Below are 57,671 nucleotides of genomic sequence, written 5' to 3'. Positions count from 1 at the left end.
ACAATGGCAGAAGCCGCAGCCAATGCTTTACTTAAAACCTTGGAAGAACCGGGACAGGCGACGTTAATTTTAATTGCACCTACACCTGAGTCTGTGTTGCCAACTTTGGTGTCACGCTGTCAACGCATTCCTTTTTATCGCTTAGATGCCCAGTCTTTAGCTGTTGTACTCACACAAACAGGTCATCAGCAAATTTTGCCAAATCAGGCAGTATTGAGTATAGCAGCTGGCAGTGCCGGAAGTGCGATCGCATCTTACGAGCAATTACAAGCTATTCCCCATGAGTTACTCGAAGACCTGAAAAAAGCCCCTGCTTCATACCGCAAAGCCTTGGAGTTAGCCAAAAAAATTGATAAAGATTTAGATACAGAAGCACAACTGTGGTTAGTTGATTATCTTCAGCAATTTTACTGGCAGCAGTGGCATCAACCTACCATTATTCACCAGCTAGAACAGGCTCGTAAATACTTACTTGCTTACGCTCAACCCCGGCTGGTTTGGGAATGTCTGCTTTTATCTGTATACCAAAAATAAAATCGCATTCATGAATTTTTGCCCAAAAACCTCAAACTCTTTAGCTATATTAAATAATATTACTTAAGTAACCGGATATATTAGTACTAATGTATTATTTAAAAGCTATGTAAAGCGTCTCGTAGAGAATGCGGCGAGTTAACAGATATCGCCTCAAGACACTGGGATTTGCTCAATTGCCTAAGCTTCTTTTAAACAAAAGTCTTGCAGGGGATGACTAATAAAGGTTGTCCGATTATTGTTTTTGAAGATTGTATCCCTGACTTATGATTAACTTATCGCAGACAATTCCAGTTCTTCTTTTAGGGACAAGCTTGGCTGTGCTTTCCCCTCAACTTTGTACTGCTTTCACTGTTCAAGAGGTAGCTAGCCTTGCTAAAGCATCAAGCGATTTGCCAGTGGTCAAATCAGCAGGACTGTCCCCCGATATGGATGTGCCTTGGTCGAAACCCGTGAGAATCATTGATCCTTTTGAAGGGGAATTAGTTGGGGTTTTTGACCGCAACTCTTTAGGTGGCTATTTGTACCGTGAGAATTCAAAACAAGTTATTAGTTTGTGGACTCCTTCGAGCATTCGAGTCCTGGTAACACTAAATTCGGATCAAGCAAGTTCTTCTTTCTACACCGCAGGTCGTGTGTATCCCAGATATGACTATCAGAGGTTTGTTACTACCAAGAAAGTCGATAAACTTTTGCTTAAGGTCAGGGGAAAAGTTTTTCAATTAGACAGTTCAACCGGGACGTTTGCTGTCAGTCAAGAATTAGCCACTGCTTTGAAAAATGCTCCAGATGAGAACTTAGACATCAGACTACTATTGGAAGGAGGTCAAACTATTGATAGTGAAATTGGCAAAGATACGGTAAAATCTTGGCGAAAGATTTATTAAGCAATGTCTCAGGACAGGCTACTTATTGTGCATTTTTAACCAAAGTATTATCTATATATTAAGAAAGTAAAAATTTCTTACCTTTCATCAGGAATTTATCTAGTAAAGGTTGTTTAGAGATTTAGAAAGAAGGAACATTTTTAGAAGCAAGCCTGATTAATTCTTCAACATTGTTTGAGATTGTATTGCAAATCGTATTTAAAGGTAAATCATTAGGATCAAATCCGAAAGGTTCTTCGATTTCTGAGCCAATTTGTTCAATACTTAATAATGTAAAACTTACAAAAGCCATTACTATACCAGTCCACCAGTATAAAAAGCTAACAATTTCTGAAGGTAATATTAGACAAAAAATTAATAACAGTTGTCTGAGTTTAATAGTATATATCAAAGGCAGTGGTGTTTTTAAAATGCGTTCGCAACCACCTAAAATATCTACTAAACCATCTACGCAGTTATGTAGAGTAGTCAGTTGATAGACATTTAGACAATTCCGGTCATGCTGATACTGCAAGTAATCTCCTATCCAGTAAGCAATTTGTAGTGGGGGATGATTGCTATCTTGGAGTTGTAAATATTGTTTTTCAGACATTAAGGATGCTAACTGAGTGTCTAAAGGTACTGATCTTAGATGTAACTTCATTGCAACTGCAAAAGCAGTTACTAACCGAAGTATTGCCTCTTTTTCTACTCTATCTTGCGGTGTCTTATCTTTAACTATTATCCAAATTCCCCGAGTTAAGTTACGAGATGTATTAACTAAACCTCCCCATAATTGACGACCTTCCCAAAATCTATCATGGGCTGTATTCGTCCGAAAAACTAATAGTAATGTAAAACCAATATTAAAACTTAAAACAGCATTAGTAAGAATACTGTTTGAGTTTGAAAATGCTATTGGTAATTTTAAATAATAGAGAAATGATATTAAAATACCATATGCAGTACAAAAAAGTACCCAAGGAAGAATGATAGAAATAATTGACCTTTCAAGCCGAAGAGTTACTTGAAGCCAGTTCAATTTTTCGCCTTTGTAAAGGTGATATTTGTCTATTAAAGAGTTTTTGGAATTATTTTTAAAATAGTTAGGTCGTTTCATGTTAGTAAGGTTTGGCGATTACATAAATTAGCAAACTAGCTTTTTTAGCTAAAGTTATCTTGCTTAAGTAAGAGAGGTGCAAGATGTATGTTTCCAGATAGCGACCGTCGTACAACTATAATCAACATAAATTATACTTTTAGCATTTAAATTTATTTTTGTGAACCCTCTTTAGGTAGGTAAATTCACGAATGTCTTCGAAATTCTCACCAGCAATTTGGTTTTTCTTTGTAACGAAGCAATTACCTATTGGAGTGAGCTAAAAGAATAATTTTTCTTATTTAACTATGATTTTCAACATTTATCATCATATTGAGTACTTTTTGGCAACTTGAAATTTGCTGTAAGTAGACCTTGCCTCATGAACTGCGATCGCTCATTGATTCTCCACTTCTATTTAAATCATTTGTAAACAAAAAGATTTCTGATTTTTAAGAGGAGTCGGGAACAATACTTTTCAGATAAGCGTAGACTACTCCATTTTGGTCTGGGTGCATGTTAAAGGGCAAGGGATAAATAAAGGTGAATTCAAACCGCAATCCCATTCCCCTTTCCCCCAAAACCCCAAAAGTATTGGAGTTGGGAATCTGAACCTCTCGATTTTCGTATTACTAGTTCGTTTAAATTAGTATTCAAAGACTTATCGGGAAAAAATATGTTATTACTAAACAATTCTATTCATAAAGATTTAGTAATAATCTTTACCCAAGTTGGTATTGAAACCGCAAAAGTTACCGAGATAAATTTTCCCAAATTTTTGCAACACATAAACTGACTGTAGGGGCGTACAGGTGTACACCTCTACCTATCTATCTATATCAGCTATTGCGTTAAACAGTATAATTAGGCAAGATAGGAATGTGCAACAAAGCCGTTTATCATTGCAATATTTTGATGCGTAGAAGAGTTGCAAAGAGAAGAACTTTTACAATTTCTGCCCCGCGTAAATCGAGCGCACTTCGCCGTTACGCCGGATGACAGCTTCACCATTACTAACATCTACTAGTGTCCAACCGCTTGAGCCGATACTTTCACCCATGTTGATGCGGCGAGTCACGCCATCAATTTTAAACAAAGCAGCAGATTTGTTACCTAACTCTAACAACCCTTCTAAGGTGCTAGCAGGAGTATCTGCGATCGCAGTTGGCGCATATACTTGTTCATGGGTAATAGTTGGTTCTGATGGTGCGAGTGCTGCACGTAATGGAATTACTGGTAATGCAGGCAGAGGGTTGGGTGTTTGCTGCACGGTAATGGGTGCAGTTCGTCCAGCTACAGGTTTGAGTTCTGCTTGCACAGCCGCAGCTAACATGTTGACGGTTACAGGCTTGGCAGCTTGTCGCACCGTATTCAGGGCATTTTTCACAACATTAGGTTGATATCCCTGTAACGCACTGGCAATTCGTGGTATAAATGTAGGAGTACCAGGAATCGCCGGCAGCCCGTAGTGCATTGGCGACGGCGCTTGATAAACGGGAACGTAGATGCGCTCAACAACGCTTCCAGAGCGGTTAGGGGCTAGTGGCGTATTGTTAGCTAAAAGTGGAAGTGCTGGTAGATTACCAGTTGTTTGCCCGTTCCCAAGGGCTATTTGATTAGTATTTGCCTGACTGGAGAATCCAAGGATGCCAGATTTTTGATTGCTTTTTGCTTCTTGTTTATCTATAACTGCCAACGCTCCCAGCATATAATCAACCAACTCTGCCTCAATTTGTGTTTTTGTTGGCGGCCGTGACTGCGGTTGCGGCAATAGAAGAGCTGACTCAGGCAATTTGGTATTTAAAAGATATACTACTCCAGACTGTACCAGGTAGATAATACCAGCGATCGCCACACCTAAAGTTGTTCCCACAATCAGCAGTTTGCCCAAATTACTACTACTTTTCTGACGCTTTCTACTAACTCTTTTTACGGTAGCGGTGTCAAACACAACAGTACTCAATTGCTTGTGGTTATCTTGAGCTACTGACTCTAGTGGTTGGTTCAATGTGTTCGGTAAGATAATCTGCGGTATCGTAACTGTTTGCAGAGGAACGGATTCTGGAGGCGACTGGCGTTGAGGTTGGGGGGACCCAGTAACAGACTGGCTCGATTTGTTCTGCCCACTCTGCCTAACGGTTTGAGAAGGCAAATTACCAGTAACATCCAGAATGTAGTCGATATCGGCAAAGAGTTCATCCATTAGACCATCAGCATAGTTTTCTATCCACCAAGGTTCGTTGGCGATTAAGTCTTCTGATGGTTCCGGTACTATGAGACGGGTGCTGGCTTCTTGTAACATAGACGTTCTATCTTTGTTGCTAGGACGAGGAAACGCCGCGCCTACTGCCTGGGAGTTAGGATTACAGATGAAATATCCAATCCGCCATCTGATTGAGACGAGTTGGTTGAGCGTTGGTATTAAAATCAACTTTAATCTGGTGATTGTTGATGATGGCAGTACTAATACTTATTGTCATCTATCATACCAATTTCCCTTCCTACTACTATACTCAGTCTTTATGAAGTTTTTGTTAAGCTAACGCTGGAAACTGTGACTGGCTCTTGGTTCTACGCAATTCTAAATATAATAATAAAGCGTTAACATCCGCTGGGTTTACACCACCTATACGTGCGGCTTGACCAAGAGTGAGTGGTTTTACGTGAGTCAGCTTTTCCCGTGCCTCTTTGGAAAGAGTATCAATTTTTGTGTAATCTAAATCCCCAGGTAATTGGCGGTGCGCTTGGCGGGCAATTTGGTCAATCTGATTTTGTTGCCTAGCGAGATAGCCAGAATACTTGATATCAATTTCTGCGCCTTCTTTCTCGGCGCGGTTGAGGTTGGGGTTTCCCAATCCGAATCTGTCGAGGTCAACATAATGAAATCCTGGACGCCGCAGCAAGTCATTAAGGGTAATTGAACCTTTAATTGCTTGTTGAGTATTAGATGCGATCGCTATTCCTATTTCATCATGTTCTTTGACTCGTGTGGCTTGCAATCTTTGCTTTTCTGTGGTAATATTGGCTTGTTTTTGGATAAATAGATCCCAGCGGCGATCGTCAATTAAACCAATTTCCCGTCCCAAGGGTGTCAAGCGTTGGTCAGCATTGTCAGAACGCAATATCAATCGATACTCTGACCTACTGGTAAGCATCCGGTAAGGTTCTCGGAGGTCTTTTGTACACAGGTCATCGACTAGCGTTCCAATGTAACTTTGCTCGCGGGCAAAGACAATCATTTCTTGAGAGCGAACAAATCGAGCTGCGTTAATTCCCGCCACAAGCCCTTGAGCAGCAGCTTCTTCATAACCTGTGGTACCGTTAATCTGCCCAGCACAAAACAGTCCGGCAATCTTCTTGGTCATCAGTGTGGGGTAACACTGAGTTGCAGGTAAATAGTCATATTCCACAGCATACGCCGGACGGAGCATCACACATTTTTCCAAACCGGGAAGAGTCCGCAACATATGCAGTTGCAAATTTTCTGGCAATCCTGTGGAAAACCCTTGGATATAAAGTTCAGGTATATCCCTTCCTTCTGGTTCAATAAAGATTTGGTGGCTTTCCTTATCGGCAAAGCGGACAATTTTATCTTCAATACTGGGACAATAACGCGGCCCTTTGGCTTCCACCCAACCGCCATAAACTGGCGACAGGTGCAAATTATCCTGAATTAGGCGATGAGTTTCGCCAGTTGTGCGGGTGATATAGCAAGGCATCTGTTCCCGTTCTACCCACGCATCCGGGTCAAAGCTAAACCAGCGCACATTTTCATCTCCTGGCTGGATTAGCATTTTACTATAATCTACCGATCGCTTGTCTACCCTGGCTGGAGTTCCAGTTTTGAGTCTTCCGGTTTCAAATCCCAGGCGATTTAGGGTTTGTGTCAATCCTTCAGCCGCAAATTCTCCAGCCCGTCCCGCCGGCATTGATTTGTTACCTACCCAAATTTTGCCTCCCAGAAAGGTGCCAGTTGTCAAGATGACTGCTTTACATTGGAACCCTACACCAAAATAAGTTTCAACGCCGATGACTTGATCATTAGCATCCAACACTAAATCTGTCACCATACTTTCGCGGATTGTCAAGTTTTCTTGGTTCTCGACAATATTTTTCATCACCGCTGCATATTCGCGCTTGTCCGTCTGGGCGCGTAATGCCCACACAGCAGGCCCCCGTGAAGAGTTGAGGATACGTTTTTGCAGGTAAGTGCGGTCTGCTACTTTACCAAGTTCTCCACCGAGTGCATCTACCTCATGGGTCAACTGGGATTTAGCTGGACCACCCACTGCTGGGTTACAAGGTTGCCAAGCGATTTTATCCAAGTTGAGCGTCAATAACAGGGTACGACAACCGAGGCGTGCAGAGGCGAGAGCTGCTTCGCAACCGGAGTGACCTGCACCGACGACTATGACATCAAAAGCGTCTTGGAATTCAACGGAATTGTGCATGGTCATACTTACAGGATCGGCAAGCTTAAAGTTCTTTTCAATTTTAACTGTTCCAGTGATTTCATGGATGTAACTTTCTGAGAAAAAAGTTATCAAATTTATTAGAATTCAATTACAGAAAAGTTTCTCTTTCTCTGCTTGAGTATTAAGTAAAAAAATATAATTTTCTTTAAGATTTGTGGCAAATTTTCGGTTTATATATCACAGATTTAAGCATAAAAAAAGTTAATTTATTACAGATATATATTAAATATATTGCACAATTTATATATAATAATCTATCAACACGATCACTTATCTGTGTTTTCAACTCATTAATAATACAATCCACTTGGTGTTAATGATATTTTTCCTCACAACATCCCCTCAACCCCCCTTAAAAAGCTTGTCATTACCCATATATGACAATCTCTACTTCGTTGCTATAGAGCCTCGGAATAGAATTCCAAGGCTAATAGCTTTAGCTATTAGCTGCTGAACTTAAGTTCTGGGTGAGATGTCGGTCAATACGACACTTTGATTGTTAAAAAAATGTGAGTAATGACAAGCCTTAAAAAACGGCACTTAATTTCAAGGAGGATAAAGCTTTAACCAAAATATATTAATTAATAACAGATATTTGTAATCAGTTTATTACTTTTATTCTTGAATAAATTAAGCAATTATTTAAAAATGAAAATCCTCATCAGGAAGAAAAAATTTATTCCTAAGGTTATCAGAAAGACAACTTTCATCAGTATAGTTATTATGATGATATTTGTCTTAGTCGCTAGTAGCGAGATTACCTATAACCAATTGGGTAGAACTGCCCAATCATTAAATGTATGCTTGAATACAGATTCATTAGCTTGTAAAGACACCTTTAAAGAGATAACATCGAAGCCATTTATTCCTGACCCAAAATTAAATGAGCAACAACGTTTTTTATCTGTAATTAGCCAGAAATTACCCACAATCCCCCAGCCTGGTACTTATGAATATACTTTATTGCGGACATATGGTGCAGTCTTTGTAAATCAAGATGTTGGGATTAAACTGCCGCAAAAAGATATTTTTAATAATGAACAAGAAACTCAAGAGTTTCAAGCTACTTTGACAATGGGTCATGTTGATAACACTAATGACTGTTACTTACAAAAATCAGCGGCTGATGCTTTAAATAAAGCGCGAGTTCAAGAACATATCCCGCTAAAATCTGGTTATGGTTCTGGCGATTGCACTCGCACTTTCAACACAAATTTAAGATTTTGGTACAAATATGCTAATAATCAAATTTTAACAAAAGTTCAACAGGGCAAAGAAATAAAAATTCTTGGTTTGGTTGCACCTCCTGGAACTTCACAACATCTGTGGGGATTAGCAATTGATTTACGCGTAAGCAGTAAAGAACAAAGAAAAGCTCTTAATCAAAATGGTTGGTTTCAAACTGTAGAAAATGATGTTCCACATTGGACTTATGTGGGTTTACCTGAAGAGAATTTAGCTCTATTTGGTTTTAACAAACAAGTTATCCGGGGCATTACTTATTGGATTACACCACTTTAATTGTTAAATAGCATGAAAACTTGGAAATTTTAATCTAAAAAGTGGGATAAGTAGTTGGACAAAAATATTTACAGTCATTGCGAGCCTTGGTGAACGCAAGAGCGTCTCTAAGAGTTGCCTCTCGTAAAGAAGCGTACTCCTTCTCTACGAGACGCTTTGCGAACAAAGAAGCAAGCTACGCAGAGCGTCTCGTTCGCAATGACATTGTGTAATTAATTCTGTCTGACTACTTCTTGTTTAGCAAGCTTTGGTAACAGCTTATCAGTAACGCGAACATATTCTCTCCAGAACCATTGGGGAACTTCGGAAGCAGACTGTCCAAACCCAGACTCAATATCAATAATATATTAACTGAGCAGTTACAGCCGGAATTAGAATCAGCAAAGCTGTAAGACTTAGTAAACGTCTATTATTGACGAGAGACGCTGTTGCCTCGACCAATTTGTACTTGTACAAGGAGGCAACAGCGAATCAAACCGAAAGTTTACATTCAAGGCAAGCGTTGAGTGTAGGCACTTGACAAGCCAAACATTGGCAGATGCGAAGCCGCCTTAAGCATTAGGGAGAAATCCGCACCTTGAGGAAAGCTAGCATCGCGCTAGGATGTATTACAGTTAACGGCATAGTTTCAGGCGATCAGTTGCTATGGACATTTCCCCCATCAAGGCTGTTCAAGCCCCTTATTACGGCGATAACTTTTACCGGACACCGCCACCAGATTTACCTTCCCTCTTATTAAAGGAGCGAATTGTCTATCTTGGGATGCCACTTGTGCCTGCTGTCACGGAATTGATCGTGGCCGAGTTGCTGTTTTTGCAGTCCGACGACCCCGAAAAGCCGATTAAAATCTATATCAACTCCACCGGCACTTCCGGTTACAGTGGCGAACCCATTGGCTTTGAAACCGAAGCCTTCGCTATCTATGACACTATCAAATATATCAAGCCTCCGATCCACACCATCTGCGTCGGTTCCGCGATGGGTATGGCAGCGATGCTTCTCAGTGCTGGTACAAAAGGTTGCCGCGCCAGTTTGCCTCACTCCTCGATTATCCTGCATCAGCCCAAAAGCTATGCCCAAGGTCAAGCAACGGATATTCAAATCCGCGCAAGGGAAGTTTTGGTAAATAAAGGGGCGCTAGTTGATATCTTGCATCGTACCACCGGACAGCCCCCAGAAAAAATTACTAAAGATATGGATCGGCTGTTATATATGACACCCTACGAAGCGAAGGAATATGGTCTGATTGACCGAGTTTTTGAGAAAGAAGAACTCGCAAATCCCCCACTCCCTGCCAGTGTCCTTTAAATTTAGTTATGAGTTATGAGTTATGAGTTAATTTAATACTCCTTCCTCATTCCTAACTCCTCACTTTTCACTCTCCGATCATCCCCAATTTATTAATAACGGAGCAAATTATGCCTATAGGCGTTCCTAAAGTTCCTTACCGGATGCCCGGAGGACAATATACAGATTGGATTAGCATCTACGATCGCCTTTATCGGGAACGGATTATATTCTTGGGGCGAGATATTGATGACGAAATTGCCAATCAAATTATCGCTGTAATGCTGTATCTGGACTCAGATGATCCAGGTAAAGATATTTATTTATACATCAATTCCCCCGGTGGAATGGTCACCTCTGGCATGGCTATTTTTGACACCATGCAACATATCAAATCAGATGTGGTGACTATTTGTGTGGGTTTAGCTGCTTCAATGGGGTCTTTCCTGCTGGCAGCTGGCACCAAAGGGAAACGCATAGCATTGCCTCACTCACGGATTATGATTCACCAGCCTTCAGGTGGCACCCGTGGGCAAGCAACTGATATCGAAATTGAAGCTAGAGAGATTCTACGGATTCGTCACCAGCTGAATGGGATTTATGCCGATAAAACTGGTCAGACCATAGCAAAAATTGAAAAAGATATGGATCGTGACTTTTTCATGTCTGCCGAAGAGGCTAAAGAATACGGTTTAATTGACCGTGTGATTGAAGACCGAACCTCTATAGTAGTAGGCGAGTAGGGAGTAGGGGAAGCTGGCGTTGCAGGGGAGAAATAATTCCTAACTTCTAACTCCTAATTCCCCACTCTCCACTCGCTTTGCTAAACAAACTGTCAACATTGAACTTTAAAATAGCAAATTAGCCCTTATTATTAATAGTTCAGGCTTAAAGCCGATAGCTGATAGCCTCTAGCTGGATATTCGATAGCTCATAGCTCAAGATGGATCTTGGAGATTGCTACCGTTTATTGGGTTTAAGGTCGGGAGCTTCTTTTGCTGAGATCAAAGCGTCTTACCGACGACTGGCGCAGCAATATCATCCCGATATGAACCCAGATGACAACAAAGCCAAAGATAAGTTTATTGCCTTGACAGAGGCTTATAAACTCTTGCTGACGGTAGTATTGCCAGAGGAAACTGCTGCACATTCAAATCAGGTGTCAACTGTGTATGATGACACCAAGGCAATGCATTGGCAGAAAACACCAGTAGCAACGGTGACAAGCCAACAACCACCGAAACCAAGGCCGCCGAATCTGTTGGAAATAGAAGAACGGCTGAAGTGGAAAACTTATGAGCAATTGCAGCGATTTTTGCAAGAAAGACGATTTCCCCAAGCGATCGCCCTGGTAGAAGCTTTAGCAGATCGTTTGTCAACAGATGCAGAAGTCCGTCAATGGCAAGCGATCGCTTATCAAATTTGGGGACGGGCGCTAATTTCCGAAAACCAGCTGCTCAAAGCCAAAATTTATCTTAAAAAAGCTTTGAAAACAGATCCTTATAATAAAACTCTCTGGTATGAAGTGCAACGCGATTTCCAACGCTTAGAACAAATTTTTTAAAGATTTACAAAATTTCTTGAAAATCAAAATCTCTTTTCCAACTTCTAAGAAGGAAATGGTCTTCATTGGGCTGCTACCGCCCAGACGGAAGGCGGGAACCATCCATTGAGCATTCCCAGTCTGAGACTGGGAACGAGGTAAATTATCTTCAATTCAAAATCCAAAATCTAAGTTGCGCTGGAAGCGCACCTTTGGTGCGACCCAAAATCTAAAATTGGCACTATCATCGCTGCCATCCGCGCAACACTGCTCCTAATGTAGCGATTCCCTCGACAATCTTCTGTGTTGGCTGAAAGCTAAAAGCTAACCTGATGGCATCATCTCCCTGTCCATCGGTGTAACACCGAGTCCCTGGCATAAAGCTGATGCCGTGTTCATTGGCAGCTGTTAGAAGTGCTTTGGCGCTGATGTCTGACGGCAATTTACACCAAGCGAAAAAGCCCCTATCTGGTCGCAAAGCAACTATATCACTGGGAAACTCTTGAGCGATCGCCTCTAACAATAAATTGCACTTATGCTTGTAGCAGGCGATTAGCTGCTGAATGTGATTATCTAGTTTGCCTGTAGCACAGTAGCGGGCGACCACATGGCTGACAAATGGCCCCACAGGCCCCTCACTTTTGAACATTGCCAGCCGCTCAATAATCGCTGGATCACCACAAGCCCAGCCCAGACGGATACCAGGCGCAATAATTTTCGAGAAGGTACTTACATATAATACCCACCCTTCTTGGTCGAGAGTTACCAGAGGGGGCACAGTTTCTCCTTGGAACCGCAAATCGCTATAAGCATCGTCTTCCACCACTAAGACGCCATACTCAGCCGCTAACGCTACCAGCTTTTGGCGGCGAAATAACGGCATAGTAGCGCCTGTGGGATTGTGAAAGGTGGGGATGGTGTAAATAAACCGGGGTCGGATGCCCTGTTTCTTTAAGTCGCTCAAAGTTTCTTCTAGGGCGTCCACATCCATCCCCAACTCATCCACAGGAATGGTAATTATGCGTGCGCCAGCCTGGACAAATCTGACAACTACTCCCAGGAAGGTTGGGCCTTCTACAATTACTACATCACCAGGTTCGACAAACACATCTGGTAGCAAACCGAGAATCTGACCAGAACCGTAGCCAATGACCAGGCGATCGCGATCGGCAGCAATTCCTTTAGCCTGCAAGCGGAGGATAATTTGTTCATACAGTTGAGCTGAAGGTGGCCCATAATTGAGGGCGATCGGGGCTTCTTCTGTCAGCACAGCCGCACTTGCAGCAGCCAAGTCGGCGTGGGGAAAGAGAATTGGGTCAGCTAAACCGTAGGCAAAGCTGACAGTGATAATTTTGGTTAACTCAGTACCGTAAGTTGGTGGTGCGAGGTTTCTAGCTCTTTCGGCGAACAAATCAGCAATTTGGTAGGCAGAAGTGGTAGGAGCCATAAAGGGCGAGTTGTCTTCTAAGTTTATCAGTATATCAGTATTTTAGGGAAGAAATACTGATAGTCAGCTTTATTCTAAATCCGAACAATGATATCGTAATTTTATAAGTAAAGTTTGGTTAGTTTATCATCAATAGTTTAAGAATTAAAGATTTCAAATAATTTTTTAATCGAGCATTTATAACCTTATCTCTGCGCCTGGAGCGCGACACCAGATGCTACAACGCTCTTAACCCGCGCAACTTACTGGCTCCTCTCCGTGAGATAAAAAAATCACTGTAAATTGAATTGGTGCGATCGCTTTTAGGAAAAGTTCAACCACATCATATTTGCTAAACCGTCTCACCACTCAAATAAGCGTCACGAATTTGCAGGTTATTCAATAATTCGCTAGATCACCCAGACAGCGCAATTCGACCATTTTGAAGTATATAACCATAATAAGCAATTTGCAGTACTAAATTGGCATTCTGTTCAACCATAAAAACAGTCACACCCTGCTGATTAATCGTCTCAATTAATTCTCAAACACGCTCGATATACAAAGGTGAAAGACCCATCATTGGCTGATCCATGCAGATTAAGTGAGGTTAAAGTAGTACATATGTATATAGCGATCGCTGCAAACTTGATGCAAGTGACATTAATCAACCCTTCCAAGAATTAAAATCTAAAATTTATACAGAGCAATCTGGCAGCTAAAAAAATGCATATTTAACTGTTGTAGGGCAAAAGTAAAATTTAAAAAGTCTTGTTTTTTAGTCTTTTGAGATTTTTTTAATGGTTTGTTGTAATCTACTAAAGCTTTATCTTGGGGTTTAGAAGCTGGAAATTTCCCTAAAGTTATTTAAATACGGTATTCTTTTCGACTTACCGTGATATTCAGATGAGTAAGAACATCTCACACCTAGCTAGAAAAATCAACAGACCTACTTCGATAACCGTGAATCCTACGAGTTAAAATAATGCGAATTCGACCCAACACCTTGAACTTCACGCTTCTTTTGGGGGCACTCTCTGCCCTACCGCCCCTATCAATTGACATGGGGCTACCAGCTTTTCCCACAATCAGCGCAGCTTTGAGGGCATCTTCTGGATCTGTTGGACTAACTCTAAGCTTGTTTATGCTTGGGTTTGCTGTTGCCCAGCTGATTTTCGGTCCGCTTTCGGATCGTTATGGACGCAGACCAATCTTGCTTATCGGCTGCGGACTTTTTACCCTAGCAGGTGCAAGCTGTGCTGCTGCGCCATCCATCAATACTCTGATTGCTTGGCGTTTAATTCAAGGTGCCGGCGCTGGTGCAGGTATGGTGATGACACTGGCGATTGTCCGCGATTTATTTGATGGTTCGGCAGCACGCGCCCAACTATCCTATGTCAATCTCGTGATGGGCGTAGCACCGATGATTGCACCCACAATCGGTAGTTGGGTGCTGGCAATCGCTGGTTGGCGGACTATCTATGGGACACTGGCTGTAGGAGGGTTCTTACTCTTGCTGTTTGTTGCCCTTGGACTAAGTGAGTCGCTAGCTAGTCGTGATCTAGATGCGATCAAACCACGTCGGCTGATAAAAAATTATGGGCGCATTCTCAGCAATCGGATTTGTCTTGGCTACGCCCTCGTCAATGCACTGAGCTTTGGGTGCATGTTTACCTATGTTGCGGGATCACCACTCGTGCTGCTTAATGTATTTAAAGTCCCGACTACAACCTACGGCTGGCTTTTTGCATCGACCGCTTTTGGCATCATGGTAGGCTCATTTCTGAATGGGCATCTGAGTATGCGTGGCGTATCTCCGTCAAGGTTGCTCACCTTTGGGCTGGTGAGTGCCGTTGGCTCATCTGTTGCCCTTGCGATGCTGTCAGTGAGTGGTGCTGCACAAGTTACTACGCTAATGCCTCTTCTAGTACTTAACACCTTCTGCCTGGGGATAATCTCCCCCAATGCAATCCAGGGTGCCATTCAGCCTTTGCCAGAGATAGCTGGAGTTGCAGCCGCCACGGTGGGATTTCTGCAAATGTTATGTGGGGCGTTGGCGAGTGGGCTAGTTGCTTTCTTCTATGATGGGCGCACAGCGATCGCCATGTCTAGTTTAATGGCAGTGTTTGCGATCGCCTCCTTCGCCGCTTATTTTGGACTTGCACGCCCTGCCGAGCGTCGCTTTGCTCGGACTCAAGCACTACACGAAACGATAAATTAGGTATTTGACTAATGACTAATGACTAAAGGGAATTTGATTAACTTTAAGTGGCGGCAATTAATTCTGAGCTTAAGCTGTTTGCTACTGTTCATTGCCTGTAACAATTCTTATCCAAATCCAGGTGTTCAACCTCTCAAGGTGGCGACAGACCCTACCTTTATCCCTTTTGAAATCCAAACGGCTAGTAGTCACTTGGAAGGTTTTGATATTGATTTGATGAATGCGATCGCTAAAGTAGCAGGTTTTCCAATCCAGTTTGAAAGTCTGCCCTTTGATGGCATGATCTCGACTTTGCAAGCTAAAAGAGTCGATGCAGCAATTAGTGGAATCACGATTACCGCCGAACGCCTGAAAACCATTGCTTTTTCCAGACCTTATTTTAAAGCCGGACTAGCGATCGCTGTTCGCGAAGACAACCAAAATATTAAAGACTTCAATAGTCTCAAAGGTAAAAAAATTGCTGTACAAATTGGTTCAACTGGGGCGGATTTTGCCAAAACCATCCCCAATGCCAAAATTAGTACTTTTAATTCTGGCCCAGAATTTTTCCAAGACTTGCTCAATGGCAATGTTGATGCTGTGGTTAGCGATGCTTTCGCAACTTTGTATGCGATTAAAAATGGCAAACTCAAAGGCATCAGAGTTGTTGCCGATCTACTCACCCAAGAATACTACGGGATTGCTACACCTAAAGACTCCCCCTATCTGGATGCAATTAACAAAAGTATAGTGACTTTGTTATCCAATGGCACTTACAAGCAAATTTATCAAAAATGGTTTAACGCTGAACCTCTACAATTGCCAGACTCTTGGCATGAGGCATAGCGCATAGGGCATTGGTTAATAATTAATAGTTCTTCTTTCCCTACTACTCTCCACTCCCTACTTTCTACTCCCCACTCACCCATTTATAAGGAATTAGCTGCCAATATATTAAATATTTATCTAATATGCGTCACAATTAATACTGCCACCAAAATTCATTGATAAACTACAATCTCTTGTAGGTCTACTGTGGTCAGGGATAGCCAATTGTGGCACCTTGGATCTTAGTGGCTAGAAGCACCTTGGAACGGGAATTAAGGAACTTCCACTATGCTGATTTGCCCTCAGTGTAAATTTGAAAACCCCAATAGCAACAAATTCTGTCAAAACTGTGGCACGTCCCTGACCCACAAGGTCTGTCCTGAATGCAGTACTGATGTACCTATAAATGCACTACGTTGTCATAACTGTGGCACGGAATGTGGAACAGTGTTTTGGGCAATTATTGCTAAGCAAACGAATGGGGAAGCTTTGAGAGTAGAGAAAAATCAGGGAGATAAGGGAGATGTGGGAGTAGAGGGAGATGAGGGAGCAATATACTCCTCATCTCCTCTACCCCTTAGTTTTCAGATTGCATTAGGCTCCTATTTAGACTCCCAAGAGCGCTATCAATTGTTATATATGCTACCTGGACAAACTGAAACTACCACCATTCCTGATGTAGGTGTCAGAGTTTTAGATTGTCATCCGTATCAAATATCACCCATTGAGGCAATACTAGCAAGTCAGCAATCTGATTTGCTAACGCCATCAGTGGAAGCAAGTGGAATTCCTCGCCTTGCTAAACTTTATATTGCCTTACAATCCCAAGGTCAGCGGGAGATACCGCCGATTCACGATGCATGGCAGCAGGGGGATATGCAGGTAGTAATAATTGAAGACCGCTCACATTGGCAGCCTTTACTCGACCGATGGCAAGAAGAAACAACGAGTTCGTTAAAAATTTTACACTGGTGTTATCAAATGACCCAACTTTGGGCAGTATTGGAACCAGTGAATTGTCGTCAAAGCCTTTTAGATTTGTCAAATTTGCGGTTGGATGAAGACCAAACGCTGGCGCTACAAAGGTTATATGTGGAATCATCAAGTTCTCAGCTTGCTATTGAGTCCCCAGAAGATGCCGAAGCCCAAACATTCGCTATTCCAGAGGAGCCGTTAACTATCCAAGCTTTGGGGCGGGTTTGGCAAGCGCTATTTAGGCAGTCTCAACGGACTCAATTTGGCTCTGTAGTCCAGATGTTGGGGGATTTAGATGTAGGTAAGATTCACACGATCGCACAATTGCGATCGCGTTTAGAGGAAATCTCTGTTGAACTGGAAGCACTAGGAACCGCAACTTTGCCCCCAATAAAGGAGAAAAATACTGCTGTGCCCATTATCCCGCAATCAGATGAGCCAGAAGATGTCATTAGCAAAACTGATGATATGCCAACTGTTGTGCTGGCGATGCAGTTAAGTAGCTTAGAAGATGCAGGACGCACAGATGTGGGGCGTCAACGTCATCATAATGAAGACTACTTTGGCATTGAAACCAAAATTCAGAAGCTGGAGTTGCCTAAAAATCGAGTTCTGGAAGGGCATGGTTTGTATATTCTCTGTGATGGTATGGGTGGACATGCTGGCGGCGAGATAGCCAGTGAGTTAGCAGTCAACACCCTACGGCAATACTTTCAAGAACACTGGATTGTTAACCAACTGCCAACAGAAGATAGCATTCGTGAGGCAGTGTTTTTAGCTAATGAGGCGATTTACAAGCTTAATCAACAAGATGCCCGTTCTGGAGTGGGGCGCATGGGTACAACTCTGGTAATGCTCTTAATTCAAGATACTGAAGCAGCAGTTGCTCATGTGGGAGATAGCCGTCTCTATCGCTTGACGCGCAAGCGGCGACTAGAACAAGTCACAGTAGATCACGAAGTTGGGCAACGGGAAATAACCAGGGGAGTGGAAGCAAGCATAGCTTACGCCCGCCCGGATGCCTACCAACTCACGCAAGCCTTGGGGCCTCGTGACGAAAACTCGATTAATCCTGATGTAGACTTTTTTGAGATCAATGAAGATACTCTTCTACTGTTGGCATCGGACGGTCTATCAGATAATGATTTAATAGAAACCCATTGGCAGACTCACTTAGAACCCTTACTTAGTTCTGGCGTTAACTTAGAACAGGGTGTTACAGACTTAATTGATTTGGCGAACCAACAGAATGGTCATGACAACATTACTGGTATACTTATTCGGGCAAAAGTACGCCCAAATCTGGAAAGTTAAAAATAAATTGGAATGGGGCATGGGGAATGGGTAATAAGAAGAAAGAACAATCACAAATTCCCAATAGACATATCCGCTAATTCACCTCAAAGCCTTATAAATCAGGGGTTAAAACCTAATTTACGGATAAGGCTAATGCCCAATGCCCAATACTTCGACTCCTTTCGACTTCGCTCAAGGCAAGTCGCTCAGTACAAGTGCCCAATGCTCAATGCCTGATCCATTTACCTTGTAGGTTGTATTGTGGTTAGTCTGACTCTGTTAGAACCGCAACAGAAAATGCCCCTCCAGCAGTGGAGCTTTGAGAACTCCTCCATAATTCGGATTGGTCGAGCGGCAGATAATCACGTTGTTTTAACTGATAGTTTAGTTTCCCGGCATCATCTAGAACTCAGACAAGTCGATTCTGCCGACAATGGCGGTGGTTGGCGGCTGGTTAGTCAGGGTACAAATGGGACTTTCCTCAACGGTGTTCTTGTAATTCAGAGTTCCTTACCAGATAATTCCCTTTTGCAACTGGCACAGGGAGGCCCAATACTGCAATTCCAAATTCAGGAGGTAACAGTACTGGAAACTGGTGTGCGATCGCAACAAATGCAAGCGACAGAAGAAAACGCCGTTGCAACAGTCTATTCAGCCCAAGCTAGAGCAAATTCATCCTCTACTTGCACGCACGAAGGCAATTCTCCGAACAATTTGTTTTGTATCCACTGCGGTCAACCTCTCTCAGTGCAACAGAAAATTCGCCATTATCAGGTGTTGCAAACTCTCGGACAAGGAGGTATGGGTACTACTTATCTCGCTTGGGATGCGGCTGGTCTTGCGGGTATCCCCCAACTGCTGGTGTTGAAGCAAATGAATGCTGATATGGTGAAAATTGCCAAAGCTCAAGAATTATTTGAGCGGGAGGCGTACACTCTCAAATCCCTTAACCATCCTGGAATTCCCAAGTATTATGACTTCTTTGTAGAAAACGGAAAAAAATACTTGGCAATGGAACTAATCCACGGACAAGATTTAGAGAAACGTATTTTTACCACTGGGCCAGTGACGCCAAGCCAAGCGATCGCTTGGATGATCCAAACCTGCGATATCTTAAACTATCTTCATAGTCAAGATCCTCCACTGATTCACCGCGATATTAAACCTGCCAATCTGATGGTGCGAAGTTCTTTAAATCGCATAGTATTGCTGGATTTTGGCGCAGTTAAAGAAATTGGCACAGCGCCCGGTACTCGGATTGGTGCAGAAGGTTACTGCGCTCCTGAACAAGAACGAGGACAACCTTTGACTCAATCTGATTTATATGCAATTGGATCAACGCTGATTTTTCTGCTCACAAGCGAAAACCCGTTCAAGTACTACCGCCAAAAGGGGCGAAACTTCAGGTTTGATGTAGCAAAGGTTCCCACTATTAGTTCCCAATTAAGAAATGTGATTGATCACGTTACAGAACCATTGCCACGCGATCGCTACCAAACTGCAAAGGAGTTAGCTGCGGCGTTAGCTGCTTGCCAATAAAGGAACTGGGGACTATAAACTGAACAATGGAATTGGGTACAGGTTACAGGGTACAAATTATTCCCTATCACCTGTCACCTCTTCGCTAATAAAGCAGGCGCGTAAATCCACCTACCATCTCAATTAACAAGACTTGGAACTTAATAAGGGGATTTTGCCTCAAGTCTTGTAGACATTTCGCTACAGTGTGCTAGTCCCCAATCCCTAATGCCCAATAACCTATTCTTCATCCCAAGTTTCTACAGCTAGCAATTCACTAACTGGGTCTTGCATACTAAAGCCAAAGTCAAGCAGTTCCTGTTTCCAGTGCTGCCATTCATTGCCGTAGAGTAAAGCGATTTTCCAGATGCTATCGCTTGGCTTGATAATGTTCGATTCTATGAGTGATTGCACGTTGCGCTGCAATTTCACCATTGGGTGAATCACTTGCTGAGTCATAACCTCGATTGAATTCTGATATTTGTTGGTAAATGCTTAATCAAAACTGCTTCCCATTCTGCAATTGTTGCTGGGCCGTAGAGTGGTGTAATTTGGTAAAGCTAGTCTTAACTTTCTAACTATACCATAACAAACTCTACTAAGTTACTGGTAAATTCGGTTTTGTACGGTAATTACCACCACAAAACTCCAATTCCACCAAGCAGTCCTTAAACTTTTTGCAGAAGCCAAGCAAAATTTAAGGACTAAAAGGGTAAGGGATGTTTCTGTTTCCCCTTTTCCCCTTTTCTTTTTCCTCTTAACCTTTACCGTTTCTCTACTAGAGTGCAACAGTACCTTTTGTAAGAGATATATTGTGGACGCCGAGCAAAATAATTAGTCCTTTAGAAAGTTGCACTAAGTAGTGTGACTGAGGACGAGTGGGAAAAATCTATTTGTTTGAATCACGAAAAATATGTTTGCTTGGTGAATAACCCATAGGAAACGGGCTAGTTTGAAAGTTTTTGACTGAAAGGGAAATTTGCAATTGAGTAGAAATGTCTACTGTTTTTATCTATTTAGACGTTACTTAGAATATAGCAAACATCTTGCATTAGGCAGAATCATCGCAAATCTTTATATAATTGTAATGTTTTGCCTAGTGAATTAAGACCTGGAGCGTTGGCTCTGTCTAGGCGCAGGAGAGGGTTTTGCTTTGAAGCATACGGGCGATCGCATGGCAAAATTGTCGCTACAGCATAGGCTTACCATAAAGTTGCCTCGTCTTTAGAGTCAGAATTTTAATTTTGTGTAAAAAATTTCTAGCCAAGATGTTAGTTTCTATTGGGCACATGGGTAACCTGATAACGGGAGGGTTGCTGACACCTAACTATTTACCGCAGCAATAATTAATACATGCCTGGTTCCTGGGAACAATACCTAATCACCCGCAAAAAGCAGATTGAGCGGCGACAAAAGATTGTAACGATAGTGTCGATGTTCTCGTTTTTTGGTTCTACGGTATTTGCAGTCATTCCAGCAATCCAACAGGCTAGCCAACCTAAGCCAGCAATTGCGTCTCCTTCTGCTGAGTCAGTATTACAGCAACAGGCGCGGGGCTACGAACTGGTTTTACAACGGGAACCAGAAAACCAACTTGCTTTAGAGAAACTGTCTTTGGTGCGGTTGCAATTGAAGGATGCTAAAGGTGCGATGGAACTATTGGAGGAGCTGGTGAAGTTGCACCCTGAACGGCAAGATTACAAAGTTGTATTAGAGCAGATTAAAAAACAAGAGCGTAATGGCGATTAATCATAAACTGTTGTCGTGAAATAATATTCAGCATATTTGTAATAAATATTACATAAATAAATTTACAAAATATTGTTACAAAGGAGAAGATTATCATATGCCGCACCAATGTTGTAAAGTGTGTAAATCGGATTCGCACCTCTTTGCCCAAAGTATTTTATTAGGTAAGCATAAAGTTGATTATTTTCAATGCTCTAATTGTGAATTTGTACAGACAGAAGAACCTTACTGGTTAGAAGAAGCTTATTCTGAAGCTATAGCTAAAACCGATGTTGGTTTGGTGTTCCGCAATAACAGTTTATCACTTCAAGCTGCTAATATTATATTCCGTGTTTTTAACCATGAAGCTAAGTTTTTAGACTATGGCGGTGGCTATGGAATGTTTGTCAGAATGATGAGGGATTTAGGATTTGATTTTTACTGGATAGATAAATTCTGCACTAACCTTTTTGCTAAAGGCTTTGAAGCAAATAAATATACTAGCAATTCATATGAATTAGTTACTGCATTCGAGGTATTTGAGCATTTTATAAATCCAATTGAGGAAATTGAAAATATATTAAAATTTTCCAGAAATATTCTATTTAGCACAGAACTGTTACCACCAAATAATCCAAAGCCAAATGAGTGGTGGTATTATACCCTTCACGAGGGTCAGCATATTTCTATATACACCCTTAATACCCTATCAATAATTGCAAAAAAATATAATTTAAATTTATATTCTAATGGTTTCTCGTTGCACTTACTAACAGAACAAAAACTTTATCCAGAAGTATTTAATGATTTTCAGATAAATCATACAGAAGCATTTAATAAACAGTCACTCCTTCAGAGTGATTACTCAAAAGCCGTCATCTCCCTCATAAATATTAATAATGCTAGTTTTGTTAATTTTAATAAACAAGTCAGTGACTCTAATACAAAAAAACCTACAGTATTAGTAGATGGTGTGTTTTTCCAACTCTATCAAACAGGAATTGCTAGAGTTTGGCGAAGTCTGCTAGAACAATGGTCAAATAGTTATTTTGCTAATCATATCTTAGTTTTAGATAGAGCTAATACTGCACCCAAAATTAATGGTATTCGTTATCGCACAATTGCCGCTTACGACTATAACAATACCGAAGCTGATAAACAGATGCTTCAACAAATCTGTGATGAAGAGGAAGCAGAATTATTTATATCTTCCTACTACACCACCCCCATTGAAACCGCTTCCGTTTTTATGGCTTATGACATGATTCCTGAAGTATTACGAGGAAATTTAAATGAACCTATGTGGCGTGAAAAATACAATGGTATCAAACACGCCTCCGCTTTTATTGCCATTTCTGAAAATACAGCTAAAGACTTAAGTATATGTTTCACTGAGATACCTTTAGAATCAATTACGGTGGCTCATTGTGGAGTAGATTCTCTGTTCTCTCCAGCTTCTGTAGATGACATTAAAGGTTTTAAATATAAATATGGCATTGATAAACCGTACTTCCTGTTGGTTGGTGCGGGATCTGGTTACAAGAATAGTATTTTATTCTTCCAAGCTTTTTATCAACTTGTCATTGGCTATGGATTTGATATTATTTGTACAGGAAGCGGTGGAGTGTTAGCGCCAGAGTTAAGAACATATACATTAGGTAGTACTATACATCTTCTCAAACTTAGTGATGAAGAATTAGCCTTAGCTTATTCGGGTGCTGTGGCGTTAGTTTATCCTTCTAAATATGAAGGTTTTGGAATGCCTGTATTAGAAGCGATGGCTTGTGGCTGTCCTGTTATTACCTGTGCTAATTCTTCAATTCCAGAAGTAGCAGGAGATGCAGCTATTTATGTTCAAGATGATGATGTAAATGCGCTGGTAAATGCGCTCTGTGAGGTACAAAAGCCTAGTATTCGTTACTCTTTAATTACTGCGGGTTTGGCACAGGCGAAAAAGTTTTCATGGACAAAAATGGCGCAAACCATAAGTTCTGCCTTGATTAATACTACTCTCCTCTCTTTAAACCTCAATGAGATTAATTTAATTATTTTCCCAGACTGGTTACAGCCAGAAGAGTTAATCGGTTTAGAATTGCAACGATTGATGAAGGCGATCGCCACTCATCCTAACAGTGAAAAAACTACCCTACTTATTGATACTGGTAACATTACTAGTGAGGATGCTGAACTGTTTTTATCTAGTGTGGTCATGAATCTTTTGGTACAGGAAGATTTAGATGTTACCGAAAGATTAGAAATTTCTCTAGTGCAAAACTTGGCTGATATTCAGTGGTCAGCTTTACTACCTCGCATACATGCAAGAATTCTTTTGGAATACGAAGATAAAAACGCGCTGATTGAAGCCAAAGCAGAAACTCTAACATCTTACGAAATAGAAGTTTTTAGCGAAGCACAAGCTGAACAGTTTTTTTTTGCTTGAGCAATAAATTATTTTCTGAGGAAAGATGGAAAGAAGCGATCGCGCAATATCAAAAACTCCTAGAAATCCAATCGGGTGATGCAGATATTTATTGGAACTTAAGCCATTGCTATAGACAGTTAAACCTGCTAGATGAATATTTTAATACTCTCCAGCAAGGAATTAAGCTTTACCCTACACATGAAAGATTGCATTTTTCATTAATTATCGATTTCCGACAGAATGGACGTATTCAAGAAGCAATTTTAAGTGCCGATCATGCTGCCAAATGTTTTCCTGATGATTATACTTTTCAACTCCTCAAATATTTGACAGTTCCATCAATATATGATAGTCAGGCGGAAATTAACTTTTCTCGCCAGCGCTACACTCAAGGGCTGCAAAATTTAATTCAGTATACATCTCTTAAAACTACAGAAGAACAAAATAGTGCTTTAGCCGGTATAGGTCGCCTCACAAACTTTTTTTTATCATATCAAGCACAAAATGATAAAGATTTGCAACGCCAATATGGAAACTTAGTGCATGAAATTATGGCTGTTAACTATCCACAATGGTGTGTACCTCTATCAATGCCTAAACTTCAGCCTAAGAACAAAATTCGTATTGGTTACGTTTCCCATTACCTGCATTCTTATAGTGGAACACTTTGGTTAACAGGTTGGTTGCGTCATAGCAATCATGAAAGCTTTGAAATCTATTGTTACTACATAGGAAATGAGCCAGATCCAATTACCCAACAGTTTCAACAGTACAGTGATATTTTCCACCATATTCCTGATAATTTCTCAGCAGCCTGTGAACAGATAATTGCTGATAAGCTGCACATTTTAGTTTTTCCTGAAATTGGGATGAATCCGCAAACTATGCAAATGGCAGGTCTGCGGCTTGCGCCTGTGCAATGTGTCGCTTGGGGACATCCGGTAACAACTGGCTTACCCACAATTGATTACTTTTTATCTAGCGAGTTAATGGAACCTGAAAATGCCCAAGAACATTATTCAGAAAAATTAATTCGCTTACCAAATATTGGCGTTTCTTACCCTAAACCATATATTCCGCCAGTCATCAAAACCCGCTCAGATTTTCAGCTATCAGATGATGCAGTCATCTACTTATGCTGTCAAGCTCCTTTCAAGTATTTACCGCAATATGATTTTATTTTTGCAGAAATTGCTCTCCGCCTTCCGCAAGCTAAATTTGTGTTTCTGCGTGGTGGTTTACTTCAACCGCGTCTCAAACGTGCTTTTGCTGCTATCCGTTTGAACAGCGAGGATTACTGTGTATTTCTCAGTATTCCAGAGCGACTGGACTATCTAATGATTAACTTACTTTCAGATGTTTATTTAGATACATTCACCTGGTCTGGTGGTAATACTACCTTAGAAGCGATCGCTTGTAATCTCCCCATTGTTACATGTCCCGGAGAATTTATGCGGGGTCGCCACTCTGACAGCTTTCTGAAAATGCTAGGAGTGACAGATACCATAGCTAAAAACGAAGCAGAATATATCGAAATTGCTGTCAAATTAGGACTAGACCCAGCTTGGCGAGGCAATATTGCCGAAAGAATGAGCCAAAATCATGATCGTCTTTTTGATGATAAAGCCTGTGTTGTAGGTTTAGAAGCCTTTTATAAACAAGTTTGTAGTAAGCACTTTAGTAGTTATTAATATCTAATTTGAGGACTAAAGTCCTTACTACGAGCTTATTTTTTTTCAATATAGTTTTGCCACATCTGTTGGTAAGCCTTCTCCATTTCACGGGTAAACTGCTTGCCATTCCACAGGGGTGCTGTTTGTCGAGATATTTTCAATTTCAAAGCCACCTGCTGGCGTAAAGTCTCATCTTTCCCCAAGCGGACACCCCACTCAATATATTCTTCATCAGTCCAGGCGATGCCTTGTGTAATTCCTGCATTCATCATCATCGTGTAGCTGTTACGTGCTGCGAACTGTTCGCCGACTCGCGTCACCAAAGGGATACCCATCCATAATGTTTCTAAGGTTGTTGTCGCTCCGTTGTAGGGAAATGTATCTAATACAATATCAGCAATGCCTAAATTAGCACGATGAACCGACTCTAAATGAACTTGTGGTAAAAATCGTAACCGACAACAATCTACACCTTCTTCTTCGGCAATTTGATAAAAGAAGCGTTTAATTGTTTCCTCCTCAGCAAGTCCTTTAATCAAAAAGTAGCTGTTAGGTACTTGTTTTATAATTTGCATTTGCCACTTTGTCGTTTCTGGATGGCGTTTATATCCTCTTTGGGCGCTGAGATATACAACGGCATCCATAGGAATATTCAAGTCATCGCGGCGGAGAGTTGGTACACCAACTTCAAAACCATCTACTGCTATGTAAGTTTGAGGTAATCGCCAGATTTTCTCTGTATAGTAATTTTGTGCATTATCTGGCAGTACATAAGGGTCTGCAATAAAGTAATCAATTGCAGGTATGCCTGATGCATCCCACCCCAGCCAAGTAACTTGAATTGGGGCTGGCTTGAGTGCCATCACTTCACAAGTAATATCTAGAGTGATGCTATCAAGGTCAACTAAAATATCAATTTCGTCTTGATATATATGGTCAGCATTTTCTAGACCATTTATACCTAATTTACGAGCTTTTGCTGGCTGACTTAGATACCACTCCTGGAGATAATTGTTTACTAATTTGTAATTAATAAAATAAGTATAAATATCAAATTTATCTCGATCATGATGCTGAAATAACCAGCGAGATAGCCAACCCACAGAATGATTCCTTAAAGCGTAAGATATATAACCAATTTTTAATTTTTTCAGATGGTGTGTTAAAGATTGATGATGAATGATTTGAGGAACATAGTTTTTTCCTTGTGATTGACCAAGAGCTTGAATATAATTATTAAAAATCTCAGCTACCTTATTATGAATAGCTCGAAATTCAGCTGGAGCATCTTTAATGTGAGGTATCGCAAAAGATGGCACAAGTAACCGTAATATTTTTCCTTCTTCTATAGGAATTCGTTCAGCTTTAATAAACTGTTGAAACATAGTTTCTAATTCTTGACAAGTTGTACATATCTCTTGCCAATATCCCCCTGCTGACATTAGACCCCTTAACAGCAAATGGAGGGCAAAAATTTTATCAGCCAAGCCTTCTGATAACGAATAACACAACCTAGCTGTCTCTATGCCCTGAGAATAATTACGAGCATCTTGATAAAAAGTCGCTAAGTGTCGCAAAATTTCTAGATTATCTGGCTCCAATCGTAAATGCAATTCCAGCAGAGATGATGCTAGTAGAGGGTTTAGTAAAGTATGACCAATTTCCATAGCAGCAGGAAGCAGTATAGAGAAGCATTGATGAGGATCAGAGAAATAAGGCAGACTAGCTCCTAGTAAATTTAGATTAATTGGATGTAAGGGAACAGTATTTAAAAATTCTTTTAAAACTTGGATCAATAATTCGGTATTAATTTCTATATTTTTTTTTGCGTTTAAGCTTTCAATTAATCCCCACTCATTCAAATCATCAAGTTCTTCAAATTTTTGCAATTTCATAGAAAGTAGAAGTATCTGAAGCAAATTATTTATATAACTAGGATTAATTTCCCGCATGTGCTGGCGAATTAACCAAGCTAGAGAATATTCTGCAAGTGTTTCACGTCTTTCTGCTTCTATTTGCAAAACTTGAAATAGTTCATTGGCCCAAATTTGTAACTGTTCTTCATCTGCCTCTGTCATTGGCAGTATCCAAGTCATTTGAGCTTCTGCTTCTTGGCCTTGTAATAGCAATAGTAGTCCTAAATGCCAATAATAATAAATAGTATTTGGTTCTATTGCTATTGCTTGTTCATATAACTCTGCTGCTTGCGAATATTTTTCTTGAATCAAGAATTGTTCAGCTTGATTTTGCCAATTATATATATCAGTAATCATTGTAATTCTGTGAGAAAATTTTATGAGGAATATAATTCTGAACGACCCACATAATGGAAATAAAGTGGATAGAAGCATCTACCCACTTTGGAAAATATCTGGTTTAGAGACAATTTATATGCTGTTTGTCCTTAGTTGGTTACTTAGCCAAAGAGACGAAGCTGGTGGGACAACTAAGTGATCCAGCGTTGTAGGTAAATGTAGTGGAACCTGCATTTACACCAGCGTTAGACATGGGGTTTGTAGATTCACACAAAACAGCTATGGTAGTAGCTTCACTGCTAGCACCTAAGTTTGTCACCTCTAGACCACCAACATAGCTTTTGAGAGGCGCAGTGCTTACATTTACTGATGCTCGGTTGGTTGCTACACTCTCGCCCGCAGTATAGGCAACGGTGTATTGGTAATTTACGGTTTGTGTTTGAATACCAAGACCTAAACTACCAATTGCAGTTGTAAATGCACTATTTTCTAAGTAATAAGCTTGCTGTGCGCGGTTCATTGAACCTACATAAGTTTTTGCTTCTGACTGCTTGGCTTTGTTAGCTTGGTTCAAGAAAGAGGGCAGAGCGATCGCAGATAAAATACCGATGATAATAATTACTACTAGTAATTCAATGAGTGTAAAACCCTCATCTCCCTTCTTTTTGGCGAGGATGTGTTGGATAAATTTGGCTTTTAATTCGGTTTTCATAAGTGTTTTCCAGGGGGTAGGGAGTGGTTGGGTGTTCTAGATGTAACTTACCCAGTAGCGATCGCTTTCCTATCACCTTGAGAAAAAAAGTTTGGCGAGATGCAGCTACACAATCCTTACATCCCAAATGGCACAAACATTAATAAGCCCTGGTATTGACCAAGGGCTAGATTATCGATTTCATTTGTAAGAGTGCTTTATTCAGGTCAGCGCGAACAAAAGACACATCAGGCGATCGCAGGTTTCTTTTTTCCGAGTCGTCCTTTTCTATACTCGGCAGGATAAAGTCGGCGCTAGAACCAGTTATATGTCCTAGCTTGCCCGACATTACCCAGTTATTCAAGAAGGTAATTAGACGAACGCCAATTTCCTCTGACCGCATAGCACCGTAGGCATTTTTCGTAGGCGTAGCCCGTCGCAGACATCGCTTACCATCTGGCGTAGCCAATTACAGTTTGTTATGCTATATTAGACGTAGTCGTTATGAGTTTATGTATTGTCATGACTAACCACACAGTAGAAAATTTAGTAATTATCGGTTCTGGCCCAGCAGGGTACACAGCCGCCATCTATGCTGGACGCGCCAACCTGAAACCTGTTGTATTTGAAGGTTTCCAAGCCGGGGGTTTGCCTGGTGGACAACTAATGACAACGACGGAAGTTGAGAACTTTCCGGGATTTCCTAAAGGAATTACCGGGCCGGAACTGATGGATCAGATGAAGGCGCAGGCGGAGCGCTGGGGGGCTGAACTATATACTGAAGATGTTATATCAGTTGACTTGAGTCAGCGTCCTTTTACAGTGCGATCGCAAGAAAGGGAAATAAAAACTAATAGCATCGTCATTGCTACTGGCGCAACAGCAAAGCGTTTGGGTTTACCCAACGAACATGAATTTTGGAGTCGGGGTATCTCCGCTTGTGCAATTTGCGATGGTGCAACACCAATTTTTCACGGCGCAGAATTGGCTGTAATTGGTGCTGGCGACTCAGCGGCGGAAGAGTCAATTTACCTTACCAAATACGGCTCTAAGGTAAATATGTTGGTACGCACCGATAAAATGCGGGCTTCTAAAGCCATGCAAGACAGAGTTTTGAGCAACCCAAAAATCCAGGTGCATTGGAACACAGAAGCCGTGGATATCTTCGGTAACGGTCGCATGGATGGGGTGAAAATCCGCAATACCAAAACTGGTGAAGAGAGCAAACTGCATGCTAAGGGTTTATTCTACGCTGTTGGTCACAGTCCCAATACCTCTCTATTTAAAGGTCAGTTAGAACTGGATGAAATCGGTTACGTTGTCACTAAGCACGGTACAGTGGAAACCAGTGTAGAGGGCGTTTTTGCCGCTGGCGACGTGCAAGATCATGAGTTTCGGCAAGCAATTACGGCTGCGGGTACTGGCTGTATGGCGGCGATGTTGGCAGAACGTTGGTTGTCATCCACTGGCTTGATTCAAGAATTCCATCAACAGGCAGAAACAGCAGATAATGAATTAGAACATCAGCCAGCCAAAAAGACTGAAGCCGAGGAAGAAGCTGGATTTAATTTGAATGGGACGCGCCACGAAGGAGGTTATGCCTTACGGAAATTGTTCCATGAAAGCGATCGCTTAATTCTTGTTAAATACGTCTCTCCTGGTTGCGGCCCTTGTCATACCCTAAAGCCAATTTTAAATAAAGTGGTGGATGAATTTGACAGCAAAATTCACTTTGTGGAAATTGACATCGACAAAGACCGAGATATTGCTGAAAATGCTGGTGTGACAGGAACGCCAACTGTTCAATTGTTCAAAAATAAAGAACTGGTCAAGGAAGTCAAAGGTGTCAAGCAAAAGAGCGAATACCGCCAGTTGATTGAGAGCAATCTGTAAGAGAATGGGGAGTGGGGAATGGGGGACAGTTACTAATGTCAAATACTCACCCCCCTGCATCGCAAACTAACCTGTTAAATAAAGAGACAGAAATAATCGTTGTATTTACCAAGGTTTGCGCCTGATTAAAATCAGAATCACCCATAATCAAAAAATCTGCTTCTGCTGCCATAGCACAAGCTAGAAACTTTTCATCTTTTCTATCTGTGGGAAAATCAACTTCCAAATTTACATCAATTAGTATTATAAATGTATCGATAATTTCAACCCATTCTATATTACTTCGTCCGTCAACTTAAACTTTCTGCGACTTAATACCTCCTTAGATTCCACAACAATTTCTTCAGAAGCTATCCATTGCCAATCATGATTATCAAAAATAAACTGAAGAACATCCCTTGGTACTCTACCCTTAAGGACAGCAGAAACTAAAATATTAGTATCAATAACAACTTTCATTCTCCGCGTTTGGAAGCTTCAATTTCTGCTTCTGTAATATCTTGCACTCCTGGTAAAGACTGTGTTTTGTCAAATAAATTCTTCAGCTTTTTACTGATTTCTGCTCTTGGGTTATCCTCAGCTAATATAATTATTTCTACTCTCTGTCCGACCGGAAAAGGTAAATCAGATAATATTAATTGACTTGGATCTGTAATGGTGATGTATTTTTTATAAGCGTTCATAATTCCTCCATTAACTTGGTCTTTCTCTACTGGAAATGATTAACCTTTGCGGTAACACTGGCTGGTAATTTATCTATAGAAAAAATAAGGTATAATCTCACCTATTACTCAGTCTAGCTCTGTAACCACCACTCAGTAAATTGGACTTTTATCCAGGATGTTTACGCAATCCCCTATCTAATATGTAAAATGGTCAGCGTATCTTGCTTGATCCAGGCGATCGCTTTATGGCCATTACAAAACGGCGGCTACCGACATTTTTACAGTTTGCCAAAAGTCCTAATCTTTCTCAGAAACTCATGCTCATCGGGTTAGCCATTACCCTATTTTTCATTTTCCTGGCATTCTTCGCCCCCGTATTCCAGGCTTGGGGATGGCTGCAAAACCCCAAAGATTTTCTCTCTAATCCAATTCACGAGCCACCCTCAGCTAAACATTGGTTTGGTACCAGTCGCCTGGGCTATGATGTGTTCTCCCGGACATTGTTCGGCGCTCAAGCTGCTTTGCAGGTCGTGATTTTGGCAACAGCGCTGAGTATGATTATCGGTGTACCTTTGGGGATGCTGAGTGGTTATCTCGGCGGTAAATTGGATAAAATGTTGCTGTTCATTATGGATAGCATCTACACCCTACCAGGACTACTGCTGTCTGTGACACTGGCGTTTGTGGTGGGGCGGGGGATATTAAATGCAGCGATCGCTATTAGCATTGCCTACATCCCCCAATATTACCGCGTTGTTCGCAACCACACCGTGAGCGTGAAAACTGAAGTCTTCATCGAAGCTGCTCAAGCAATGGGCGCTTCCACTTGGGTTGTGCTTTCCCGTTATCTGTTTTTCAACGTCATTCAAAGCGTACCCGTCCTATTCACACTCAACGCCGCTGATGCGATTTTGGTGTTGGGCGGTTTGGGTTTTTTGGGGCTAGGACTTCCCGAAGAAGTGGCAGAATGGGGACATGATTTAAAACAGGCTCTAGAAGCTCTACCTACTGGCATTTGGTGGACTACGCTTTTCCCCGGTTTAACGATGACATGCATGGTGGTAGGGTTATCACTACTTGGTGAAGGGTTAAACGAATTTGTCAATCCTCGTTTACGGAGAGAAAATAGAATCCGAAACTAATCACTAGTCAATGGTCAGTGGTTAATAGCAAAAAACCATTGACAAATTACAAATAACAATAGAGAGATTTGTATGAAAGATAATCTAACATTAATTGCTGCCGCTACTGGCGGGTTTATCCTTTCCGTTGCCCTTGCTGGTATTTTACGAGGTGCGCCAATTACAGCTTGGCAGGAGCAATCGAGTTTTCGGACCACGACTGTTGCTAATTTACAGTTATTAGAGCAGAAAGCCCACTCCTTCTAGATGTGGGGATGCCAGTCACAGAGATCGGAGTTGAAAGCCCGGTGTCTTCTTCCTATGGCGCTAGCCTCTCCCTTTGGGAAAAGGGGAGAGGCTGCGCGAACAGATCGGCGATGAAAATGACTCGCACTCAATTGGACGGAAAATCTAGAATTTTTTCGCCCTAAGCACGCTAAGTACAGATTTGCAGAAAATAGTGGCGAATTGAGGGTTGAAATTTAAACGCAGAGGTAAGCGCAGAGGGTACGCGAAGGTTTGCTAGGTGGCTATTTTATTTGCTACGAACTTGTGCAAAGCTGTACTACGATGCTTGTTAAAGTCGAAAATTTGCGGCTTGGTGTGAGGATTTTAAAGTGGTGAGTTCTCAAGTAATTGGTATTGATGTGGGGGGAACAGCAATTAAGCTGGGGCGTTTTGCAGCTGATGGTACTTGTCTGCAATCTTTGACTGTGACAGATCCCCAACCAACAACACCAGAGGCTGTGCTGGCGGTGATCGTAGATGCGATCGCCCAAATTGATCCAGATAATCAAACTGTTGCTATTGGTGTTGGGACTCCTGGCCCATCTGATGCAACCGGACGCATTGCCAAAATCGCGATTAACTTGCCTGGATGGCGCGATGTGCCTTTAGCAGACTGGTTAGAAGCTAAAACTGGCAAACCTACTGCGATCGCTAACGATGCTAATTGCGCTCTTTTGGGAGAAGCTTGGCTGGGAGCCGGTCGCCACTTTCAAAATCTGATTCTGCTCACTTTAGGAACTGGGGTTGGTGGCGCAATTATCCTAGATGGCAAACTATTTGTTGGACATCAAGGAGCCGCCGGAGAATTGGGTTTAATTTCATTCAACCCAGATGGGCCAATTTGTAATAGTGGCAATCAAGGCTCTTTGGAACAATATGCCTGTGTGAGTGCAATTCGCCGCCGCACTCTCAAGGAACCCATCGAATTGGGTGTTCTTGCCCAACAAGGAGATCCCACAGCATTGACTTTTTGGGAAGAATATGGTAGAAATTTGGGAATTGGTTTGACAAGTTTGATTTATGTCCTCACACCGCAGGCGATCGTGATTGGTGGTGGGATCAGTGGCAGCTTTGAGTTTTTCTTCCCAGCAGTGAAGGCAGAAATTGAGAAGCGAGTGCAGCCTTTATCACGAGCGGGTTTACAAATATTGCCAGCGGAGTTAGGCAATTTTGCAGGGATAGTAGGTGCAGCAAAGTTGGCATTGCAAAACTATTCAGGGTTTTAGATTATGGTTCAAACAATCCCAGTTAGAGACATCAGTCTTTAGGAATTAGTAAAAAAATTTGGTTTGCAACTTGCCACAGATACCAACTTCTTTGTGGATAGAGAATTTAGCAATTCTGACTGATGATCAAAAGCTACCGGAGGTCGGTATTTACCAGTAATGAAGCCTGTTTGGAAAGACCTCTTTTGGACAAATCCAGCAGATCCGCATCTTTCCACTGCAACTCAAACACTGACTAAAGGTCTAACTCGCCCATTTTGTATTGTCCAAAACCCTGCTTACAGCCTAGTTTTAGAAGAGAATGTTTGGAGCAAGGCTCTCAATCGAATAGTTGTCAATAGCATATCTCCAGAGCAAGCAGCAGATACGGCAATTGAGCGGATAAAACAAATTTTTGACGAATGGCAGTGAGCTATATGCTATTTTTGAATCAATGCCTTACCGCTAAAGTTACAATTTTCTTCTTAAATAACTATACAAAAAAGATGATTCAATGGCTAGGCTAATTGAGCAAAAATCTCGATAAACTCTTTTTTTTAATTGGGAAGACAGTAAATCTATTTTAAACTTTATTGTTACCTTATTTTGCTACACAGGAATTTCAAGACAAAGAATATCCTGTTGCTTTCTTAACGTATTTCACGACTTTTTCATAAGATTCCGGATTACTCACAGGGTTGATGATGATAGGGATAGTGCCATCTGGCAACCAAAAAGTTATCCTGCCGTTTGGTTCATGACAAAAGGAACTGATGCAGTTGAGATTAATTACATATTCGTTTTTTTCGTAAAGAATTTTCACCCAGTGGGCATGATCTAATTCCGACGCCGTCACACATTGTAAATAATCAAGAATCTTTTGATAATCTTCCAAGTTACTTTGCGGGTTAATTACTACTGGAATTGCACTATCAGGTAACCAAAAAGTAACCCTGCCATTCAGTTCATAACAAAAAGCATGGACACGCTCAAAATTCACTACATATTCTTTCCTCTCGTAAAGGATTCTCATCCAGTACGCCACAACATCTCCTCAAGTCCGAAATTTACGAATAATGCACCCTGTTTGTCCAAATCTACTGAAGCCTTAAGTTAATCTTGCTATGCACGAATTCAAAATTAAAAAAAATAATTATGAATTATGAATTTTTATGACACCTCTAATGGTGTTTGTTTACCAGATGTCGAGAGAGAAAGAGCGATCGCTGCTTGAATAAACCCTTTAAACAAGGGATGAGGGGTACTGGGACGCGATTGAAATTCTGGATGAAATTGGCAAGCAAGAAAGAATGGGTGCTTGGGTAATTCTATAATTTCAACTAAGCGTCCATCGGGAGAAGTACCACTGATCACATAGCCAGACTTTAATAACAGATCGCGGTAAGCATTGTTGAACTCATATCGATGTCGATGTCGTTCATAAATTACATCTTCTTGATAAAGCTTAAAAGCCAGAGTATCAGGAAGAACACGACAAGGATATAGTCCTAAACGCATTGTACCCCCTAAATCCACTACTTCGTGCTGTTCTGGTAATAAATTAATTACTGGATCAATTGTATAGGCGTCAAATTCGGCACTGTTGGCATCTGTTAATCCCCCTACGTGCCTAGCCCATTCAATTACAGAACATTGCATTCCCAGGCATAAACCCAAAAAGGGAATTTGGCGATCGCGGGCATATTTAATGGCGGCAATTTTGCCATCTACTCCCCGAACACCGAAACCTCCTGGCACAACTATGCCATCGACACCCGCAAGATAATTTTCGGCTGGTTCAGTTTCCAAATCTTCTGAGTTCACCCAACGTAGGCGCAGTTCACCATAGGTGGAAATTGCAGCATGGTTCAGTGCTTCCACTACAGATAGGTAGGCATCACTTAACTGCACATATTTACCAACGATGGCAATTTCTACCTCGTGCTTGGGACTATGTAACCGTTTTACCAGGGTTTGCCACTGCGTCAAATCTGGTTTACGTTGTTCCATTTGCAGCAACTTCAGCACTTGTTCTGCCATTCCTTCCCGTTCCAGATTCAGCGGTACTTCATAGATACTTTTAGCATCTTGGGAAGTGATGACGCATTCTTCGGGCACATCGCAAGATCCAGACAATTTCTGCTTTAATCCCTTGGGTAAGGGGCGATCGCTTCGACAAACTAAAATATCTGGTTGAATGCCAATGGATCTCAGTTCTTTAACTGAATGCTGTGTTGGCTTAGTTTTCATCTCACCCGCAGAGGCAATCCACGGCACCAGCGTTACGTGCATATACAGTACATTCTGCCGTCCCACCTCTTTGCGGAACTGGCGAATTGCTTCCAAAAACGGCAGTGATTCAATGTCTCCCACCGTACCGCCGATTTCTGTAATCACTACAGAGGGATTTGTACTTTTAGCAACTCGCAAAATCCGATCTTTTATTTCATTGGTAATATGGGGAATCACCTGTACAGTACCGCCATTGTAGTCCCCGCGCCGCTCTTTATTGATTACTGCCTGGTAAATCGAGCCAGTAGTAACACAATTCAATCGTGACATTGAGGTATCGGTGAAGCGTTCGTAATGCCCCAAGTCCAAATCTGTCTCCGCACCATCCTGGGTAACGAATACTTCCCCATGCTGAAAGGGACTCATCGTGCCAGGATCGATATTGATATAAGGGTCGAGTTTGAGAATCGACACCGAATATTCACGTGACTTGAGCAAACGCCCTAGACTTGCTGCTACAATGCCTTTACCGATACTGGAAACTACGCCTCCAGTTACAAAGATAAACTTAGTCATAGTAGTTTGAATTTCTAACAACTTCTAAAAATACATCCCGTCATTGTGCCACAGTTGTTGTGGTGTAATCTTCTGTGATTGAGCTTGTGAAAAACCTCTTAGGATTAGTAATATTAGGCTGTATTCTCACATCCTCCGTAGCGTTGGCCGAGTCATCTCTTATAGTCATTTTTCCCCAAACAAACTACCAGACAAGTGCCCAAAAAATCTTTTTTCTGGGCACTGCACCACCAGATGGTCAGGTTTTGATCAATAGTAAGCCAATTACCCGCAGCAAGGCTGGTCATTTTTCCCCTAGTTTCCCCTTGCAGTTGGGGGAGAATCTTTTTACTGTGCGTCACCACAATCAAGAACTCCAGATTAAGGTAACAAGGCTTACCGCTGGCCCTGAGTTACCACAGGGGTTAGGCTTTGCTAAAGATTCCCTGACTCCTGCATCTGACATTGCCAGATTACCAGGAGAACTAATTTGTTTTAGCGCGATCGCACCCCCCAATGCCAGTGTATCTGTCAACCTGGCTAATCAAACTATTGCCCTTTCACCCCAACCTCAAGAAGCACAACTACCAAGTAATTTGGCAGCTCTGACAGGGAAAAATCAGCCTCATGCCCAGTCTAGCGTAGGCAATTATAAAGGTTGCACCACAGTGGCAACAGCTGCCGATCTGGGACAACCTCAGTTTCAACTGACGCTCAATGGCAAGACGATAACTCAACCAGGATCTGGTAAAATTCAAATCTTCTCAAGAGCACAGTTGCCAGTTTCTGAGGTGATAGTAGATTCAGGCGTTGCTCGGACTGGCCCAAGTACCGATTATTCTCGACTCACACCACTGCCTAAAGGCACACGCGCAACAGTAACAGGTAGGGAAGGTGAATGGTTGCGCCTAGACTATGGCGCTTGGATTAATAGTCAGGAAACCCGCATTCTACCTGGTGCAATTCCGCCACAGACAATAATTCGCAGTGTCGGATACCGTCAACTCCCTGGTGCGACAGAGATAGTTTTCCCCTTGCAAGTCCCCGTACCTGTGAGCGTACAACAAAGTGAGCAAGCTCTCGCTCTCACTCTCTACAATACTACTGCCCAAACGGACATAATTCGCCTGGATGATGACCCCTTAATTTCTCGCCTAGACTGGCAACAGGTGGCTCCAGAACAAGTAAAATACACCTTTAACCTCAAAAAAGCTCAACAGTGGGGATATAAGCTAAGATACGACGGTACAACCCTGGTTTTGGCTTTGCGTCATCCGCCTAAAATTGGGAACACAAGACGAAAGCCTTTAGCTAATTTCAAGATTGTACTCGATCCAGGGCATGGCGGTAAAGAATCGGGTGCCAGTGGCCCAACTGGATATTTAGAAAAAGATGTCAATTTGGTGGTATCTAAGTTGCTGCGCGACGAGTTGGTGAAGGAAGGAGCAACGGTGGTAATGACGCGGGAGGATGATAAGGAGGTTTCCCTAGCAGAACGTCAGGCAATTATTAGTCAAGAAGAACCATGCATCGCTCTTTCCATACATCACAATTCCTTACCCGATGATGGCGATGCCGAAAAAACCAAGGGATTCGCCGCTTTTTGGTATCAACCCCAAGCCCACAACCTGGCAATATTTTTGCAGAACTATGTAGTCAAAAAACTCGGCAGACCTGACTATGGTGTGTTTTGGGATAACTTAGCGCTGACACGTCCAACGGCTGCGCCATCGGTGTTGCTGGAATTAGGTTTTATGAGCAATCCCGATGAATTTGAGCAGGTGGTGAACCCAGAGGAACAGAAAAAGATAGCTCAGGCGATCGCTCAAGGGATTACTGAGTGGTTTATAAGCGTGCGCTAAAACACTATCCTTTGAGGCGCTTTGAGAGGATAAAAGAAAAAATATCGGCTTAGAAATACGAAAACTATTAAGGGAACTAGCAGAGCAAGCTGGCGTTGCAGGGGAGGATGAGGGGGATGGAGAATAACCAATGCCCCTTCTTCACTCCCTACCAAATGTATAGGTAAAAAATACTAAGGACAAAACAACGTGTCACGCGTATCTCGTCCTGTAATGGGATTAGTTCCTTTGGCAAGTTTGCACAATTTTTTTTGCTCATCCGAACGCAGCAGCGTATCGGTAAAATCTGCACCGTCAATGATTGCACCATCAAATCTGGCGTTAGCAGCAAACGCACCCTCCAACAGTGCATTTGTCAAATTTGCTCTGACTAAACGAGTTGAGTCTAAAGTGGCATTTCTCAAATCAGATCCCTCCAAATTTGCAGACTCCAAATTTGCTGCGAAGAAACTGACACCGCGCAAATTAGCGTGGCTGAAGTTACTTTGGCGGAGATTAGCTTTGGTAAAGCTGGAGTCTGTTAAATCACGTCCTGAGAAATCAGCCTCGACCAAAATTTCTTTATTATATTCGAGTGCCAAAGCTGTTGGAGCAAAACCGACCGTTGCGGTGATGCCAACTATTCCCCACAGGAATAAGCTGAGTATGATTGCCCAAATGTGATAGTCTCTTTTACGCTTCAACCCCAGTTTTGTTCGGGATAAATCGAGTGTAGAACCCGCTGTGCGATCGCTTAAGCTAGAATTCACAGAATTCATGATATTTTTAGTCAATGGCTAACCTTCCTCCATCTCATTATCCAGATATTGGTCATTTAGGAGAAGACCTAGTAGCCCAATGGTTGCAATCTACAGGTTGGATAATTCTCCATCGCCGCTTTTCTAGCCGCTGGGGAGAAATCGATATTATTGCCCAACACGATGGAAGTGCAGGAGAAGCTGGCGTTGCAGGGGAGCAGGGGAGCAGAAAAGCATTAGGAGAACTCAGGACTCAGCACTCGATGCTGGCATTTGTTGAAGTAAAAACTCGCAGTTCAGGTAGTTGGGATGCAGGGGGAAGAAGCGCAATCACCCCACAAAAGCAAGCAAAAATCTGGCGGACAGCTGGAATATTCTTAGCCCAGTGCCCTGAAAAGGCAGATTATTCTTGCCGATTCGATGTTGCTATTGTTTACTGTCAAAGGATATCAAAAAATCTGACTGGGGTTACAGCAACTCAGGAAGCTCTAGCTACTTCATCAGCAGCCGGATATAAGTTTAAGCTGCAAGAATACATTCTGGCAGCTTTCGACTCTTCAATTGATAATGGTTAATTGGTAATGGATAAAATATCTTGATTACCAATAATTTTGTAGCGGCGTTACAACCAAGATCGGATCACGCCAAAGTTTCTGGACAATAGCCCAAGCCCCGGACAAACTGTTGCCGGAAAGCTTCGATTTCGTCTCTCTCTGGACTACCATGAGAAACGATCGCTACCTGATAGCGACGCATTACGTCCACAGGGCACTGTCCCGCTTCCAAACTCCAAAGTGCCATTTGTACCCTCATTGGCGGCTCGTAGCTAATTCCTAATTCATTTAGAAAAGCCCGAAAGTCACCATCTTCTTGAGGCGAAACTTGACCTTTGAATTTGATCCTAACCACCCAGCCATCAATTTGATGAATTACGGTGACGAAAGAAACTGGTGTCTGGGGTCTAGCGTGCAGGTGTTGAACGACCCTCAGGGTTAGACTGGCATTTGCCAGATAATACAAGTATTCCATGTTTGTTGGTGCTTGGGATCAAAGCCAATCCTACATATCTATCTTCGTCAATCAGTACCTGTTCCCGGTAGGGTAAAATCCCCCGTTTTTAGATGGGGAGGTTTACCCAATTTTTATGTTAAGTTTTCCGTGTTACTTAATAGTATCAATCTTATAGCCTAGCGAGAAAATTGAGCGAAGATACCTTAAAGTTCCTTTAGAAGGAAAGCTCAAACCAGCTTTTTTGAGAGAGTAGAAATACTAAATAAACCAAAAACTAGTACAAGCCAATTTGAAAGACACCTCTAGCCCACAAGAAAAAGATTTGGAATTAGATTGCTCGGTAGCTGGCTATGACTACAAACTACCTCCAGAACTCATTGCCCAAAACCCAGCAGTTCCTAGAGATAGCTCACGGTTACTGGTGATTAATTCTCCCACCACAGCCACCGAAACAGCACCCCTACACCACATTTTCCATGATTTGCCTGCACTGCTGCGCTCTGGTGATTTGTTAGTTATGAACAATACAAAAGTTATTCCAGCACGGCTTTACGGACATAAATCCACTGGTGCTAAAATCCAAGTGTTGCTGTTGGAAGAACGGCAATATAACTGTTGGTTAGGTTTAGTTAAGCCAGGAAAAAGCTTCAAACAGGGAACGAAGATTATTTTTGAAGCAAGGCAATTGGGGATTAGGGATCAGGGATTAAGGATTGGGGATTGGGAAGATTCCTACCCAGTTCCCAATCCCCAACTCACAGCTACGGTTCTAGAAACAGACGCAGCAACCGGAGGGCGTTTGTTGCAATTTGATGTGCCAGAGGGAAAGTCTTTGGTGGAACTGTTAGAGGTATTTGGTGAAGTACCGCTACCACCGTACATCACTGCCTCTTCATCTGCTGATGATCAGTATCAGACAGTTTATGCCAAACAGCCAGGAGCGATCGCAGCTCCGACAGCAGGACTACATTTTACCCCAGAATTATTACAAAAGTTGCGCGATCGCAAAATCAATCAAGCTTTTGTAACGCTGCACGTTGGTGTAGGCACATTTCGCCCCGTGGAAGTGGAGGACGTAACTACCCATCACATGCATGAAGAATGGATTGAAGTCCCCATTGCCACAGTAGAGCAAATCCGCGCCACTAAAGCAGATGGCGGTCGGATTATTGCTGTGGGAACAACGGCAGTACGAGCTTTAGAAGGGGCGGCTCAATCTGGGAATTTACAACCATTTTGTGGTAGAACAGACTTGTTTATTTATCCCGGCTACCAATGGCGGGTGGTTGATGGTCTGATTACCAATTTTCACCTGCCGCGTTCCAGTTTGCTGATGTTAGTAAGTGCGCTAATTGGCAGACAACGGTTATTGAATATATACAATGAAGCGATCGCTTCAGGGTATCGCTTTTATTCATTCGGCGATGCCATGCTAATTTTGCCGTCAGCTATAAGAGTCGTAAGTCAGACGTAAGGACGGACAATACAGTTCGCTGAAGTTTTAATCCGTCTACTGCGATTATTTGTAGGTTTTCTAGAAATGCTCCTGAGGTTTGAACTGTTATGAAAAGCTATAAACTTTGGTAAATAAGGAAAATGAGGAAATTACTTATTTCGGTATATTCTACTTGAGTTAGTTTAGAGTTGCTGCTGTTCAGTAACTCTTACTTTTTTTAGAGAATTGCAATATCGAAGACAAGTAATTTTATGCATAATTTCACTGCTGTATGAACAAGGACAGCTAGAGGAAGCGATCGCAGCATAGCAAAAAGCAATTAATTCAGATAGTAGCAATGCCAATGCTTATGTGAACTTAGCGATCGCCTTGAAAAAGCAAGGTAAAATAGAGCCTGCGATCGCCACTTATCGACAAGCCTTACAGCTAGATCCTAAAAATGCCACAGCCTACAACAACATGGCAAATTTGCTAGCAATTCAAGGTGAAGCTTCTGAGGCTATTTCTGTTTATCGGCAAGCGTCACAATACCGCTGATGCTCGATAAAATCCCCATTTTTTCTGTGTTGCGTTATCTTTCAACACTTCTGGGCTGCTTGATAAGTAGGCTGACCCTGAGTTTTGCAGGATTGTTCAATAATTGTTGACGATCGTTATACCCGACCACGCCCCTAAGATCCTACATTGAAATTGTGACTTCATCTTACGGTTTGTAATTGCCTGTCTATGTAGGCTGCCAAAAGACAAGCATAAAAAGCTCTGCCAGGCAGGACTTTCCAAACGATCAGATTGGAGGTTCATTGATTAATGAGAAGTCAGCACTCGGCTCTACTGCTGTAAATCTGAACACTGTAATAACTCACAAGGAGAATCAACCATGCGATACAAACTATTGGGCAAAAGTGGACTTCGCGTTTCTGAACTTTGCCTCGGTGCCATGACCTTTGGCGAAGACTGGGGCTGGGGGGCTTCCAAAGATGAAAGTCGCCAGATGTTTGAGACGTTTGTGGATGCTGGCGGCAACTTTATCGACACCGCAAACGTGTACACAGATGGCAGCAGCGAAAAGATTGTGGGTGAATTGATTGCTCCGGATCGAGAACGCTTTGTCGTTGCAACCAAGTATTCTCTTTCAAGTCGCTTAAATAGCACAGGTAGCGATCCCAATGATAGCGGCAATCATCGCAAGAATTTGATGCAGTCGCTTGAACGCAGCCTCAAACGACTGAACACTGATTATGTGGATCTGCTGTGGCTACACGTTTGGGACTTCACAACTCCCATTGAAGAAATCATGCGTGCCCTAGATGACCTGGTGCGGCAAGGGAAGGTGATGTACGTCGGGATTTCCGATACGCCTGCTTGGATTGTCTCACAAGCAAATATGCTAGCTCAGTGTCGCGGTTGGACCCCTTTTGTCGCCTTGCAAATTCTGTACAACCTGATTGACCGCACAGCCGAACGAGATTTGCTGCCGATGGCACAGGCATTGGAGATGACCGTCACCCCCTGGTCGCCGTTAGCGCGTGGTGTACTGACGGGTAAATACAATCACAACGGCAATGGGCAATCAAATTCGCGTGGAGAGAACATTCCAGAACGCAGCTTGAAGATTGCAGAAGTCGTAGGTCAAGTCGCTCAAGAACTTGGGTATTCTCCTTCGCAAGTTGCACTCGCCTGGATTCGTGCCCAAAGCAGCGCTGCAATTCCGATTATTGGAGCGCGATCGCTCTCACACGTCAAAGACAACTTAGCGTGCGTCGATATCGTCTTGCCGCCTGAACATCTCAAGCGCCTCGATGAAGTCAGTCAAATTGAGCTAGGCTTCCCCCATGACTTTATCAATAGTGATACCGGGCATGATCGTTTTTTTGGTAGCATCTACAAAGCGATCGACAATCCTCGGAAACTGATGACCTACAACGCCTAAGTTAGTCTTCGCTATCCCCTTATTTCGGCTGTGACTTCAGTAACTCGATATTCTAGTTGGGGGGCGATTTCTCCCCGACTAACGTTCAGATTTAAAGCCAAGCTTTAAAGCATCAGCACGAGGAGTGATACAGTAGCTTCTCGTTCTCCACTTGCTAGAAAAATAATCGATTAGAAACCGTCTAAATGAATTACAAATTGTCGATCTTTCCCGTATAGCAGTCCTTACTGGCAGAGTAGGGTTTTCCACTACCGCTGTAGCGGCAACGGCTTTTGCCCAGTCAAGATGGAACCGCGCGCTCAATGAAACAGTGATTGGCCAAGTTGTTGACAGATTCTATATAGAGAAGGTTCGAGCCAGATATCTGTGGTATCTCACCAGTCGTCTGAATCATAAGATTTTAGCTCATACCGTCTGCTTTTGGCTTAATCGCCACAATTGTGACCCTCTTCAGTTCGTCGAACTTGTTACGGAATATTAAGTCGCACATTGCGTTATTTTAATAAAAAACACATGGTAGCCTATCTGTATGTTTTTTTTAATTCGGCTTTCTCTTAACACTGGTTTTTTCATGAGTGCAACACTTTACCAGCAAATCCAAGAATTTTACGATGCTTCCTCCGGGCTGTGGGAACAGATTTGGGGCGAACACATGCACCACGGCTATTACGGCGTCGATGGTACCCAGAAAAAAGACCGCCGTCAGGCTCAAATTGATTTAATCGAAGAACTGCTCAATTGGGCAGGGGTACAAGCAGCAGAAAATATCCTAGATGTGGGTTGTGGCATTGGCGGCAGTTCTTTATACCTTGCACAAAAGTTTAATGCTAAGGCTATAGGAATTACACTGAGTCCTGTGCAAGCCGCGAGAGCAACAGAACGTGCCTTGGAGGTTAATTTGAGTCTGAGAACACAGTTCCAAGTTGCAAATGCTCAAGCAATGCCCTTTGCTGACGATTCTTTTGACTTGGTTTGGTCGCTAGAAAGCGGTGAACATATGCCAGATAAAAAAAAGTTTCTCCAGGAATGCTACCGAGTATTGAAGCCTGGTGGCAAGTTAATTATGGTGACTTGGTGTCATCGATCAACTGATGAGTCTCCACTAACGGCGGATGAACAAAAACACTTGGAGGATATTTATCGGGTGTATTGTTTGCCTTATGTGATTTCTTTGCCAGAGTACGAAGCGATCGCCCATCAACTACCATTACATAATATCCGCACTGCTGATTGGTCAACCGCTGTCGCCCCCTTTTGGAATGTGGTGATTGATTCTGCATTCACTCCCCAAGCGCTTTGGGGCTTACTAAATGCTGGTTGGGCTACCATCCAAGGGGCATTATCATTGGGATTAATGCGTCGCGGTTATCAGCGTGGGTTAATTCAGTTTGGCTTATTGTGCGGCAATAAGTAGGGGCGCACAGTTAGCTGTGCCCCCCTACCCCGTGGTGTATTTACTTTTGCCCGCCCACTTACTTAGTAAGCTTAAAGTACAGGTTTGATTAAATACTAAATAAAATCTTTTCGTATTCAGTCAACGCCCGTTTGAAAGTATATTTGCTTTCGTAGACTTGACGTGATTTCTCTCCCATCAACTTAACTTTTATACTATCATTAGCTAATTCATTGATTAAATTGGCAAGGTGTTGAGGGTTATTAGGAGGGGTATTAATACCGCAACCAGAATTTGTTAATAATTGGTCAATGTATGAGTTTGCTGAGGTGATAGCAATAATTCCTCTTCCTGCTGCTAACATACCGTAGAGTTTAGAAGGAGCTACTATTGATTCTGCGCCTGGTATTAAGCTGACCAGTGAAAGGTCACAAGCGGTAAGAGAGAGGTGTAGTATTTCTCTGGGCTGGTAAGGTAATAAGAGGATGTTTTTTAGTTTATTGGATTGAATTGCTTGCTTTAATACTTTTGTTTTAGCCCCATTACCGATAAAGACAAACTGAATAGGAGTATTTTTAAGTATATTGGCCGCTTCAGCAATGGTTTGTATATCATGCAATCTACCCAGATTACCTGAGTATAAAACTGTAAAAACTTTATCAAGGTTATACTGTTGAGCAAAATTATTTGCTTGTTTATCACAAATAATAATATCTTCCACTGCCCAATTTTCAATTACTTTAATTTTTTCTTTGAACTCCGGATATTTATTCTCCAAAAAACACTGCATGGAAGTGCTGAGGACAATAATATTGTCAGCATATTTGTAAGTTAAATAAATTAATTTTTTAAAAAAGATAAATAAAAAGCTATTTTGCTGAATAATGCCAGACATTACAGCAGATTCTGGAAAGATATCTTGGAGTAAAAAATGATATTTTCCACCACGAACAATTTTAAAAATAGTGCCTAAAATCCCAGCATATGGTGGATTAGAAGCGATTAAAAGTGGCGCAGTGCGAGGTAGTAAAAATATTACATATTTTAAAGCATCTAAAAGAAAAAATATTGAGCTAATAATTTTACTTAAAATGCTAGTGCTGGCTGCAATAGGAGAGAACGCACGCTTGATTATGGCTTGATTTGATAATTCAGGAGTAGTGTCTTTTGCCTGAGTTCCTGTGAATATATTTACCTGATAGCCTTTTTGGAAAAGTCCTTTGGCTAAATCGGTCATTATTTGAGCAGTAGCAGCATGGCTAGGGTAGAAGTATTGAGTGATAATTGTAATTTGTTCCATATATTTATTGTGGAATCATCAAAGAGCTAATCCAGATTTTTTACGTCTCAGTTCTATGATTTTGACTACTATCATAAATTCATACATGGCATAGAGGAGACAGAAAATAAGAGCCGTTATTCCTTCTAAAAAACCTAATCTTAGAAAATACATCTGTATAAATCTGATAATGGGGCGTATAAACCAAAGTTTAGCTGCTAATAATCTAAGTTTTAGTTTGCGTTCAGTTCCTAGAGCAGATGCTTTGCCTGTTTCCAGAAATTCCACAACTTTTTGAGCATCCCAAGAAGAATAACGCTCATGCCGTTCTAACCAATCTCCGAATCCTTTAGAATTAGCATAATGATCGTAAGGAATACTAATTTTCCCAACTTTAGCACCTGAAGCAAAGTGTTCCCAAACACCACCAGTAAAAGTGACTTCTCCTAATTTGAGTAAACGGGAATGCCAATTAGGATATCCTTGTGTAAGCTTGAGCCATTTACCCCAAAACAGATAACGCGCAGGCAGTTCATAAGCATTATATTGTTGATTATTGGCAGAACATACACGCTGAATTTCTATTGCTAAATTGGATGGAATAACCTCATCAGCATCTATAAATAGCACCCATTCACTCTTGAAATTACAATTTTGTAAAGCCCAGTTGCGCTGCTCAGAAAATTTGAACGGTAGAGGTGGAATATGGGTAAAAACTTTGGCTCCCAGTGATTCTGCCAACTGTATTGTTCCGTCAGTACTATTTGAGTCTAAGACAATAACTTCGTCACACCAATGTAAAGATTCCATACACCGTTTAAGATTGCAAACTTCATTCTTAGTAAGAATAGCTGCACTAATATCTGAATTCATAGGTAGTTATTCTCTTGTACAATAAAAGTAGCCAAGGTGTTTGTGATCTGCTCGCTTCACTATAAAGCCCTGTGTTTGTAAAATCTTCTCTAGTTCATCTGGATCACCTTTATCTGGATGATATTCTAATGCCATACTTTTAACAGCTTGAGTCCAAGATAAATCTCCTTGGAATAAATAGAATTCACCACCTTCAACGTCACATTTCAAAAAGTCACAAGTTCCTACAGTTTCTATGTATTCATAAATATTAAATTCTTGTATTTTAGGATTGGATTTCAATAAGGATTGTGTCCAATCATCATAAAATCCACCAACTACGGCACATTTAAGTACTAGACGATTTTCATATAAATTTTGTTTAACATTATGTTTAATGATATTGACAAATTCGGATTGTGCTTCTACTGCATAAACTTGTGCTTGAGGTGCTTCGGCAAGTGCAAATATTGTAAATGCTCCACCATTTGCTCCTAAATCTAGTATGTATTTTGCATCTTTTAATTCACGTATTTTAACGTAACATAAGTGACCATATATTTCACGGATAACTCCGAAATCAATATTTTTGAAATAAAGTTTTTTATGATTAAACGTTATACTAAATGATTTATTTAAACTTTTATCTAATACTCTTAAACTTTTGGTTTTTATTAAGATATTAAAATATTTTGTTATTCCTGATATCCAATGAATATATAAAGGTAAAGGTAAAAGTTTTTTAACTAGCAGTAGCTCATTAGAGAAACGATATAAATTATTAAGCACAATGGTTCTCTCTGATGCGAATATAATAATTTGTCGTGTGTAGAGAAGTTTTATCAATGGATAAAATATTTTCTATCCATGCTCTGGATTTAAATTTTCGGGTTTGCATTTTGCTAGGAAACTGAATCAATTCCCCAATAGCTTCAGTCCACTCTGATGCAACTCTATAACGCACCCACCCGACGCTACCTTCAGCTACCTCATCATGTAGTCCCACTTTGTCGGAAATTAAAATAGGACATCCACAGGCTAGAGACTCGACAACGACATTACCAAAATTTTCATGACGGCTGGGCAGGACAAACAAGTTAGCAGCAGAGTATATTGCTGGCAGTTTCTTAGGTTCGCATCTTTCTAGAAAGATAACTCTGTCTGATAGGTTTGCAGATTGAAACTGCTGGTGTAGTTTTGCTTTAGTACCATCGTCATCACTACCTACAAAAACCATCCGCCAGTTGAGATGTCGCAACGCTGCTAAAGCCTGAGGTAATAAATCTAACCCTTTTTTGTGGTGGAGACGGCCTACATTCAAAAGGATAAAGTCATCTTCATTGAGGTTTTGAGATTTACGCCATGCTTTTGCTGCTTCTAAAGCAGGTTGCCAAAATTCAGTGTTTAAGCCATTGGGAACAATAAAAGATTTTCCTGGTAGTTTTAGCCAATGACACTCCTGTAATTCTTGCTTGCTAGTGTAGTGGATACCAGCTGCATTTGTCATATTGAAGCGTTCTTGCCATAAATAATACAGTATTTTTTTAACTGTTTTCTGCTGCCAGGAATAAGGCCCAAGTGCGCCTCTAGGGGAAACAACATAGGGAATACCTTGATTTTTGGCTGCTTTGCAAGCCGCTCCACTGGTACGCTGCCAAACACCTGTGATATGGATAATGTCAAATTCCTTGGCCCTTGCTGTTACTGCTTGCTCCATACCTGGGCAATGAATACCCATTCCTGGTTCTTGCTGAAAATATGTGACTTTGACTCCATTACGGATGACTGGCTGATTGAGGGGCAATTCTGGTTGATTATTTAACCCAGCATTTGAAGTAAACACTTCTACTTGATGACCAAGGGCGGTTAATCCTTCGCAAAGTTGGCTAACACTAAGTACAGGGCCACCGAACTGCCAAGCGGGGGCGTAAACTGGGATGTAGTGCAGAATCTTGAGTTGGTTTTGCATTATTACCTAGCTATGCTTTTGCAGATAAAACCCAAGGCTCGTCAACGCCCAGTAACGACGAACTTGTTTTGTCGGATCGCCAATTTTTAAATCATGTTCTACTCGGTCAGCATTCAGATTAAAGCCGTGAGCTTGATTAAGGTGAGTAAAGGCTGCGTGTAAACAGTCTCGCAGAGGCCCGCTTAAATACATTGCATAATCTAAATCGAAGCCTGTTTTCTGACGGTTCAGAGCGTGCTGTAAGGTTGGTAGAATCTGACTAGATAAAAGGGGCTTTTTCTGTTTTTTAGTTGTTCGTTTTTCACTCCAAGGAATTTGTATTACTTTTTCCATATAGCGTCTACCTAAATAGGGTACGCGTAGTTCTTGCTGATTCGCCATTGTAGCCCAGTCGCTATCTCTTAATAAGGTATTTCTCAGGTAGCCTTTAATTTCACCTAGAGAAATTAAAGTCTCCACATCAAGATTAAGTTTGTTGTCTGTTTCATCATCCCAATTTGCCACTGGATTGTAAAAATCTGGTGCCACAGTCCAAAAGTCAGATATTTGCTTAGGGGTAAAGAAACGCCGCGTTTCTCTTAACATTCTGGAAGGTGAATCTATTTGCTGGAATAAAAGATTTAATCTTTCTTGATAAATATAATTCTTACGCCAGCCCTTGATATTTTCTATCCAAGGCAGAAGTAGAGACTTCATATCACCTAAACACTTTCCTAGTTGATATAACTTTGGTATGGAAACAAAATGAGGATAGCCACCATGTAACTCATCTGCACCACAACCACTAAGAACAACGGTTATACCGTGTTGTAATGAAGCTCTAGAAATAAGATAAGTATTTGTACCATCTGATGATGGTTGATCCATTGCTGTAAAGCTATCAACTAACCAAGTACCTAGGGTTTTCTGAGATAGATAAGCTACATGATGTTTTAGCTGGAGTTTTTGTGCAGTCATAGCTGCCAAATTACTCTCATCTCTAATAGAGTCTTGTAAATCGAAGGTAAAAGTGGAGAGATAACCTTGCATAACTGGAGCTAGCATACTAGCAAGCACTGTACTGTCTATCCCGGCTGACAAAAATAAACCCACAGGAACATCAGCAATGAGTTGCTCTTTAAGAGTATGTAACAAAACTTCGGTATGACTTATGTAAGATGTCGGTTCCCCTATCTGATTGCATACGTGTTGGGCTAAATTCCAATAACGAATAGGGGTAGATATAGTGGCTAAGTCTGTCCGCAAATCAATATAAGCATAATGAGCAGGGGGAAAAGCTTTAATCGCTTGTCGGATAGTCCGTGGCTCTTGAATGCTGCCAGATATTAAATACTCATAGATACTCTGTTCGTCCCAGTCTGTTGCTACTAATCCAGACGTAATTAATGCCCGTACTTCCGATGCTAAAGCAATGCCTCCACCGCGAGTTTGAGCATAGTATAGTGGTTTAATTCCAATGTGATCCCGTACTACTAAAAGGCGTTGTTGAATAGAGTCAAACAATAAAAAAGCAAACATACCGTCTAGGCGTTCTACTATTTGCTCACCCCAGACACGATAAGCTAATAACAAAACTTCTGTATCACTATGAGAAGTAAACTCTACACCCTGTGCTTTCAATTCTTGGCGTAGTTCCAAGAAGTTATAAATTTCCCCGTTAAAAACAATTACATTACCCGTTTTTACATCTACCATAGGTTGATGCCCAGCAGGACTAAGGTCAAGAATTGCCAGACGAGTATGCAGTAGGTGAATGTGGTTTGCTCCTACATTTCTTTGCCATGTACCTTGGGAATTAGGTCCTCGATGATGCAGAGCAGCTAATATATTTGATGAATTAAAGTCTTCTCTGCCTATGTAACCGTATATACCGCACATGTGTTTAAGAATTTGATTGGTAGATTGAGCAATATAACTGTGATTTTGAGCAGAATTGTTGAGTGATTCTTGAATTGCAATCGAGAAAATTTTTCACCCGCTATATAGATACTTAGAATATTTGGTCGCAAATCTGGTGACACCTCCGCTCAAAATTTTCATAGGAAAAATACTCTAATCCTTGCGGCATTACTCCTTTGGGACGCTTCAACGCCTCTAGAATTCCCGCCTTTACTTCTTCTGGATCATCAGGATTAACAAGAATGCCTAGTAAACCATTTCGTACTGCCTCACGACTGCCATCAACTTTACTCGCAACTACGGGAATACCGCAAGCCATTGCTTCTAAAAAAACAAAGCCAAATCCTTCTCCCTTACTCGGCATCACATAAACATCTGCTAGCCGATAGTGGTCGGCTTTTTTGGCTTCAGAAATAAATCCTGTGAAAATCACTTTTGTCTGAAGATTAAGCGATCGCACTTTCTCCTCTAATCTCTCTCTATCCGATCCTTCTCCCACTATTAAGTAGGATAAATTAGGAATTATTTCACTCAATTTAGGCAGCAACTCGATTACTTCATCAAACCCCTTATATCGTTCATAAGAGTCCAAGCGTCCCAATGTCATCAGAACTATTTTGTCCTTCAGTCCATATCGGGAAATAAGTTCAGAATTTTTGTCATCATGGCCATACTGGTCAAGAGCGATCGCATTTGGCAGTAAAAATTGTTGCACCTTGGGTATATTTGCCCAGGATTGAAAGCTATCGAATGTAATTTGGCTAATTGAGACAATATAATCTACTGCTGGAAGACAATAGTTAACTAGGCTATTATGAGGCTTCCAGGCTTCGATGCCGTAGATTTCTAGAAGGATAGGCGCTTTTGTCCACAGTTTAACTAGCCAGGTAAGTGGTAGCATATAAAGATGACCACAAATGATGAGATCGAATTTGGGGTTGGCTCTGATGGTATGAAAAATGGCATAAATGTAAGCCAATTTACCTTTTATTCCTGAGGTAATATATGTAAGTTTCTTAGGCAAAGTTTCAATGCGATCAACAACACGTCTTGGAATAGCAACCACTCCATCACAATTCTCGGCACTACAGAGACAGTTAATAAAGTCTCGGTTGTATTGTGAGATACCCCCGCGCCCTCCAAAGGCATCTGTTAAGAGAAAAAATATCCTCATTTTTTTCAACAAATGATATGATTCCTAATTCAAGTCTTGATCAAAAATGTTAAGCTTACTTTTACATAATTCCTTGCTAGGTTTTTCACTGTACATTTTTAATTTTTTTTGTTGTTTCTTCTAGCACAAATATCAAAGCCCATATCAACAAACCATCTCTAATAAAATTGTAAGTTACAACGCTTATGCATCCAAGAATACTTGGAGCATAAAGTACAGAACAAGTGTAAGCAAAAGATATCCTTAAAGTTATTCTTAGTAATTGTTTTTTTAACCTGCCAATATATCCACTCAGTTTTGTTAAGTAGAAAGACATAATTAGTGAAAACATAAAAACTGCTCCATAACCTCCCCTCTCAAAAGCATCAGCCATAGAAGTTATAGGTGCGTTAGTAAATTGAGTGATATATACACCATATTCATCTCTTAATCTTTCCCCTCCATCATCCATAGGCTCTTTGTCGCCTAGAATTTTAGGCATAAATGCTGTTGCAATACGCTCAAAGTTGCGTAACCCAATATAAGATCCAGTCTCAGCAACATGATCGATTACTATTTGTCCTGTAGGCTCTGCGATTCTCGTAAAAGTACTATAAAGAGGGTCATCATAATCAGATCCTGTTGCTTCTAAATTTCCAGTGGCAGCTTTACCTATAAGTGTTATACGAGTAAATAGATTTAGAGATTCACTAAAATCTAAGTTTCCTCTAACATTGCCAATTATAATAGTAAAAAATAAAACAAATGGGATTGAAATCACAATAATTATTTTGATATCTTTAGACTTAAGCTTTGAATAAAAGCTTCCTAGAATAGTATAAATAATCATACGAATACTAAAGCCACGTCCACCAGTTAGACTAGCTATCAGCATAGAGAAAAGCACAATTATTAGATTAACAATATTTGATTGATTCAGAAGCGGCCGATTTAAGCGAAATCCTAAAAATAGAAAGAATAAGTACTGTAATGTACTAAAAGCACTTAAAAAATATAATATGGTTCCAGGCTCCACTGTGTTTCCGATCTGTTGCCTAGAGAAAAAACCACCACTTAAATAATTGACAACCAGAAAAAATACAAAAATAGCGCCAGTTATTTGAAATCCTTTAGAGGTTAATTCCTTTGTGATTTCTTCATTATAATTTAAGTTTTTAGACTGAATTTTTTTAAAAGGTTCAGCAATTAAAGTACCTATCAAACTTCCCCACATTACTAAGTTAATCAAAACCATTGTAACTATGGTATGAGTTCCAATATTGAAGCCTTTGGGAGATAGAAAATATATGCAACCTAAGAACCCAATGACCCAACAAATAAATTGACTGATTGAGTAGCTTATTGATAGCATTCGAGTTTCCAAACTTCCATCTAATACTGACAAACGCATCATCAAAATTAAAGGAATAGCAGCAAAAATTCCCAAAGACAATTCAAAAAGACCAAAAAAACCTGGAATAACTGAAAATATTAGTAGAAATACTAATGTTATGTCTAAATAAGAAATTTTATTCATTTTTTTGAATGTAGTAGTTCTGTAACTTATAATCCTATATCCATTTAGTTGGACAATAAACTAGAATTCGTCAACTTGTAATTTAGACTTGATGTTAATCTTGACTATAGGAATTCATTTGATTTTTGAAAATCCAAGCTGACTGAAAAGTTGCTGGAGAAAACTTTAGTTTTCCCTAGCAAGACTCAAGTCGGATGCTTATAGCTTAAAGATGTAAATTTATAAAATAGTTTAATTAGTCTATAACGCACATCTATAGATAAATATTGCCATTGCCATAAATATAGTCCTATCAAAATTATTCCTCCAACTATTGATGCAATTAATGGACTCAACCAATATAGTCCTACAGATATATAAGTCAACCCCACTATGACAACAGCAAAAAAAGCTGAAACAATTTTAGTAAAGAGTAAGTTACCACCCAGACTCCTCAGTTCTAGGATGGTGTAAATTGTTGCTATTATCCCTGAACCAATGATTTCACTACAGACTATTGCTATCCCCACAGCAACCAAGCCATATTTACCTAAAAAAAGGCTAATTATGCCTAAAATAATTGCCGTTTGCACAACCGCAATTGTTGTTTGTGCTTTTATATGATTAATCCCCATTAGATAAATGCTTTGAGGATTACCAAAGTTTTTTAGCGAAATTGACCAAGCTAATATTAGGTAAAGCACCCAATTAAAGCTGATTTGACCTCTTGTCCAATGCAAATATATTGGCTCGATACATGGTAGTGTAATCACTAAGCCAAGATTAATTAATAGTCCCCCTGACCACCAAGCTGTAGAAATCATATCTGCTAATTTTTTATGTTCACCTTGAGTATGATAGCGGGTCATCTCAGGTATTAATGACATTGTAACAATTGCATTTCCCGCTAAAAAAGTATTAGTAAGAGTTCGCATAGTGCTAAGTACAGGAATAAATGCTGTTCCAACTATGCCAGATACAAATAAATTTAACCCATTATTTTGTAATTGCAATAAGAATCCTACACCTGTAAGAAAAAACGATTTATAAACATTAGTAAATGCTATTCTCCAACTACCATTAGTCCAAAATGGATAAAGATTATGAAAAATTTGATATACTTCTCTAAAGAAAAATATGTATATAATGAGGGAAACTAAACTGCTAACTATAGAAGCTACCAGTAGTTTTCCTCCTAATATAGCAGTCAATAAAATACTAGTTACTTTAAAAAACTGTGTAATTATTCCCCAAGTGGTAAACCTTACATACATTCCAAGTGGTAAGTAAAGACGAGATAGAATACCCCCTACAGAACCAGTTAATATCCATGTAATTACTAAAACAATAAGTGCCGCTCCAATTTCTTGATTTTCTGTTATTACTGAGCTACTTCCTAAAACTTTTTCTATAAAACCAAAAGCTATCATTCCAATTGATATTATTAATTGCAAACAGCCTAATATTCCTGCCATCCAAATACTAGAGGCTAATGTCTGTTTTAATTTTTTTGTACCAGATCCAGTTATGTAAAACTTAGTTAACTCGTTACCAACATAGTTTTGATGACCATTATCAATAGTTTGCAATAAACTTAGAGATGCAGATATGGTTAGCCATAATCCATAACTCTCGACACCCCAAAATTTAATGAGAATTGGAACAATTAAAACAGTCTGACCCAAATTGAAAGCAAATGATAAAATATTAACAACAATGCCATTTAAAGCACGTCTTTCTACATTCATACATAAATACCTTGATGGGGTTCATTTCACGGATTACTGATAAGAAAACATCAACATCCTCTATTATTTTTAAATTTAATAAATGTAATATTTTGAAATATATAAGACATCTCCAGAGATTAAATATGCGTAACCTGAAACCCTTGTAGAGACGCAAAATTTCGTGTCTCTACATTCATTTTCGGAGATGTCTATAGTATTTTGCAATAAATTTGAGGATAAGTTTAGTATAATTAGCAATATTTTAAATTTTCTCTAAACTCGACTTTATCCATTTGCCAAAGGATTACCAAAGGAACCAGTGCGTAACTTGAAATCTGATTTATCAGTGCCTTTAAATTTTTCGACGCCAGCCATAAATGAAAATTCGCTAAGGCTTAAAACAAGTATGTCATACAAATAGAGTACAATTATCAATTGCTCTTAGAATAAGCTGACTACAGTTAAACATTAGTATATGAGCAGCAAAGCGCAATGTTTTGAAGGTATTACAGGAAACTCTTACATAAATTAATCTTTTAAATCTAATTAAGTTTAATAGCTTGCATTAAAATGTCGTGACTAAAAAGATTAGGTAGCCAACCGCAGACTAAACGATCCATTGCTTGCCTTGCCTTTTCACCCATTAGTCTGTTACGCAATCTACCCAAAGGAAAACTGCCACTGGCAAAGTGAGATTCTAAGCAAAGCTGAGATATAGGAGCAATAAGGTAACGAGGTGCAGTATGGAACGTATAGAAATGTAAGTGAGTTTTATCCATAATGCCACCATCAGTATATTCAAATTTGCCTAGCAATAACTTAGAACGTTCTCTCCAGTTAACAATATTTGGTAGGGCAATAATTACTTTGCCTCCTACTTTTAAATACGGCAATAATTTCTTGATTGTCGCAACCGGATCTACCAAATGTTCTAAAACGTGACAGAAAAGTAAAACATCAAACTCCTGGTCTAAATAAAAAGTATCTCGCTCAACATCTGCATAAATGCAATGGCTTAGTTGTTGTGACGCTCTTTGATATTCTGTCTGTGAACATGTGACCCCAGTAACCTGAGTCAAAGGATAAGCTTCATGAATTAACTTTCCATTACTCCCCACGCCGCAACCAATATCCAATATCTGGCGATCGCTCTCATCTAATAACTTTAGAATAGAAGGATTACCTTGATTACTATAGAGTGAGTTACTATTTAGTGGTTTGTACATAGTCATAAAAATCCTATTAATCTGGCGGTAATATAAAGCTTTTCCTTTGGCGAACATTCCACTTCTGGGGTAAAAGCTTCAGAAGTCCCAAAATGTGTTGATTAAACTTTCTATTCTTAAACAGGCTCTAAGTTAACTTTCCCTTTTTAATAACAAGTTCATATAGTTCTTTTCTTAGAAAAAGTGCATCAGTACCGACTATTACACCATTAGAACCTCTAACAAAGTCATATAAATTAAAAAGATAATAACCATATGCGTAGTTTTAGCTCATTCAAAAAGAGATGATGTTGATATAAATTTTGTCCATCTGCCAAAACAAATAGAGTTGGATATTTTGGCTTGTAGGAACTAATAATATTTTTGATTTCGAGACATGGATCTGTTGTTCTATAATTAAACTCAGGTAACCTAACAATCCTAATGCTAGGTATTTTTAGTACTTCCTTAAGAGAAATATTATTACCTTCAAAATCAAGAAATTTATTCCATCCAGAAGGTAAGGATATATAGACAAATTGAAGTCCACAAATTCTAGCAATAATTCGACCCGTATTCCATTCCGAAAAAGCATGACCTATCCCAGTAGTTGGATGAAGGATTGCAGTTAAAAAGCAAGGAGAAATCTTGTCTGTCGAATTGAGTGCTTCCCTACTCAGATTGTTAATACTTCTTTTAGAAAGATGTTTATCTAATTTTTTAACAAATGGTAAGTAAACAAATATTTTCCCCTTAATCATTCTGACTCGGCGAAAGTTATCGATTTTAAACAATACTTCAATATATCTTTCTACTTTCTTAGAAAGAAAACTTAAAAATGAAGTCATAAGTCTTCTCCTTAAACTTAAACTGCTGTCAATACTGGCAAACGTCAAGCAATTTCAGCATTTGATGCTATTATCAATACTATTTCTCTACCTTCTTCCTGAGCGCTCAATTATTTTTACCGGGAATATAACTGGGGAAATTAAGTATCCCTCTAAAAGGGTATAAAACAATCAGAATTAACCAAAAAGGAAGTAAAAGAAAGGTATCTTTTTTAAGAAAGTTTTTAGCTAAAACTAGATTATCCAAGTCTTTATGCTTATAATTTAGCAAAAGATAATATATGTTAACTATGTATGAGTAAACATAATAGATAAATCGTTCGATAGTTAAGCGTAACCAACCAGATTGAGAAAACTCAATTTCCCGATGCTTGAGATGCATCTCTTTTATCATCGAACTGATCTTCCAGGTATTATCATCAAACTGTCGAGTTTCTATATAGCTTCGGACAACAGGTTTTGCAACATAAAATGCATCCCAGTCATGGAGAAGTGACATCCACATATCAACGTCGGCATAAAAGCCATATATTGA

General features: G+C 40.7%; 49 protein-coding genes and 2 pseudogenes (2 of these 51 only partly in view). 25 read left to right on the top strand and 26 right to left on the bottom strand.

The window, feature by feature from the left end:
- Positions 1 to 534 carry the 3' portion of a DNA polymerase III subunit delta' gene (locus V7K21_RS13780; RefSeq protein WP_335175121.1) on the top strand. 408 nt of this gene lie to the left of the window's left edge, so 534 of the gene's 942 nt are visible here — the last part of the coding sequence; the start codon falls outside the window, past its left edge; the stop codon is at positions 532 to 534.
- 266 nt (positions 535 to 800) lie between these two features.
- Positions 801 to 1,421, top strand: coding sequence for a hypothetical protein (locus V7K21_RS13775; RefSeq protein WP_335175060.1), 621 nt, complete (start codon positions 801 to 803; stop codon positions 1,419 to 1,421).
- A 121-nt stretch (positions 1,422 to 1,542) separates the two neighbouring features.
- On the opposite strand, the gene V7K21_RS13770 is transcribed toward V7K21_RS13775, so the two are convergent.
- From V7K21_RS13770 to mnmG, 3 genes are all read right to left on the bottom strand, one after another.
- A complete protein-coding gene (locus V7K21_RS13770; RefSeq protein WP_335175058.1) occupies positions 1,543 to 2,520 on the bottom strand; it encodes a bestrophin family protein in 978 nt (325 codons plus the stop codon).
- Positions 2,521 to 3,445: 925 nt separating this feature from the next.
- The gene (locus V7K21_RS13765; RefSeq protein WP_335175056.1) at positions 3,446 to 4,801 is read right to left on the bottom strand and encodes a hypothetical protein; all 1,356 of its coding nucleotides are present in this window, start codon (positions 4,799 to 4,801) and stop codon (positions 3,446 to 3,448) included.
- 232 nt (positions 4,802 to 5,033) lie between these two features.
- Positions 5,034 to 6,956, bottom strand: a complete 1,923-nt coding sequence (gene mnmG / locus V7K21_RS13760; RefSeq protein ID WP_335175119.1) for a tRNA uridine-5-carboxymethylaminomethyl(34) synthesis enzyme MnmG — start codon at positions 6,954 to 6,956, stop codon at positions 5,034 to 5,036.
- A gap of 666 nt (positions 6,957 to 7,622) precedes the next feature.
- Between mnmG and V7K21_RS13755 the strand changes: the two genes are divergently transcribed.
- The 4 genes from V7K21_RS13755 (at position 7,623) to V7K21_RS13740 (ending at position 11,346) form a co-directional block, all read left to right on the top strand.
- Complete coding sequence (locus tag V7K21_RS13755) at positions 7,623 to 8,495, top strand: D-alanyl-D-alanine carboxypeptidase family protein (RefSeq protein ID WP_335175054.1); 873 nt, start codon at positions 7,623 to 7,625, stop codon at positions 8,493 to 8,495.
- Positions 8,496 to 9,140: 645 nt separating this feature from the next.
- Positions 9,141 to 9,803 carry an ATP-dependent Clp protease proteolytic subunit gene (locus V7K21_RS13750; protein WP_335175051.1) on the top strand — a complete coding sequence of 221 codons (663 nt, stop codon included), beginning with the start codon at positions 9,141 to 9,143 and terminating at the stop codon, positions 9,801 to 9,803.
- 110 nt (positions 9,804 to 9,913) lie between these two features.
- A complete protein-coding gene (locus V7K21_RS13745; RefSeq protein ID WP_298920727.1) occupies positions 9,914 to 10,525 on the top strand; it encodes an ATP-dependent Clp protease proteolytic subunit in 612 nt (203 codons plus the stop codon).
- 200 nt (positions 10,526 to 10,725) lie between these two features.
- Positions 10,726 to 11,346: a J domain-containing protein gene (locus tag V7K21_RS13740; RefSeq protein WP_335175049.1), complete on the top strand. Its 621-nt coding sequence runs from the start codon at positions 10,726 to 10,728 to the stop codon at positions 11,344 to 11,346.
- A gap of 223 nt (positions 11,347 to 11,569) precedes the next feature.
- On the opposite strand, the gene V7K21_RS13735 is transcribed toward V7K21_RS13740, so the two are convergent.
- On the bottom strand, positions 11,570 to 12,772 hold the full coding sequence (locus V7K21_RS13735; RefSeq protein ID WP_335175047.1) for an aminotransferase-like domain-containing protein: 1,203 nt from the start codon (positions 12,770 to 12,772) through the stop codon (positions 11,570 to 11,572).
- Positions 12,773 to 13,736: 964 nt separating this feature from the next.
- Here V7K21_RS13735 and V7K21_RS13730 point away from each other — a divergent pair.
- The 4 genes from V7K21_RS13730 (at position 13,737) to V7K21_RS13715 (ending at position 19,589) form a co-directional block, all read left to right on the top strand.
- Positions 13,737 to 14,972, top strand: coding sequence for a multidrug effflux MFS transporter (locus tag V7K21_RS13730; RefSeq protein WP_335175045.1), 1,236 nt, complete (start codon positions 13,737 to 13,739; stop codon positions 14,970 to 14,972).
- 18 nt (positions 14,973 to 14,990) lie between these two features.
- Positions 14,991 to 15,797, top strand: a complete 807-nt coding sequence (locus tag V7K21_RS13725) for a basic amino acid ABC transporter substrate-binding protein (RefSeq protein WP_335175043.1) — start codon at positions 14,991 to 14,993, stop codon at positions 15,795 to 15,797.
- A 270-nt stretch (positions 15,798 to 16,067) separates the two neighbouring features.
- Positions 16,068 to 18,068, top strand: coding sequence for a serine/threonine phosphatase (locus V7K21_RS13720; protein ID WP_335175041.1), 2,001 nt, complete (start codon positions 16,068 to 16,070; stop codon positions 18,066 to 18,068).
- A gap of 243 nt (positions 18,069 to 18,311) precedes the next feature.
- On the top strand, positions 18,312 to 19,589 hold the full coding sequence (locus tag V7K21_RS13715) for an FHA domain-containing serine/threonine-protein kinase (RefSeq protein ID WP_335175039.1): 1,278 nt from the start codon (positions 18,312 to 18,314) through the stop codon (positions 19,587 to 19,589).
- 219 nt (positions 19,590 to 19,808) lie between these two features.
- Here V7K21_RS13715 and V7K21_RS13710 read toward each other — a convergent pair whose 3' ends face one another.
- Positions 19,809 to 20,027, bottom strand: a complete 219-nt coding sequence (locus V7K21_RS13710; RefSeq protein ID WP_012407469.1) for a DUF4327 family protein — start codon at positions 20,025 to 20,027, stop codon at positions 19,809 to 19,811.
- 894 nt (positions 20,028 to 20,921) lie between these two features.
- Between V7K21_RS13710 and V7K21_RS13705 the strand changes: the two genes are divergently transcribed.
- From V7K21_RS13705 to V7K21_RS13695, 3 genes are all read left to right on the top strand, one after another.
- The gene (locus tag V7K21_RS13705) at positions 20,922 to 21,317 is read left to right on the top strand and encodes a tetratricopeptide repeat protein (protein WP_335175037.1); all 396 of its coding nucleotides are present in this window, start codon (positions 20,922 to 20,924) and stop codon (positions 21,315 to 21,317) included.
- 97 nt (positions 21,318 to 21,414) lie between these two features.
- Positions 21,415 to 23,736, top strand: coding sequence for a methyltransferase domain-containing protein (locus V7K21_RS13700; RefSeq protein ID WP_335175035.1), 2,322 nt, complete (start codon positions 21,415 to 21,417; stop codon positions 23,734 to 23,736).
- Positions 23,733 to 25,409, top strand: a complete 1,677-nt coding sequence (locus V7K21_RS13695) for an O-linked N-acetylglucosamine transferase, SPINDLY family protein (protein ID WP_335175033.1) — start codon at positions 23,733 to 23,735, stop codon at positions 25,407 to 25,409. The genes V7K21_RS13700 and V7K21_RS13695 overlap by 4 nt, the downstream gene beginning before the upstream one ends.
- Before the next feature lie 35 nt (positions 25,410 to 25,444).
- Here V7K21_RS13695 and V7K21_RS13690 read toward each other — a convergent pair whose 3' ends face one another.
- The 3 genes from V7K21_RS13690 to V7K21_RS30710 form a co-directional block, all read right to left on the bottom strand.
- Positions 25,445 to 27,664 carry an O-linked N-acetylglucosamine transferase, SPINDLY family protein gene (locus V7K21_RS13690; RefSeq protein ID WP_335175031.1) on the bottom strand — a complete coding sequence of 740 codons (2,220 nt, stop codon included), beginning with the start codon at positions 27,662 to 27,664 and terminating at the stop codon, positions 25,445 to 25,447.
- A gap of 139 nt (positions 27,665 to 27,803) precedes the next feature.
- The gene (locus V7K21_RS13685) at positions 27,804 to 28,358 is read right to left on the bottom strand and encodes a type IV pilin-like G/H family protein (protein ID WP_335175029.1); all 555 of its coding nucleotides are present in this window, start codon (positions 28,356 to 28,358) and stop codon (positions 27,804 to 27,806) included.
- Between the two features lie 166 nt (positions 28,359 to 28,524).
- Positions 28,525 to 28,806: a hypothetical protein gene (locus tag V7K21_RS30710; protein WP_442948881.1), complete on the bottom strand. Its 282-nt coding sequence runs from the start codon at positions 28,804 to 28,806 to the stop codon at positions 28,525 to 28,527.
- A gap of 53 nt (positions 28,807 to 28,859) precedes the next feature.
- Here V7K21_RS30710 and trxB point away from each other — a divergent pair, with 53 nt between their 5' ends.
- A complete protein-coding gene (trxB, locus tag V7K21_RS13675) occupies positions 28,860 to 30,230 on the top strand; it encodes a thioredoxin-disulfide reductase (protein ID WP_335175027.1) in 1,371 nt (456 codons plus the stop codon).
- Between the two features lie 46 nt (positions 30,231 to 30,276).
- Here trxB and V7K21_RS13670 read toward each other — a convergent pair whose 3' ends face one another.
- Genes V7K21_RS13670 through V7K21_RS13660 form a run of 3 tightly spaced genes read right to left on the bottom strand, consistent with a single transcriptional unit; the run spans position 30,277 to position 30,913 of the window.
- On the bottom strand, positions 30,277 to 30,456 hold the full coding sequence (locus V7K21_RS13670) for a hypothetical protein (protein ID WP_335175025.1): 180 nt from the start codon (positions 30,454 to 30,456) through the stop codon (positions 30,277 to 30,279).
- 47 nt (positions 30,457 to 30,503) lie between these two features.
- Positions 30,504 to 30,689, bottom strand: a complete 186-nt coding sequence (locus tag V7K21_RS13665) for a putative toxin-antitoxin system toxin component, PIN family (RefSeq protein ID WP_335175024.1) — start codon at positions 30,687 to 30,689, stop codon at positions 30,504 to 30,506.
- On the bottom strand, positions 30,686 to 30,913 hold the full coding sequence (locus V7K21_RS13660) for a hypothetical protein (RefSeq protein ID WP_335175022.1): 228 nt from the start codon (positions 30,911 to 30,913) through the stop codon (positions 30,686 to 30,688). The genes V7K21_RS13665 and V7K21_RS13660 overlap by 4 nt, the downstream gene beginning before the upstream one ends.
- A 227-nt stretch (positions 30,914 to 31,140) precedes the next feature.
- Between V7K21_RS13660 and V7K21_RS13655 the strand changes: the two genes are divergently transcribed.
- The 4 genes from V7K21_RS13655 (at position 31,141) to V7K21_RS13640 (ending at position 33,941) form a co-directional block, all read left to right on the top strand.
- On the top strand, positions 31,141 to 32,037 hold the full coding sequence (locus V7K21_RS13655; protein WP_335175020.1) for an ABC transporter permease: 897 nt from the start codon (positions 31,141 to 31,143) through the stop codon (positions 32,035 to 32,037).
- 72 nt (positions 32,038 to 32,109) lie between these two features.
- Positions 32,110 to 32,283 (top strand): hypothetical protein, encoded by a 174-nt coding sequence (locus tag V7K21_RS13650; RefSeq protein ID WP_273762828.1) that lies wholly within the window; start codon positions 32,110 to 32,112, stop codon positions 32,281 to 32,283.
- A 350-nt stretch (positions 32,284 to 32,633) separates the two neighbouring features.
- Complete coding sequence (locus V7K21_RS13645) at positions 32,634 to 33,530, top strand: ROK family protein (RefSeq protein ID WP_335175018.1); 897 nt, start codon at positions 32,634 to 32,636, stop codon at positions 33,528 to 33,530.
- A 159-nt stretch (positions 33,531 to 33,689) separates the two neighbouring features.
- On the top strand, positions 33,690 to 33,941 hold the full coding sequence (locus V7K21_RS13640) for a hypothetical protein (RefSeq protein WP_335175016.1): 252 nt from the start codon (positions 33,690 to 33,692) through the stop codon (positions 33,939 to 33,941).
- A gap of 190 nt (positions 33,942 to 34,131) precedes the next feature.
- Here the strand turns inward: V7K21_RS13640 and V7K21_RS13635 are convergent, their stop codons facing one another.
- Both V7K21_RS13635 and V7K21_RS13630 read right to left on the bottom strand, forming a co-directional pair.
- Complete coding sequence (locus tag V7K21_RS13635; RefSeq protein WP_335175014.1) at positions 34,132 to 34,554, bottom strand: hypothetical protein; 423 nt, start codon at positions 34,552 to 34,554, stop codon at positions 34,132 to 34,134.
- A gap of 125 nt (positions 34,555 to 34,679) precedes the next feature.
- On the bottom strand, positions 34,680 to 36,317 hold the full coding sequence (locus tag V7K21_RS13630; RefSeq protein WP_335175012.1) for a CTP synthase: 1,638 nt from the start codon (positions 36,315 to 36,317) through the stop codon (positions 34,680 to 34,682).
- An 86-nt stretch (positions 36,318 to 36,403) separates the two neighbouring features.
- Between V7K21_RS13630 and V7K21_RS13625 the strand changes: the two genes are divergently transcribed.
- Positions 36,404 to 38,158, top strand: coding sequence for an N-acetylmuramoyl-L-alanine amidase (locus tag V7K21_RS13625; protein ID WP_335175010.1), 1,755 nt, complete (start codon positions 36,404 to 36,406; stop codon positions 38,156 to 38,158).
- 173 nt (positions 38,159 to 38,331) lie between these two features.
- On the opposite strand, the gene V7K21_RS13620 is transcribed toward V7K21_RS13625, so the two are convergent.
- Entirely contained in the window at positions 38,332 to 38,907 is a 576-nt protein-coding gene (locus V7K21_RS13620; protein ID WP_335175117.1) for a pentapeptide repeat-containing protein, read from the bottom strand.
- A 23-nt stretch (positions 38,908 to 38,930) separates the two neighbouring features.
- Between V7K21_RS13620 and V7K21_RS13615 the strand changes: the two genes are divergently transcribed.
- Positions 38,931 to 39,470 carry a YraN family protein gene (locus V7K21_RS13615; protein ID WP_335175008.1) on the top strand — a complete coding sequence of 180 codons (540 nt, stop codon included), beginning with the start codon at positions 38,931 to 38,933 and terminating at the stop codon, positions 39,468 to 39,470.
- Positions 39,471 to 39,534: 64 nt separating this feature from the next.
- Here V7K21_RS13615 and V7K21_RS13610 read toward each other — a convergent pair whose 3' ends face one another.
- Entirely contained in the window at positions 39,535 to 39,924 is a 390-nt protein-coding gene (locus V7K21_RS13610; RefSeq protein WP_334793326.1) for a hypothetical protein, read from the bottom strand.
- A gap of 271 nt (positions 39,925 to 40,195) precedes the next feature.
- Between V7K21_RS13610 and queA the strand changes: the two genes are divergently transcribed.
- From queA to V7K21_RS13585, 5 genes and pseudogenes are all read left to right on the top strand, one after another.
- Positions 40,196 to 41,380 carry a tRNA preQ1(34) S-adenosylmethionine ribosyltransferase-isomerase QueA gene (gene queA, locus V7K21_RS13605; RefSeq protein ID WP_442948880.1) on the top strand — a complete coding sequence of 395 codons (1,185 nt, stop codon included), beginning with the start codon at positions 40,196 to 40,198 and terminating at the stop codon, positions 41,378 to 41,380.
- Positions 41,381 to 41,629: 249 nt separating this feature from the next.
- A pseudogene (locus V7K21_RS13600) lies at positions 41,630 to 41,884 on the top strand (tetratricopeptide repeat protein); the annotation flags it as partial.
- A gap of 355 nt (positions 41,885 to 42,239) precedes the next feature.
- Entirely contained in the window at positions 42,240 to 43,292 is a 1,053-nt protein-coding gene (locus tag V7K21_RS13595) for an aldo/keto reductase (protein ID WP_335175006.1), read from the top strand.
- 292 nt (positions 43,293 to 43,584) lie between these two features.
- Positions 43,585 to 43,773 (top strand): annotated as a pseudogene (locus V7K21_RS13590) (IS982 family transposase); the annotation flags it as partial.
- Between the two features lie 90 nt (positions 43,774 to 43,863).
- A complete protein-coding gene (locus V7K21_RS13585) occupies positions 43,864 to 44,706 on the top strand; it encodes a methyltransferase domain-containing protein (RefSeq protein ID WP_335175004.1) in 843 nt (280 codons plus the stop codon).
- A gap of 88 nt (positions 44,707 to 44,794) precedes the next feature.
- Here the strand turns inward: V7K21_RS13585 and V7K21_RS13580 are convergent, their stop codons facing one another.
- The 11 genes from V7K21_RS13580 to V7K21_RS13530 form a co-directional block, all read right to left on the bottom strand.
- Positions 44,795 to 45,985 (bottom strand): glycosyltransferase family 4 protein, encoded by a 1,191-nt coding sequence (locus V7K21_RS13580; protein WP_335175002.1) that lies wholly within the window; start codon positions 45,983 to 45,985, stop codon positions 44,795 to 44,797.
- A gap of 18 nt (positions 45,986 to 46,003) precedes the next feature.
- Positions 46,004 to 46,837, bottom strand: coding sequence for a glycosyltransferase family 2 protein (locus V7K21_RS13575; protein ID WP_335175000.1), 834 nt, complete (start codon positions 46,835 to 46,837; stop codon positions 46,004 to 46,006).
- A 6-nt stretch (positions 46,838 to 46,843) separates the two neighbouring features.
- Positions 46,844 to 47,605 carry an FkbM family methyltransferase gene (locus tag V7K21_RS13570; protein WP_335174998.1) on the bottom strand — a complete coding sequence of 254 codons (762 nt, stop codon included), beginning with the start codon at positions 47,603 to 47,605 and terminating at the stop codon, positions 46,844 to 46,846.
- Complete coding sequence (locus V7K21_RS13565) at positions 47,598 to 48,785, bottom strand: glycosyltransferase (protein WP_335174996.1); 1,188 nt, start codon at positions 48,783 to 48,785, stop codon at positions 47,598 to 47,600. The genes V7K21_RS13570 and V7K21_RS13565 overlap by 8 nt, the downstream gene beginning before the upstream one ends.
- Positions 48,786 to 48,791: 6 nt before the next feature.
- Complete coding sequence (asnB, locus tag V7K21_RS13560; protein ID WP_335174994.1) at positions 48,792 to 50,663, bottom strand: asparagine synthase (glutamine-hydrolyzing); 1,872 nt, start codon at positions 50,661 to 50,663, stop codon at positions 48,792 to 48,794.
- 112 nt (positions 50,664 to 50,775) lie between these two features.
- Positions 50,776 to 51,858: a glycosyltransferase family 4 protein gene (locus V7K21_RS13555; RefSeq protein WP_335174992.1), complete on the bottom strand. Its 1,083-nt coding sequence runs from the start codon at positions 51,856 to 51,858 to the stop codon at positions 50,776 to 50,778.
- An 85-nt stretch (positions 51,859 to 51,943) separates the two neighbouring features.
- Positions 51,944 to 53,374 (bottom strand): hypothetical protein, encoded by a 1,431-nt coding sequence (locus tag V7K21_RS13550; protein WP_335174990.1) that lies wholly within the window; start codon positions 53,372 to 53,374, stop codon positions 51,944 to 51,946.
- A gap of 185 nt (positions 53,375 to 53,559) precedes the next feature.
- Positions 53,560 to 55,101 carry a lipopolysaccharide biosynthesis protein gene (locus V7K21_RS13545; protein ID WP_335174988.1) on the bottom strand — a complete coding sequence of 514 codons (1,542 nt, stop codon included), beginning with the start codon at positions 55,099 to 55,101 and terminating at the stop codon, positions 53,560 to 53,562.
- Positions 55,102 to 55,625: 524 nt separating this feature from the next.
- Positions 55,626 to 56,309 (bottom strand): class I SAM-dependent methyltransferase, encoded by a 684-nt coding sequence (locus tag V7K21_RS13540; protein ID WP_335174986.1) that lies wholly within the window; start codon positions 56,307 to 56,309, stop codon positions 55,626 to 55,628.
- A gap of 236 nt (positions 56,310 to 56,545) precedes the next feature.
- The gene (locus tag V7K21_RS13535; protein WP_335174984.1) at positions 56,546 to 57,136 is read right to left on the bottom strand and encodes a hypothetical protein; all 591 of its coding nucleotides are present in this window, start codon (positions 57,134 to 57,136) and stop codon (positions 56,546 to 56,548) included.
- A gap of 106 nt (positions 57,137 to 57,242) precedes the next feature.
- Positions 57,243 to 57,671: the final stretch of a glycosyltransferase family 2 protein gene (locus V7K21_RS13530; RefSeq protein ID WP_335174982.1), read on the bottom strand. The gene runs 531 nt beyond the window's last position; only the last 429 of its 960 coding nucleotides appear in the window; its start codon lies off the right edge, out of view; the stop codon is at positions 57,243 to 57,245.

The organism is Nostoc sp. (assembly GCF_036919595.1).
Classification (GTDB): domain Bacteria; phylum Cyanobacteriota; class Cyanobacteriia; order Cyanobacteriales; family Nostocaceae; genus Nostoc.
This window is presented reverse-complemented; position numbering and strand designations above follow the sequence as displayed.

Bases quoted from the DNA above. Each gene is read 5' to 3' on its own strand.
- V7K21_RS13550 (WP_335174990.1), bottom strand. From the start codon at position 53,374: ATGAATAAAATTTCTTATTTAGACATAACATTAGTATTTCTACTAATA.
- V7K21_RS13540 (WP_335174986.1), bottom strand. From the start codon at position 56,309: ATGTACAAACCACTAAATAGTAACTCACTCTATAGTAATCAAGGTAAT.
- V7K21_RS13725 (WP_335175043.1), top strand. From the start codon at position 14,991: ATGACTAAAGGGAATTTGATTAACTTTAAGTGGCGGCAATTAATTCTG.
- V7K21_RS13765 (WP_335175056.1), bottom strand. From the start codon at position 4,801: ATGTTACAAGAAGCCAGCACCCGTCTCATAGTACCGGAACCATCAGAA.
- mnmG (WP_335175119.1), bottom strand. From the start codon at position 6,956: ATGACCATGCACAATTCCGTTGAATTCCAAGACGCTTTTGATGTCATA.
- V7K21_RS13555 (WP_335174992.1), bottom strand. From the start codon at position 51,858: ATGAGGATATTTTTTCTCTTAACAGATGCCTTTGGAGGGCGCGGGGGT.
- V7K21_RS13700 (WP_335175035.1), top strand. From the start codon at position 21,415: ATGCCGCACCAATGTTGTAAAGTGTGTAAATCGGATTCGCACCTCTTT.
- V7K21_RS13735 (WP_335175047.1), bottom strand. From the start codon at position 12,772: ATGGCTCCTACCACTTCTGCCTACCAAATTGCTGATTTGTTCGCCGAA.
- V7K21_RS13660 (WP_335175022.1), bottom strand. From the start codon at position 30,913: ATGAACGCTTATAAAAAATACATCACCATTACAGATCCAAGTCAATTA.
- V7K21_RS13575 (WP_335175000.1), bottom strand. From the start codon at position 46,837: ATGAATTCAGATATTAGTGCAGCTATTCTTACTAAGAATGAAGTTTGC.
- V7K21_RS13665 (WP_335175024.1), bottom strand. From the start codon at position 30,689: ATGAAAGTTGTTATTGATACTAATATTTTAGTTTCTGCTGTCCTTAAG.
- V7K21_RS13545 (WP_335174988.1), bottom strand. From the start codon at position 55,101: ATGAATGTAGAAAGACGTGCTTTAAATGGCATTGTTGTTAATATTTTA.
- V7K21_RS13690 (WP_335175031.1), bottom strand. From the start codon at position 27,664: ATGATTACTGATATATATAATTGGCAAAATCAAGCTGAACAATTCTTG.
- V7K21_RS13745 (WP_298920727.1), top strand. From the start codon at position 9,914: ATGCCTATAGGCGTTCCTAAAGTTCCTTACCGGATGCCCGGAGGACAA.
- V7K21_RS13655 (WP_335175020.1), top strand. From the start codon at position 31,141: ATGGCCATTACAAAACGGCGGCTACCGACATTTTTACAGTTTGCCAAA.
- V7K21_RS13740 (WP_335175049.1), top strand. From the start codon at position 10,726: ATGGATCTTGGAGATTGCTACCGTTTATTGGGTTTAAGGTCGGGAGCT.
- V7K21_RS13650 (WP_273762828.1), top strand. From the start codon at position 32,110: ATGAAAGATAATCTAACATTAATTGCTGCCGCTACTGGCGGGTTTATC.
- V7K21_RS13750 (WP_335175051.1), top strand. From the start codon at position 9,141: ATGGACATTTCCCCCATCAAGGCTGTTCAAGCCCCTTATTACGGCGAT.
- V7K21_RS13535 (WP_335174984.1), bottom strand. From the start codon at position 57,136: ATGACTTCATTTTTAAGTTTTCTTTCTAAGAAAGTAGAAAGATATATT.
- V7K21_RS13580 (WP_335175002.1), bottom strand. From the start codon at position 45,985: ATGGAACAAATTACAATTATCACTCAATACTTCTACCCTAGCCATGCT.
- V7K21_RS13640 (WP_335175016.1), top strand. From the start codon at position 33,690: ATGAAGCCTGTTTGGAAAGACCTCTTTTGGACAAATCCAGCAGATCCG.
- V7K21_RS13730 (WP_335175045.1), top strand. From the start codon at position 13,737: ATGCGAATTCGACCCAACACCTTGAACTTCACGCTTCTTTTGGGGGCA.
- V7K21_RS13720 (WP_335175041.1), top strand. From the start codon at position 16,068: ATGCTGATTTGCCCTCAGTGTAAATTTGAAAACCCCAATAGCAACAAA.
- V7K21_RS13630 (WP_335175012.1), bottom strand. From the start codon at position 36,317: ATGACTAAGTTTATCTTTGTAACTGGAGGCGTAGTTTCCAGTATCGGT.
- V7K21_RS13755 (WP_335175054.1), top strand. From the start codon at position 7,623: ATGAAAATCCTCATCAGGAAGAAAAAATTTATTCCTAAGGTTATCAGA.
- asnB (WP_335174994.1), bottom strand. From the start codon at position 50,663: ATGTGCGGTATATACGGTTACATAGGCAGAGAAGACTTTAATTCATCA.
- V7K21_RS13775 (WP_335175060.1), top strand. From the start codon at position 801: ATGATTAACTTATCGCAGACAATTCCAGTTCTTCTTTTAGGGACAAGC.
- V7K21_RS13610 (WP_334793326.1), bottom strand. From the start codon at position 39,924: ATGGAATACTTGTATTATCTGGCAAATGCCAGTCTAACCCTGAGGGTC.
- V7K21_RS13565 (WP_335174996.1), bottom strand. From the start codon at position 48,785: ATGCAAAACCAACTCAAGATTCTGCACTACATCCCAGTTTACGCCCCC.
- V7K21_RS13770 (WP_335175058.1), bottom strand. From the start codon at position 2,520: ATGAAACGACCTAACTATTTTAAAAATAATTCCAAAAACTCTTTAATA.
- V7K21_RS13615 (WP_335175008.1), top strand. From the start codon at position 38,931: ATGGCTAACCTTCCTCCATCTCATTATCCAGATATTGGTCATTTAGGA.
- V7K21_RS13705 (WP_335175037.1), top strand. From the start codon at position 20,922: ATGCCTGGTTCCTGGGAACAATACCTAATCACCCGCAAAAAGCAGATT.
- V7K21_RS13685 (WP_335175029.1), bottom strand. From the start codon at position 28,358: ATGAAAACCGAATTAAAAGCCAAATTTATCCAACACATCCTCGCCAAA.
- V7K21_RS13595 (WP_335175006.1), top strand. From the start codon at position 42,240: ATGCGATACAAACTATTGGGCAAAAGTGGACTTCGCGTTTCTGAACTT.
- trxB (WP_335175027.1), top strand. From the start codon at position 28,860: ATGACTAACCACACAGTAGAAAATTTAGTAATTATCGGTTCTGGCCCA.
- V7K21_RS13710 (WP_012407469.1), bottom strand. From the start codon at position 20,027: ATGACTCAGCAAGTGATTCACCCAATGGTGAAATTGCAGCGCAACGTG.
- V7K21_RS13585 (WP_335175004.1), top strand. From the start codon at position 43,864: ATGAGTGCAACACTTTACCAGCAAATCCAAGAATTTTACGATGCTTCC.